This window comes from Halobacillus trueperi (genome assembly GCF_003386945.1).
GTDB classification, from domain to species: Bacteria; Bacillota; Bacilli; order Bacillales; family Halobacillaceae; genus Halobacillus; species Halobacillus aidingensis.
Window position 1 is genome coordinate 113,483 of the sequence record NZ_QUAE01000003.1, and the last position, 57,671, is coordinate 171,153.

The 57,671-nt window shown below is 44.4% G+C and carries 54 protein-coding genes and 1 pseudogene (1 of these 55 cut by a window edge); 3 read left to right on the top strand and 52 right to left on the bottom strand.

Features of this window, described 5'->3' with window-relative positions; all coding sequences use genetic code 11:
• The 17 genes from DYE48_RS05445 to DYE48_RS05530 form a co-directional block, all read right to left on the bottom strand.
• A protein-coding gene (locus DYE48_RS05445; RefSeq protein ID WP_115822739.1) for a hypothetical protein crosses the window boundary here: on the bottom strand, positions 1 to 603 show its 5' portion. It extends 216 nt beyond the left edge of the window; only the first 603 of its 819 coding nucleotides appear in the window; its start codon is at positions 601 to 603; its stop codon lies off the left edge, out of view.
• 111 nt (positions 604 to 714) lie between these two features.
• Positions 715 to 2,382 carry a glycerol-3-phosphate dehydrogenase/oxidase gene (locus DYE48_RS05450; RefSeq protein ID WP_115822740.1) on the bottom strand — a complete coding sequence of 556 codons (1,668 nt, stop codon included), beginning with the start codon at positions 2,380 to 2,382 and terminating at the stop codon, positions 715 to 717.
• A gap of 231 nt (positions 2,383 to 2,613) precedes the next feature.
• Positions 2,614 to 4,113: a glycerol kinase GlpK gene (gene glpK / locus DYE48_RS05455; protein ID WP_425269290.1), complete on the bottom strand. Its 1,500-nt coding sequence runs from the start codon at positions 4,111 to 4,113 to the stop codon at positions 2,614 to 2,616.
• Positions 4,110 to 4,928, bottom strand: coding sequence for an MIP/aquaporin family protein (locus DYE48_RS05460; RefSeq protein WP_115822742.1), 819 nt, complete (start codon positions 4,926 to 4,928; stop codon positions 4,110 to 4,112). The genes glpK and DYE48_RS05460 overlap by 4 nt, the downstream gene beginning before the upstream one ends.
• Before the next feature lie 108 nt (positions 4,929 to 5,036).
• Entirely contained in the window at positions 5,037 to 5,597 is a 561-nt protein-coding gene (locus tag DYE48_RS05465) for a glycerol-3-phosphate responsive antiterminator (RefSeq protein WP_115822743.1), read from the bottom strand.
• Positions 5,594 to 6,115, bottom strand: coding sequence for an acyltransferase (locus tag DYE48_RS05470; protein ID WP_115822744.1), 522 nt, complete (start codon positions 6,113 to 6,115; stop codon positions 5,594 to 5,596). Before DYE48_RS05470 ends, DYE48_RS05465 begins: the two co-directional genes overlap by 4 nt.
• A 4-nt stretch (positions 6,116 to 6,119) precedes the next feature.
• A complete protein-coding gene (ppaX, locus tag DYE48_RS05475; RefSeq protein WP_115822745.1) occupies positions 6,120 to 6,758 on the bottom strand; it encodes a pyrophosphatase PpaX in 639 nt (212 codons plus the stop codon).
• Positions 6,733 to 7,689 (bottom strand): nucleoside recognition domain-containing protein, encoded by a 957-nt coding sequence (locus DYE48_RS05480; RefSeq protein ID WP_115822746.1) that lies wholly within the window; start codon positions 7,687 to 7,689, stop codon positions 6,733 to 6,735. Before DYE48_RS05480 ends, ppaX begins: the two co-directional genes overlap by 26 nt.
• A gap of 13 nt (positions 7,690 to 7,702) precedes the next feature.
• Positions 7,703 to 8,536: a prolipoprotein diacylglyceryl transferase gene (gene lgt / locus DYE48_RS05485; RefSeq protein ID WP_115822747.1), complete on the bottom strand. Its 834-nt coding sequence runs from the start codon at positions 8,534 to 8,536 to the stop codon at positions 7,703 to 7,705.
• Positions 8,537 to 8,551: 15 nt separating this feature from the next.
• Positions 8,552 to 9,484, bottom strand: coding sequence for an HPr(Ser) kinase/phosphatase (gene hprK / locus DYE48_RS05490; protein ID WP_089651425.1), 933 nt, complete (start codon positions 9,482 to 9,484; stop codon positions 8,552 to 8,554).
• A 692-nt stretch (positions 9,485 to 10,176) separates the two neighbouring features.
• The gene (locus tag DYE48_RS05500) at positions 10,177 to 10,530 is read right to left on the bottom strand and encodes a phage holin family protein (RefSeq protein ID WP_181898657.1); all 354 of its coding nucleotides are present in this window, start codon (positions 10,528 to 10,530) and stop codon (positions 10,177 to 10,179) included.
• Positions 10,531 to 10,564: 34 nt separating this feature from the next.
• A complete protein-coding gene (locus DYE48_RS05505) occupies positions 10,565 to 11,596 on the bottom strand; it encodes a DUF4097 family beta strand repeat-containing protein (RefSeq protein WP_115822749.1) in 1,032 nt (343 codons plus the stop codon).
• 101 nt (positions 11,597 to 11,697) lie between these two features.
• Entirely contained in the window at positions 11,698 to 12,354 is a 657-nt protein-coding gene (bshB2, locus tag DYE48_RS05510; RefSeq protein ID WP_115822750.1) for a bacillithiol biosynthesis deacetylase BshB2, read from the bottom strand.
• Positions 12,347 to 12,718, bottom strand: a complete 372-nt coding sequence (locus DYE48_RS05515) for a YojF family protein (protein ID WP_115822751.1) — start codon at positions 12,716 to 12,718, stop codon at positions 12,347 to 12,349. The genes bshB2 and DYE48_RS05515 overlap by 8 nt, the downstream gene beginning before the upstream one ends.
• 66 nt (positions 12,719 to 12,784) lie before the next feature.
• Complete coding sequence (uvrA, locus tag DYE48_RS05520; protein WP_115822752.1) at positions 12,785 to 15,661, bottom strand: excinuclease ABC subunit UvrA; 2,877 nt, start codon at positions 15,659 to 15,661, stop codon at positions 12,785 to 12,787.
• 7 nt (positions 15,662 to 15,668) lie between these two features.
• Positions 15,669 to 17,648, bottom strand: a complete 1,980-nt coding sequence (gene uvrB / locus DYE48_RS05525) for an excinuclease ABC subunit UvrB (protein WP_115822753.1) — start codon at positions 17,646 to 17,648, stop codon at positions 15,669 to 15,671.
• 215 nt (positions 17,649 to 17,863) lie between these two features.
• Positions 17,864 to 19,453, bottom strand: a complete 1,590-nt coding sequence (locus DYE48_RS05530; RefSeq protein WP_115822754.1) for a peptide chain release factor 3 — start codon at positions 19,451 to 19,453, stop codon at positions 17,864 to 17,866.
• A gap of 317 nt (positions 19,454 to 19,770) precedes the next feature.
• Between DYE48_RS05530 and DYE48_RS05535 the strand changes: the two genes are divergently transcribed.
• On the top strand, positions 19,771 to 22,974 hold the full coding sequence (locus DYE48_RS05535) for a DEAD/DEAH box helicase (RefSeq protein ID WP_115822755.1): 3,204 nt from the start codon (positions 19,771 to 19,773) through the stop codon (positions 22,972 to 22,974).
• Between the two features lie 149 nt (positions 22,975 to 23,123).
• Here DYE48_RS05535 and DYE48_RS05540 read toward each other — a convergent pair whose 3' ends face one another.
• Together DYE48_RS05540 and DYE48_RS05545 are read right to left on the bottom strand one after the other, a co-directional pair.
• On the bottom strand, positions 23,124 to 24,011 hold the full coding sequence (locus DYE48_RS05540) for a COX15/CtaA family protein (RefSeq protein ID WP_115822756.1): 888 nt from the start codon (positions 24,009 to 24,011) through the stop codon (positions 23,124 to 23,126).
• A 103-nt stretch (positions 24,012 to 24,114) separates the two neighbouring features.
• Complete coding sequence (locus tag DYE48_RS05545; RefSeq protein ID WP_115822757.1) at positions 24,115 to 24,675, bottom strand: metal-dependent hydrolase; 561 nt, start codon at positions 24,673 to 24,675, stop codon at positions 24,115 to 24,117.
• Between the two features lie 75 nt (positions 24,676 to 24,750).
• Between DYE48_RS05545 and DYE48_RS05550 the strand changes: the two genes are divergently transcribed.
• Positions 24,751 to 25,401: a haloacid dehalogenase type II gene (locus DYE48_RS05550; protein ID WP_115822758.1), complete on the top strand. Its 651-nt coding sequence runs from the start codon at positions 24,751 to 24,753 to the stop codon at positions 25,399 to 25,401.
• Positions 25,402 to 25,432: 31 nt separating this feature from the next.
• Here the strand turns inward: DYE48_RS05550 and DYE48_RS05555 are convergent, their stop codons facing one another.
• The 18 genes and pseudogenes from DYE48_RS05555 to flaG form a co-directional block, all read right to left on the bottom strand.
• Positions 25,433 to 27,505: a sensor domain-containing diguanylate cyclase gene (locus tag DYE48_RS05555; protein ID WP_115822759.1), complete on the bottom strand. Its 2,073-nt coding sequence runs from the start codon at positions 27,503 to 27,505 to the stop codon at positions 25,433 to 25,435.
• Between the two features lie 153 nt (positions 27,506 to 27,658).
• Complete coding sequence (locus DYE48_RS05560) at positions 27,659 to 28,498, bottom strand: ABC transporter ATP-binding protein (RefSeq protein ID WP_115822760.1); 840 nt, start codon at positions 28,496 to 28,498, stop codon at positions 27,659 to 27,661.
• A gap of 257 nt (positions 28,499 to 28,755) precedes the next feature.
• Positions 28,756 to 29,412, bottom strand: a complete 657-nt coding sequence (locus DYE48_RS05565) for a hypothetical protein (RefSeq protein ID WP_115822761.1) — start codon at positions 29,410 to 29,412, stop codon at positions 28,756 to 28,758.
• 79 nt (positions 29,413 to 29,491) lie between these two features.
• Positions 29,492 to 30,679 (bottom strand): PDZ domain-containing protein, encoded by a 1,188-nt coding sequence (locus DYE48_RS05570; RefSeq protein WP_115822762.1) that lies wholly within the window; start codon positions 30,677 to 30,679, stop codon positions 29,492 to 29,494.
• Between the two features lie 110 nt (positions 30,680 to 30,789).
• The gene (locus DYE48_RS05575; protein ID WP_115822763.1) at positions 30,790 to 32,289 is read right to left on the bottom strand and encodes a S41 family peptidase; all 1,500 of its coding nucleotides are present in this window, start codon (positions 32,287 to 32,289) and stop codon (positions 30,790 to 30,792) included.
• Between the two features lie 456 nt (positions 32,290 to 32,745).
• Positions 32,746 to 33,432: a cell division ATP-binding protein FtsE gene (ftsE, locus tag DYE48_RS05580; protein ID WP_115822764.1), complete on the bottom strand. Its 687-nt coding sequence runs from the start codon at positions 33,430 to 33,432 to the stop codon at positions 32,746 to 32,748.
• Positions 33,433 to 33,680: 248 nt separating this feature from the next.
• Positions 33,681 to 34,091, bottom strand: coding sequence for a c-type cytochrome (locus tag DYE48_RS05585; protein WP_115822765.1), 411 nt, complete (start codon positions 34,089 to 34,091; stop codon positions 33,681 to 33,683).
• A 51-nt stretch (positions 34,092 to 34,142) separates the two neighbouring features.
• Positions 34,143 to 34,982: a YitT family protein gene (locus DYE48_RS05590; RefSeq protein ID WP_425269292.1), complete on the bottom strand. Its 840-nt coding sequence runs from the start codon at positions 34,980 to 34,982 to the stop codon at positions 34,143 to 34,145.
• A 226-nt stretch (positions 34,983 to 35,208) separates the two neighbouring features.
• Positions 35,209 to 36,090, bottom strand: a complete 882-nt coding sequence (gene galU / locus DYE48_RS05595; protein ID WP_089651317.1) for a UTP--glucose-1-phosphate uridylyltransferase GalU — start codon at positions 36,088 to 36,090, stop codon at positions 35,209 to 35,211.
• A gap of 100 nt (positions 36,091 to 36,190) precedes the next feature.
• A protein-coding gene (prfB, locus tag DYE48_RS05600) for a peptide chain release factor 2 (protein WP_115822767.1) occupies positions 36,191 to 37,295 on the bottom strand; the annotation gives its coding sequence in 2 pieces (ribosomal slippage) (positions 36,191 to 37,222 and positions 37,224 to 37,295; 1,104 coding nt in all).
• A gap of 68 nt (positions 37,296 to 37,363) precedes the next feature.
• Positions 37,364 to 39,877, bottom strand: coding sequence for a preprotein translocase subunit SecA (gene secA, locus DYE48_RS05605; protein WP_115822768.1), 2,514 nt, complete (start codon positions 39,875 to 39,877; stop codon positions 37,364 to 37,366).
• Positions 39,878 to 39,998: 121 nt separating this feature from the next.
• Entirely contained in the window at positions 39,999 to 40,181 is a 183-nt protein-coding gene (locus tag DYE48_RS05610; protein ID WP_115822769.1) for a hypothetical protein, read from the bottom strand.
• Positions 40,182 to 40,376: 195 nt separating this feature from the next.
• Complete coding sequence (gene hpf / locus DYE48_RS05620) at positions 40,377 to 40,937, bottom strand: ribosome hibernation-promoting factor, HPF/YfiA family (RefSeq protein WP_115822770.1); 561 nt, start codon at positions 40,935 to 40,937, stop codon at positions 40,377 to 40,379.
• Between the two features lie 207 nt (positions 40,938 to 41,144).
• Entirely contained in the window at positions 41,145 to 41,528 is a 384-nt protein-coding gene (locus DYE48_RS05625; protein ID WP_115822771.1) for a DUF8042 domain-containing protein, read from the bottom strand.
• 13 nt (positions 41,529 to 41,541) lie between these two features.
• Complete coding sequence (gene fliT, locus DYE48_RS05630; protein WP_115822772.1) at positions 41,542 to 41,892, bottom strand: flagellar protein FliT; 351 nt, start codon at positions 41,890 to 41,892, stop codon at positions 41,542 to 41,544.
• A complete protein-coding gene (gene fliS, locus DYE48_RS05635) occupies positions 41,892 to 42,281 on the bottom strand; it encodes a flagellar export chaperone FliS (RefSeq protein ID WP_115822773.1) in 390 nt (129 codons plus the stop codon). Before fliS ends, fliT begins: the two co-directional genes overlap by 1 nt.
• 22 nt (positions 42,282 to 42,303) lie before the next feature.
• On the bottom strand, positions 42,304 to 43,845 hold the full coding sequence (locus DYE48_RS05640) for a flagellar hook-associated protein 2 (RefSeq protein WP_115822774.1): 1,542 nt from the start codon (positions 43,843 to 43,845) through the stop codon (positions 42,304 to 42,306).
• Between the two features lie 12 nt (positions 43,846 to 43,857).
• A pseudogene (gene flaG, locus DYE48_RS05645) lies at positions 43,858 to 44,100 on the bottom strand (flagellar protein FlaG); the annotation flags it as partial.
• Between the two features lie 317 nt (positions 44,101 to 44,417).
• On the opposite strand from flaG, the gene DYE48_RS05650 reads away from it, so the two are divergent.
• Positions 44,418 to 45,338, top strand: a complete 921-nt coding sequence (locus DYE48_RS05650; protein ID WP_167449449.1) for an endonuclease — start codon at positions 44,418 to 44,420, stop codon at positions 45,336 to 45,338.
• A gap of 17 nt (positions 45,339 to 45,355) precedes the next feature.
• Here DYE48_RS05650 and DYE48_RS05655 read toward each other — a convergent pair whose 3' ends face one another.
• From DYE48_RS05655 to DYE48_RS05725, 15 genes are all read right to left on the bottom strand, one after another.
• The gene (locus DYE48_RS05655; protein ID WP_075035335.1) at positions 45,356 to 45,490 is read right to left on the bottom strand and encodes a flagellin; all 135 of its coding nucleotides are present in this window, start codon (positions 45,488 to 45,490) and stop codon (positions 45,356 to 45,358) included.
• A gap of 311 nt (positions 45,491 to 45,801) precedes the next feature.
• A complete protein-coding gene (locus tag DYE48_RS21470) occupies positions 45,802 to 47,088 on the bottom strand; it encodes a flagellin N-terminal helical domain-containing protein (RefSeq protein ID WP_115822777.1) in 1,287 nt (428 codons plus the stop codon).
• 122 nt (positions 47,089 to 47,210) lie between these two features.
• Positions 47,211 to 47,438 (bottom strand): carbon storage regulator CsrA, encoded by a 228-nt coding sequence (gene csrA / locus DYE48_RS05665; RefSeq protein ID WP_115822778.1) that lies wholly within the window; start codon positions 47,436 to 47,438, stop codon positions 47,211 to 47,213.
• Complete coding sequence (gene fliW, locus DYE48_RS05670; protein ID WP_115822779.1) at positions 47,425 to 47,871, bottom strand: flagellar assembly protein FliW; 447 nt, start codon at positions 47,869 to 47,871, stop codon at positions 47,425 to 47,427. The genes csrA and fliW overlap by 14 nt, the downstream gene beginning before the upstream one ends.
• Before the next feature lie 2 nt (positions 47,872 to 47,873).
• Positions 47,874 to 48,425 carry a DUF6470 family protein gene (locus DYE48_RS05675; protein WP_115822937.1) on the bottom strand — a complete coding sequence of 184 codons (552 nt, stop codon included), beginning with the start codon at positions 48,423 to 48,425 and terminating at the stop codon, positions 47,874 to 47,876.
• 67 nt (positions 48,426 to 48,492) lie between these two features.
• Positions 48,493 to 49,386 (bottom strand): flagellar hook-associated protein FlgL, encoded by an 894-nt coding sequence (flgL, locus tag DYE48_RS05680; RefSeq protein WP_115822780.1) that lies wholly within the window; start codon positions 49,384 to 49,386, stop codon positions 48,493 to 48,495.
• Positions 49,387 to 49,397: 11 nt separating this feature from the next.
• The gene (flgK, locus tag DYE48_RS05685; protein WP_115822781.1) at positions 49,398 to 50,954 is read right to left on the bottom strand and encodes a flagellar hook-associated protein FlgK; all 1,557 of its coding nucleotides are present in this window, start codon (positions 50,952 to 50,954) and stop codon (positions 49,398 to 49,400) included.
• 18 nt (positions 50,955 to 50,972) lie between these two features.
• A complete protein-coding gene (locus DYE48_RS05690) occupies positions 50,973 to 51,464 on the bottom strand; it encodes a flagellar protein FlgN (RefSeq protein ID WP_115822782.1) in 492 nt (163 codons plus the stop codon).
• A gap of 18 nt (positions 51,465 to 51,482) precedes the next feature.
• The gene (flgM, locus tag DYE48_RS05695) at positions 51,483 to 51,752 is read right to left on the bottom strand and encodes a flagellar biosynthesis anti-sigma factor FlgM (protein WP_244199372.1); all 270 of its coding nucleotides are present in this window, start codon (positions 51,750 to 51,752) and stop codon (positions 51,483 to 51,485) included.
• A gap of 77 nt (positions 51,753 to 51,829) precedes the next feature.
• Positions 51,830 to 52,240 (bottom strand): TIGR03826 family flagellar region protein, encoded by a 411-nt coding sequence (locus DYE48_RS05700; protein WP_115822783.1) that lies wholly within the window; start codon positions 52,238 to 52,240, stop codon positions 51,830 to 51,832.
• A gap of 76 nt (positions 52,241 to 52,316) precedes the next feature.
• Positions 52,317 to 52,877 carry a ComF family protein gene (locus tag DYE48_RS05705; protein WP_244199373.1) on the bottom strand — a complete coding sequence of 187 codons (561 nt, stop codon included), beginning with the start codon at positions 52,875 to 52,877 and terminating at the stop codon, positions 52,317 to 52,319.
• 101 nt (positions 52,878 to 52,978) lie between these two features.
• The gene (locus DYE48_RS05710; RefSeq protein WP_115822785.1) at positions 52,979 to 54,394 is read right to left on the bottom strand and encodes an ATP-dependent helicase ComFA; all 1,416 of its coding nucleotides are present in this window, start codon (positions 54,392 to 54,394) and stop codon (positions 52,979 to 52,981) included.
• 61 nt (positions 54,395 to 54,455) lie between these two features.
• The gene (locus DYE48_RS05715; protein ID WP_115822786.1) at positions 54,456 to 55,301 is read right to left on the bottom strand and encodes a DegV family protein; all 846 of its coding nucleotides are present in this window, start codon (positions 55,299 to 55,301) and stop codon (positions 54,456 to 54,458) included.
• Positions 55,302 to 55,589: 288 nt separating this feature from the next.
• Positions 55,590 to 56,267 carry a response regulator gene (locus DYE48_RS05720; protein ID WP_115822787.1) on the bottom strand — a complete coding sequence of 226 codons (678 nt, stop codon included), beginning with the start codon at positions 56,265 to 56,267 and terminating at the stop codon, positions 55,590 to 55,592.
• A gap of 167 nt (positions 56,268 to 56,434) precedes the next feature.
• Entirely contained in the window at positions 56,435 to 57,574 is a 1,140-nt protein-coding gene (locus DYE48_RS05725; protein ID WP_115822788.1) for a sensor histidine kinase, read from the bottom strand.
• Positions 57,575 to 57,671: the final 97 nt, after the last annotated feature.

Here is a 57,671-nt window from a genome sequence, read left to right on the forward strand (position 1 = left end):
GCATTGATCTCCTTCTATATAGCGAGTGATGCGCTGTCCGGTCGTTTTATTTTTGGTTTGCTTTGTATAAGCCACATAGGCTCCTTCTTTGTGCTGGATATACCCTCTCCACTTAAAACCGCCTTTTTTCTCAATCTGATAAAGCGGTTCGCCGATTTGGCTTTTTAAAGTGAATATCGCCGGTCTGAAGTGGTCATAGGAAAATACGGCTGTAAACATCGTTAAAGCTTTATGTTTCCACTGGATGTTTTCTTGAATTTCCCCATAGCTCTTCCCATCCATATCAAACAAGCTAGCCTGAAAGGATTTAAGCTTATTCTGCCCCATATACATTCTTGCAGGAACTCGTTCTAAGGAATCTTGCGTAGGATCCTGTTCAAAATCCGAAACGGTTTTGGATTTTTGAAGATCGGCATAGCCACCTTTTAGAAGTCCAGCTCCCGTGATGGCAAAAATCGCTGCGTACACGACAGAAATAATAAAACTGCTGGGATTGAATGTGACCATACCCAGGATAAAAACGATAGATATGAATGAGAGAAGTACTCCGCTCCATAATTGTCTTCTTGCATCTTGATAAATCATGTTCTGAACAAGCGACATCTTATATCCTCCTAAAAAAAGAAGCTTTTCTATAAGTACGAATGAAAGCGAAATAAGTTTCAACATTATGTAAGAAAAAGACTCCTCCGATGAAGGAGAAGTCTCTGTGTTTTACACGTATTCGATTGGTGTGACAGCTTCTTCTAAAAGTTGATCGAGCTGTTCCATATATTCCTGCTTTTGCTGCTCACTGTAATTCAGGGCTTTCGCCATATAATCGATAACGGACGTTTTATGATCACGTACCCACTGAATGTTGAAGAATAGAGCGGCCGTTCGTCGGACAAAGAAGTCGACAGGTTTGTACGTCATTTCTTCTTCCAGAGCATATACGAGCTGGGCAAAGACGACTGGGTCGACCCCTTCTTGGGATGCTTCTTCTTTACGATCCTTGAAGTTGTTGAAGACTTTGTCGACATTTGAACCGTATAGCTGGATCAATTTATCGGCATCTTCTTGACTCAGTCCTAGAGATTCACCAATCTGAACCCGCTCTTCTTTAAATTTCTTGAAGCCTTTGGAACCTCCAACATCGCCACCAGAGATCGGCATGTTTTTTGTTTCGGAATCGGAATAACGAATGCCGTACTCTTCCATCAACTGATCACGAACGAGATCGACAGCGGTTTGTGCCATTTTACGGTATCCGGTAAGTTTTCCACCGGCCATGGAAATGAGGCCAGAATCGGAAACGAAAATTTCATCTTTACGAGAAATCTCGGACGGATCTTTTCCTTCTTCATGGATCAGTGGACGCAGGCCTGCCCAGCTTGATTCTACGTCATCAGCCGTAACATCCACGGTTGGGAACATCATCTTCATCGCGTCCAAAATATAATCGCGGTCCTCTTCCGTCATTGTCGGATGAGCGATTTCCTGATCGTAGGTCGTATCCGTTGTTCCGATATAGGTCTTACCGTCACGCGGAATGGCAAAAATCATGCGGCCGTCTGGACTGTCGAAATAAATCGCCTGCCTCAACGGGAAGACCGACTGATCAAAGACTAGGTGAACTCCTTTTGTTAGCTGCAGTGTTTTGCCTTTTTTCGAACCATCAATTTCACGAAGCTCATCGACCCACGGTCCACCTGCATTGATGATTTTTTTCGCTTTGACATGATACTGTTCGCCTGATACCGTATCTTCGACTTTTGCACCAACGATACTTCCATTGTCGTCATAAATGAAATCTACAACTTTTGCATAGTTTGTAGAACATGCTCCATGCTCTACGGCTTTCTTCATGACTTCGAGCGTAAGGCGGGCATCATCTGTCTTGTACTCCACATAGTACCCTGCGCCTTTCAAACCATCCCTTTTCACAAGAGGTTCCCGTTCCACAGCTTCCTCTGCACTCATCATGGTGCGGCGCTCTGACTTTTTCACTCCTGCAAGATAGTCATACACGCGAAGACCGACATTTGTTGAGAACGGCCCGAAGTTTCCACCTTCATGGAATGGAAGCATCATCCATTCCGGTGTCGTCACATGGGGACCATTTTCATAAACGATTTCTCGCTCTTTCCCAACTTCAGCGACCATCTTCACTTCGAACTGTTTCAAATATCTCAAACCGCCGTGGACCAGTTTTGTAGAACGACTGGACGTACCTGCTGCATAATCCTGCATTTCTACGACAGCTGTTTTCATGCCGCGGCTTGCCGCATCGAGAGCGATTCCAGATCCTGTAATCCCTCCACCAATAACAAGCACATCCCACTCTTCCTGAGTTAAACGGTTAAACTGATTTTCTCTTTCGTAACTTGAAAATGATTGCATGCTATCTCTCCTTCTTCCGTTGTCTTCAAATCATCGTCTGATACGGGTATTCCCTATTCCAGCGAAGAATATGTGTTGGATTACGCAGCGAATGTGTGATAAGAATATAAAAAAAGAGACCACGAAAGCCTTTATGCGAATGGCATAAAGCTTCGTGGTCTCTCCGTATCTCCGACCGATTTCATTAACTTGTAGTTCTATTATATCAGAGAGGGAGATGTTTTCAAGGATTTATTCTTCTTGTTTGAACACCCTTGTTGCTTCCACAGCTTTTTGCCAGCCTTTGTATAGTTTCTTACTTTTCTCCTCATTCATACTCGGCTCGAATTCTCTTTCCACTTTCCATTGATTCGCGATTTCCTGTCGATTTTCCCAGAAACCTACTGCAAGACCGGCAAGGTAAGCCGCACCAAGAGCCGTTGTTTCGTTAACCTCCGGTCGCTCAACCGTCACATCAAGCAAATCACTTTGGAACTGCATCAAGAGGTTGTTTTTAACGGCACCTCCATCGACACGAAGTTTTTTCACTTCAATGCCTGAATCTTCGATCATCGCATCCACGACATCTTTCGTCTGATACGCAAGAGATTCAAGCGTAGCTCGTACAAAGTGAGCTTTGGTCGTTCCACGCGTCAGACCGAAGACAGCCCCACGAGCTTCGCTGTCCCAATAAGGCGTGCCAAGACCGACGAAGGCAGGTACGACGTAGACACCGTCCGTAGATTTCACCTGCCCGGCGATTTCTTCACTCTGTGGGGAAGATTCAACCATGTTCAAACCGTCACGAAGCCATTGGATGGCAGAACCTGACACAAAGATGCTTCCTTCCAAGGCATATTCGACTTTTCCATCAATGCCCCAGGCAAGCGTCGTCAACAGTCCATGCTCGGATTTGACCGCTTCTTCTCCAGTATTCAACAACATAAATCCACCGGTTCCGTACGTGTTTTTGCCCATCCCTTTTTCAAAACATGCTTGTCCGAAAAGAGCCGCCTGCTGATCACCGGCAATTCCGGCAATCGGGACTTCTTTTCCGTAGAAATGATAATCCACAGTATTCGCATACACCTCTGACGAAGGCTTCACTTCCGGCAACATGCTTTTCGGTACATCCAGGATATCGAGTAGTTCGTCATCCCACTTCAAGTCATGGATATTGTACATCAATGTACGGGATGCATTGGAATAGTCTGTCACATGTGTTTTTTGTCCAGAAAGCTTATAGACAAGCCAAGTATCAATCGTTCCGAACATGAGGTCTCCGTTTTTCGCTTTTTCTTTCGCTCCGTCAACATTATCTAAAATCCATTTCACCTTTGTTCCTGCAAAGTATGGATCGAGTAAGAGACCTGTTTTATCTCTGAATGTATCTTCCAAACCTTGTTTTTTCAATTCATTACAGATGCTCTGCGTTTGACGGGACTGCCAGACAATCGCTTTATAAATCGGTTTGCCCGTATTTTTGTCCCAAACGACTGTGGTTTCACGTTGGTTTGTAATTCCAATGCCTGCGACCTGACTCGCTTCAACATCTGATTTTCTTAATACATCCGCAATACACGCAAGAACAGAGGTCCAAATTTCGTTCGCATCATGTTCTACCCAACCTGGTTTTGGAAAATGCTGCTCGAATTCTTTTTGAGCGGTTTCTACAATCTGCCCTTCATGGTTGAACAAAATCGCTCTTGAACTTGTTGTACCCTGATCAATCGATAAAATGTATTGTTTCATGATTCCACTCCTTTTTCAGATTTCTGCACTTTTTTCAGCTCCACACGCATGGAGGAAAGTAAAATAAGTAAAATGATGATGGTGCCAATCCAAAACCAGCCATTTGCATTCGTTTCGAAAATGGCTTGATAAAATAACCCGCCATAGATGCCGCCGATCACCGGGCCGAAAACAGGGATCCAGGAGTATCCCCAATCCGAGTCCCCTTTTCCTGGAATTGGTAACAAAGCATGAGCTAATCGAGGACCTAAATCACGGGCTGGGTTGATTGCATAACCCGTTGTCGCACCAAGGGACATCCCGATCGCCACAATCAGCAAACCGACAATAAGAGGGTTCAATCCCTGGGTAAAATCATTAGCGCCGATAAACAAGATTCCCATGACTAATACAAATGTTCCGATGATCTCACTGACAAGATTTGAAATCGGACTGCGGATGGCAGGGTCTGTACAGAAAATCGACTTGATCGCCAACTGATCTTCTGTATCCTTCCAGTGAGGAAGATAGTGAAAGAAAACGATGACAGCTCCTAAGAATGCACCCGCCATCTGCGCGGTAATATACATCGGAACTTTGCTCCAAGGAAAATCACCGACCGTTGCAAGTCCGAGTGTAACGGCAGGGTTGATATGAGCACCTGTCACTCTCCCTACAGCGTAGACACCCATCGCTACGGCAAGTCCCCAGGCAATGGTAATCAGCACCCAGTTCCCTTCTGCTTTTGTTGCTTTTAAATTAGCACCTGCGATGACGCCTCCCCCGAAAATAATGAGGATCATGGTGCCAATCAGCTCACCCATGAATTCAGTCATGATGCGATCTCCTTTCTGTGTACCACGATTGACGTACAAAAAACCACACAACATTAGTTTGATCTAATCATTGTGTGGATAATCCGTCAGCCTCTTCACGAAAGGTGATTATGTATTCTCGCTGTTAAAATGCCATAATTCAGAACGTGAAGTAGAGACTGCAGAAGCACCCGAGGCAAGCGCTTGCTCAACTTCTTGCTTTGAACGAATCAAGCCTCCAGCAATGACAGGAATGCCGATATGCTCCTTGATCTCTTTTATCATTCCCGGTAATACGCCCGGTAAAACTTCAACAAAGTCCGGCTCAGTTTTTTTAATGATCTTCACATTATGTTCAATCGCCTGGCTGTCGATTAAAAACAATCGCTGGACAGAAACAAGATGATACTTTTTTGCTTGATGAATAACATGAGCTCTCGTTGAAATGACACCATCAGGCTTCACTTCCTGCCCTATGTATTCCATGCCATAATCATCCGCTTTCAAACCTTGAATTAAGTCTACATGGACAAATATTTTTTTACCAGCCTTTTGTCCGATCTTGACGAGTTTTCTTAAGAGACCTAATCGGCTCTCCAAAAGGATGATATAATCCGTTTCACTTTCTAACAAGGCTTCAAATTCTTTGATTTTTTTTACTGCAGGCAGAACCGACTGGGTCAAAGTCATTTTTCTCCCCCGTTCCTTCTCCGTTCTTCCATCTGTTCTTTCGTATAGATGAGCTGCATAGGGTTTCCTCCTACGAATGCACCATCAGGCACATCTTTATGCACCAAAGTACCAGCAGAGACAACGGCGTGGTCACCGATTGTTACACCAGGAAGAATCGTTGTGTTCGCTCCTATCAAAACCTCATCCCCGATCACAACATTTCCTAGACGGTACTCTTCGATTAAATATTCATGAGCGAGAATCGTTGTATTGTAACCAATGACCGAATTCCGCCCTACCTTGATTTTTTCGGGAAACATAATATCCACCATGACCATCAAGGCAAAAGCCGTTTGATCGCCCACCTTCATATGGAGAAAAGTCCGGTACAACCAATTCTTCATAGAAAGAAACGGGGTGTACCGGGCCATTTGAATAACGATGAAGTTTTTGACCACTTTGAAAAACGGGACCGTCTTATATATGTGCCAAAGTGAATTGGCTCCTTTGACCGGGTGGCGTTCCGTTTTCCTCATACAGTCATCCTCCTGTAATTTTTAATAGGTCACGCATATTATCAAGCATGTAATCAGGGTTCAAGTCGTCGAGTACTTTTCTTCCTTTAACCGTCCAGGCGACCCCGGCTGTTTTCGTTCCTGCATTCTGCCCTGCTTCGATATCGTGCGTGTTGTCTCCGACCATCATCGCCTCAGAAGCTTGCGAATCCAAGTGGTTCAAAGCCTTCACAATCGGTTCAGGGTGTGGCTTCGCATTTGTAACATCATCAAGCGTGACGACCGTTTCAAATAGTCCATCCAGATTTGTCAGTTGAAGACCCATATGAACGGTATTCCTCATTTTCGTCGTCACAATACCTAATTTATATCCTTGCTCTTTCAGTGTTTCAATCGTTTCCACCACGCCCTCATAGGCTTTCACGTAACGGTTGTGGTTTTCAATGTTATGTTTACGGTACGTCTCGACCATTTCCTCCACTTTGTCAGGGTTCACTTTGTGCAGGCTCTCCTTTAAAGGAGGACCGATAAAGTCGAGAATCTCTGCACGCTCATAAGAGCGATCAGAATATTGTTTAATCGTATGGGTAAAAGAAGCGATGATCAATTCATTCGTATCGATCAACGTCCCATCTAAATCAAAGAGAATGGTACGTATGCTCATTGGAAGGATCCTTTCTTTTCTGTTGTAGTCTGTTCCAAACGAAGCCGACGGCAGCCGTTAACACAATCGCCGTCAATAGACGAATCAAAAGCAATGGCCAAACCGGAATACCGAGCGGAATAAAGATCAGCGTATCCTCAACGACCGCGTGACAGGAGACGAGGAAGAGAATGGCTAAATACATATCTTTCCTTGAAACGCCGTCCTCTTCCACTGCCTGAATCATCAAGCCTGCACCGTATGCGAGCCCAATCGTCAGTCCTGCGACAAGGGTCATCGATGTGTTGCGTTCCATTCCGAGAAACCTAGTTGCAGGAGCTACCCAGCCTGAAAAACGGTCAAGCCATCCTTTTTCACGTAGATACTGCATGAAAATCATCAAAGGGATGACAATCAATGCAAGCTGCACGATCCCCATGAAGGCGGTTTGCACGCCCTGAAAAATGATCTCTGTCCATCCATTCGGATCGGCTGTCTTCTCAGGCGCAAAGCCATATTTCGCTGTTTCGCCTCCGCCTTTCCAAAAAACGTTGATGAGGGCAGCCGAGACCAATGCGAGACCCAACCGGACGCCGGCTACAAACCACCAGCTCACACCTACCCTTTTAGCAACCGTCGATTCGATCAGTAAGTTATGGGAAAAGGAAAGCATCACGGCAAGAATGAACACTTCTTTTACCGTGAATTCGAAAGAGATGATCGCCGCAATGCCCGCATAAAGGTTTAAAAAGTTACCTAAAACAAGAGGAACAGCAGCTTCACCGGATAGTCCGATCCATCCCATCAAAGGTTCCAGTTTCTCCATCACCCATGGGAGGACCGGCGTGTATTGAAGAATCGTGACAATTAACGTTACGGGAAAAATGACTTTTCCGAGCGTCCACGTCAATGCCAATCCCTTTTTACTTCCGCGTTTTAAAATCCCCTTCATGCTACCTGCTCCCTTATTTTACTTTCTTTCCGTTATAATATTTATTCGCCATACCATTCTTTCTCCGGTAAATGATCGCAATGACCGCTCCAACGACAAGCACGATGGAGATAAATTGTGCCGTACGAATCTCACCAAAGAGATAAAGGCTGTCTGTCCTCATACCTTCTACAAAGAAACGACCAACAGAATACCAAATCACATAGCTTAAGAACACTTCTCCGCGGCGAGGATTAAATTTATGACGCAAAACTAACAGCAATATAAATCCGATGATATTCCACACAGATTCATATAAAAAGGTCGGGTGATAGACCGTACCATCAATGCACATTTGCTGATTGATAAACCCGGGTAAATACTGCATAAAGTTATTATAAAAAGATTCGGATACCGGGCCGCCGTGTGCTTCCTGGTTCATAAAGTTTCCCCAGCGACCAATCGCCTGCCCGAGAATAATACTTGGTGCAGCAATGTCCGCCATCATCCAGAAGGACAATCCTTTAATTTTCGTATAAATATAAGCAGTCAACACTGAGCCAATCAGTGCACCGTGAATGGCGATCCCGCCTTCCCACACGGCAAAAACTTTCCACCATGGCCCACCAGCATAACGATCCCATTCAAAAATGACATAATAAAGTCTGGCACACACGATGGCTGCCGGAATCGCAAATACGACGATATCGACCATGTAGTCTTTTTTCAAACCGAGACGTTCGGTCTCTCGCGTTGCAATCCATAGTCCAAGAAAAGCTCCTGTGGCAATAATTAAGCCATACCAGTATATCGAAAGTGGACCGAACTGGAGGAAGACCGGATTCAACGGTTCAGGTGTACACATCATTAGTGGTTTCCTCCTTTACTCCTGCGTTTGATCTTGGTCGATAACTTTCGTCAAACGCTCTGAAAACTCTTCAGCAGCATTGACGCCCATACGCTTCAAACGGAAGTTCATAGCAGCAACTTCTATAATGACAGCAAGGTTCCGACCAGGACGAACAGGAATCGTTGCTTTCGGAACTTGAACATCCATGATCTTCATCGTTTCTTCTTCTAAACCAAGACGGTCGTATTGTTTGTTCTTTTCCCATAATTCAAGGTTGATGACGAGCGTGATCCGTTTGTAACTTCGAACAGCTCCCGCACCGAATAATGTCATCACATTAATAATGCCTAGTCCACGAATTTCCAAAAGGTGTTCAATAAGCGGAGGGCTGTTTCCGATTAACGTGTCATAATCCTCCTGTCGAATTTCAACACTATCATCAGCCACAAGACGATGCCCTCGCTTAACCAGCTCTAGGGCCGTCTCACTTTTACCGACACCACTTTGGCCCGTAATCAAAACACCGATACCATAAATGTCGACAAGCACACCATGGATAGCCGTAAACGGAGCAAACTTGGATTCCAGATAATTCGTCAGGCGGCTAATCACTCTTGTCGTTTTATATGGCGACAACATCAGCGGAACGCCCGCGTCATTGGCAGCTTCATAAAGCTCATCAGGAATATCCATTCCCCGGGTAATAACGATTCCAGGTGTTACATCTGTACAAAGTTTTTCCGCTCTCTCTCTCCTCTGATCTTTCGTCAGTTCATTAAAGTAAGAGAGTTCTGTCTTGCCGAGCAGCTGTAGACGATCTTTCGGATAAAATTTGAAATACCCTGTCATTTCTACTCCAGGACGAGAAATATCACTCATATGTATTTCACGGTGGACGCCGTCAGCACCGGCAACGAGTTCAAGCGCAAATTGTTCTAACAAATCTTGTGTACGGACCTTGCTCATTTGTCCATCAACCTCCTCTTTCATCAATCACTGTCCCCTATTGTAGCATGTTTTCAATAAATCTTGGATAGGGAGGTTTTTTACCAGTATTTCCAATTAACAAATCCCCCCCTATCGTAGGGAGTTATTAAACAATCTGGCAGGATTCTTGAAGACTCAGTTTCGAGACTTTTGTGGAGTGGATGGGGGCTGCGGGGGATGACTCGCTTTCCGTGGGAGCGCGGTGAGCCTCCTCGGACTGCGTCCTGCGGGGTCTCACCAAGCACTTTTTTCCCACAGGAGTCTCCTCATCCCCCTCCGCCCCTTTGCCTAATTTGTGCCTCGAAACCACTTCTCTAAAAACAGCCATTCAGCTTGATGGAATTACCAAGTTGGATTTGTCTTCCACTCTCCGACTGTTAGAAGCATAAAGCGCGTAAAGGGGTTCGTTACGCACCTATATCGAATGGGGTGGTTGGGAAGCTGCGAGACTCCCGTGGGAGAAGGAGACAGGCGAGATCCCGCAGGGCGTAGTCCGAGGAAGCTCGGCGCTCCCCCACAGGAAAGCGAGTTGCTTCCCAGCCACCCCTAACGCCCAACCAGGCAACGAGCCCCGGAAACACCCCGAAACGGAGCCTTCCACAATCGGGAGCTTTAGTGGAAGAAAGAGAACAAAAAAACACCGTATGAGCGGGCTCATACGGTACGGGGGGTTATTTTTTCATATCCTTGAATAAGCTGTTCAACACAAGGTTGATCAGGGATATGATAATGGCGGCGATGATGGTCATGCCGAAGCCATCAATTTCAAAAGTACTTCCTAGGAAAGCATCCGTCAGCCATAAGGTAATGGCGTTGATGATGAATAGGAATAGACCGAGCGATAGGATCGTAATCGGTAAAGTGAGGATCACTAAGACCGGCCTTACGATGGCATTGAGGATCGATAAAATCAGTGCCGCGAGCAATGCGCCTCCAACGCCGTCAATCATTACGGAATCAAAGAGTGCTCCGACCGCAATAATGGCGATGGCGTTGACGACGATATGGATTAACCAATTCTTCATAATTTCAGCCTGCCTTTCATAAATCGTTCTCTTCTCAGAGCTGGACAGGAGGTTGTACGGTGACAGAACCCGTCTTCGTCTCTGCTTCTATATGATATGCATTTTCAAATTGTTCGTACGCTTCGAATTCCAACATCTTGTTAGTAACATCTTTTCGGTCTTTTAAGATCTTGTAATTCTCCAATTCACATTGAATTTGACCGAATTTCGTTCTCAAGACCCCATCAACTTTCTTTTCTGTAGGAAGAGATACTTGTATTTTTCCAGTCGTCGTCTTATAAAAACCTGTGTGCGCTTTTGATCCGCTATAATCAACCGCTATACCGCTACTGACCGTAGAAGCATCCGCTTTTCCAATATCTCCTGAAAGTGTAATGGCTCCATTGATTGTGTCTGTTTCACACTCATCAAAAGTGCCCCCCTGTAGCTCGACCGCTCCGTTGCCGGTTTGTATTTTACATGTCATTCCAGAGAGCTGCTTCGCTTTAACAGCTCCATTTGATGTTTTCATCTGAAAATGATCACTCTTGATATTCTCAAGGTCAAGATTTCCATTCGTTAATTGTGATTTAATGAATTCGTATTTTTTATTCGGAATGTATAAATCCACATTCATTTTCATCTTTTTAGATGGGCTTGCGATGCGAAGGAGACCATTTTTAATCTCCATTTGTGATTCATCATGAAACCTTGTTCGCGCCTCTTCTTCTGTTTCCACTTGATAGACTTTAACCTGATAGGAAGCTTTCACATCCTCCTGGTCCCAAGTATGGAGTTTTAAAGAACCGTTGGAGATAGAAAGGTCGGCATCATGAAATTCCTCTTTCGGAAGAACCGTATCATCACTGAATTCGACGTATTCCCCAAAAGACAAATCGAAATCTGCATTTTTAATTTTTTCCATAGCGTCATCCAGGAAATTTCTCAGGCCGTATTTAGACTTCTCGCGTTGCTCTGAATCTTTGGGAGAAGGTTCTTCTACAGCTTCCAATAGTTTCGCGCCTTCTTCTGCAGAGATGGTGCCTTTTTCGATCATTTGTAGAATTTTCATACGTTCTTCATTCATAACATCAGCTCCTTTTCATCTCTTACGTTTTTCCCTATCTAAAGGATTCAAAAACTAAAAAACACCTGAGAAAACTTGGTGCGTTTCTCAGGTGTAAGGTTTCATTGAAAGTTGTACGTGTAAAAGCGTTCCGTTTTCAACCGCTCTAATTGTTCAGATGCCTGATCATGACCTTCAATCAAACTCATCATCCCGTCGGCCTGGGAGAGATGAGCTTTGATGGCCGCCAATTTTCTTTCCCAGTAAGGTCGTACATCCGTAATGATCTCAGGCTTCCCTAAATCTTGTTCCGACTGATTGGAAATGGCATGCATCCACACTTGAGGGCGGTTCTCCTCTGGCATGTTTTCCACAGCCTTGATCACGGCTGCACCAAGCGCGTCATGATCCGGATGAACAGCATATCCAGGATAGTGAGTAATGATAATGGTAGCTCCTAATGATTCAATACGTTTCTTCAGGTGCTCAGCCACTTGCTGTCGGGGTTCAAACTCTAATGTTTTATCCCTGTAGCCAAGCATTTCAACATCTATATCCAACTGTTTCGCTGCTTCAGCAAGCTCCTTTTTTCGAAAAGAGGAGAGCGTTTCGCGATTAGCGAATACAGGGTTGCCCATGTTTCGGCCCATCTCCCCGAGCGTACCGCATAGATAGGTGACCGGTACGCCTTCATCACGGAATTTAGAAATTGTTCCAGACGCTCCGAACGATTCATCATCCGGATGAGGGAAAATGACAACCACTCTTTCTTTACTCATCAGGATCCGCCTCATGTGAAAAAGGTGTTTCGCTGATTTCAAGAGCAACCATCAAACGGCCTTCACGGTCATGACCTGCCATGAGCAACCGATTCTTCTCATCAATTTCGTAATCCGTCAATCCTTCGGCATATACCCAGCCCAAGTCCAGTTTCAGACCTACACGGTATGATCCTCCGGTACTGACAATTTTCCCGTGTTGATAAGAGACTTGCGCATTTCGGATGAAAGCTCCGACGTTGTAGGCATTTTCATCAAAGTGGCTAGCATAAGCTCCGTTTGTTGTTTCTAAGTGTACATACACTTCTCTATTCGCTAGTTGATCAATCTTTTCTTGAACAACTTTTTGTTGAATGGCATCCACTAGTATTCCTCCCGTCAAACGATTCTTGTTTAACGATACTCAATTTAGAGACAAGCGTCAAAACATCTACTTGTTCCCTACTTTTTCACGCGCATTCATTTTCTTATCCATCCGTGCCCTGTCTCGTTCTAGAACAGGTTTCAAATAACGTCCCGTATAAGAAATTTCCTGATCCGATACATGCTCAGGAGTGCCGCTTGCAATAATTCTTCCCCCGTTTTCTCCACCTTCTGGTCCGAGGTCAATGATGTGGTCGGCTTCTTTGATGACATCAAGGTTATGCTCAATGATCAATACGGAATCACCGTTATCTACAAGTCTTTGCAACACTTTCAATAATCTTGAAATGTCATCGACATGCAGACCGGTTGTCGGCTCATCCAGGATATAAAAGGACTTTCCATTCGATCGACGGTGGAGTTCACTTGCGAGCTTCACCCGCTGAGCTTCTCCTCCCGACAGGGTAGTGGCGGGCTGACCGAGTTTAATATATTCCAGTCCTACGTCGGCAACCGTTTGAAGCTTTCGCTTAATCTTAGGAATGTTCGCAAAGAAATCAAGCGCTTCTTCAATCGTCATGCCTAATACATCAGCGATGCTCTTGCCTTTATACTTCACTTCCAATGTTTCACGGTTATACCTTTTCCCATCACAAACTTCACAAGGGACATAAACGTCTGGCAGGAAGTGCATTTCAATTTTAATGATTCCATCCCCACGGCAAGCCTCACAGCGACCACCTTTCACATTGAAACTGAACCGGCCTTTTTTATATCCTCTGATTTTCGCTTCATTCGTTTGTGCGAAAACATCACGAATATCATCAAACACACCCGTGTAAGTAGCCGGGTTGGAACGTGGCGTACGGCCGATTGGAGATTGATCGATGTCAATCACTTTATCCAGATGTTCCATCCCTTCGATCGTTTTGTGCTTTCCGGGTTTTTGTTTTCCATTGTGAAGCTTCATAGAAAGGGACTTATACAAAATCTCGTTAATAAGTGTACTCTTACCGGAGCCGGAAACTCCTGTCACGGCTGTGAAGACTCCGAGCGGAATCTCTGCATCTACTCTTTTAAGGTTGTTTTCTTCCGCCCCTTTAATTTTCAAGAAACGGTCATCCGCCTTCCGACGTTCGGCTGGAAGAGGAATGAACTTTTTGCCTGAAAGATATTGACCCGTCAAGGATTTACGGCTTTTCATCACTTGTTTTGGTGTTCCTTGAGTGACGATATCTCCTCCGTGAGCGCCTGCTCCTGGTCCGATGTCGATCAAGTAGTCCGCCGCCAGCATCGTATCTTCATCATGCTCGACGACAATCAACGTATTATCAAGATCACGCATTCGCTTCAAAGTATTAATCAAACGGTCATTGTCCCGCTGGTGAAGACCAATTGAAGGCTCATCGAGCACATATAAGACACCAGTAAGGGCTGAACCGATTTGGGTCGCCAGTCGAATACGCTGGGCCTCACCACCGGATAGTGTCCCTGCCGAACGCGAGAGGGTTAAATAATCCAGACCTACGTTCGCTAGGAAACTGAGACGTTCGCAAATTTCTTTAAGAATCATACGGGCGATCGTTTCTTCTTTTTCTGTCAACTCAAGGGCCTCGAAGAACTCCTTCGCTTCAGTCACGGAATAATCGGTTGTGATGCCGATATGCTTTCCATCGATCAAAACCGCCAGCGCTTCTTCATTCAATCGGTTTCCTTTACATTTCGGACACGGTTTTTGAGCCATGTACTTTTCCATCTGTTCACGAATGTAATCAGAGCTCGTTTCACGGTAACGGCGAGAAATGTTTGGAATGACGCCCTCGAAGAAAATATCGTTTTCCCGTACTTTTCCAAAATCATTTTCATAGCGGAAGTAGATTTTGTCCTCACCACTTCCATAAAGCACTTTCTCTTTATGTTCTTCCGGCAGGTCACGGAACGGTTTATTCATATCGATTCCGTAATGATCGGAAACACTTTTCAAAAGCTGCGGATAGTATTGAGAACTCTGCGGTTCCCAGGCAGCAATCGCATGTTCGTTCAAGGAGCGACTCCAATCCGGGATGACAAGGTCGATGTCAACTTCAAGCTGTGTGCCTAACCCGTCACATCGGTTACAAGCTCCATAAGGGCTGTTGAATGAGAACATTCTCGGCTCTAATTCACTAACGGAAAAACCACAGATTGGACATGCGTGGTGTTCACTGAACATCAACTCTTCTTCACCTATAACGTCCACAATCGTGTGCCCGCCACCAAGTTTAAGAGCTGTTTCAATAGAGTCAGAAAGTCTGCCTTCCACGCCTTCTTTTACGACGATTCGATCGATGACGACCTCAATCGAGTGCTTTTTATTTTTCTCGAGATTTATTTCCTCGGAAATTTCGCGCATTTCCCCATCGACTCGAAGGCGGATATACCCTTCCTTCTGGAGCTGTTCAAAGACTTTGGCGTGTTCACCTTTTCTACCAGACACAACAGGCGCAAGAATTTGAAGCTTCGTCCTTTCCGGATATTCCATCACACGGTCGACCATCTGCTGAACCGTTTGTGAACTGATTTCCACTCCGTGCTTCGGACAAGTCGGACGACCGATGCGGGCGAACAACAGACGAAGGTAATCATAAATTTCCGTTACCGTACCTACAGTTGATCGTGGGTTACGGCTAGTTGTTTTCTGATCAATGGAGATCGCAGGGGACAGGCCTTCTATGGAATCCACATCAGGTTTGTCCATCTGACCTAAAAATTGTCGTGCATAGGCACTTAGTGATTCAACGTAGCGTCTTTGTCCTTCCGCATAAATCGTATCGAAGGCCAAAGAAGACTTCCCTGAACCGGACAAACCGGTCATGACGACCAGTTTGTTTTTCGGGATGTCGATATCGATATTTTTTAAATTGTGAGCACGTGCTCCTCTAATACTGATATGTTTACTGGCCATACTCTTTTCATCCCTCCGCTTTTAATTCCAACAGCACATCACGCAGTTCGGCTGCCCGTTCGAAATCGAGATCGCGTGCGGCTTGTTTCATTTCGGTTTCCAAATTATCGATCATTTCTAGACGTTCTTTCTTCGTCATTTCTGAAGGCTTCTTACCTGTATCATATCCAGCTTCGTCTTCGGCAACGTTCGTCGCTTTAATCACGTCACGTACTTCCTTCTTGATCGTTTTCGGTGTGACGCCATGCTTTTCGTTATAAGCGATTTGTTTTTCACGACGTCTGTACGTTTCATCAATCGCAAACTGCATGGATTTTGTCATCTTATCCGCATACATAATCACTCGGCCGTTTTCATTACGTGCCGCTCGACCAATCGTTTGGATGAGGGAGCGGTCGGAGCGCAAGAAACCTTCCTTGTCCGCATCCAAAATAGTGACGAGGGAGACTTCGGGAATGTCCAGTCCTTCACGAAGCAAGTTGATTCCGACAATAACATCGTATTTACCGACCCTTAAATCACGGATGATCTCAATACGTTCCAGTGTCTTAATTTCCGAGTGTAAATAAGCAACCTTGACTCCCAGGTCTTTAAGGTAATCGGTCAGATCCTCAGACATCTTCTTCGTTAATGTCGTCACGAGGACACGTTCGTTCTTATCTTTCCGTTTATTGATTTCCCCTACAAGGTCATCAATTTGACCATGTATTGGGCGGACGTCAATTTCAGGATCCAGTAACCCTGTCGGTCGAATGATCTGTTCAATCATTTTCGGTGTATGTTCAATTTCATAAGGACCCGGGGTCGCAGAAACATAAGCAATCTGATTGATATGTTCTTCAAATTCAGGAAACATGAGCGGCCGGTTATCCATTGCTGAAGGCAGTCGGAAACCATGGTCCACCAGTACTTGTTTTCGCGCTCGGTCCCCGTTATACATTCCCCTCACTTGAGGAAGCGTAACGTGAGACTCATCCACCATCATAAGGAAATCGTCTGGAAAATAATCAAGCAAGGTGTAAGGTGTTGCGCCTTCTTCTCTGAAAGTCAGGTGTCTCGAATAGTTCTCGATTCCAGAACAAAAGCCCATCTCGTTCATCATTTCCAGATCGTAATTTGTCCGTTGTTCAAGCCGCTGGGCTTCCAGCAATTTATCTTGGTCACGCAATTCCTTTAGACGGACTTCTAACTCTTTTTCTATATTTTTAATCGCTTTTTTCAGCTTTTCTTCACGCGTGACGAAGTGTGAAGCAGGGAAAATCGCTACGTGGTCTCGATCTCCGACAACTTCACCCGTAAGTACGTCGACTTCACGAATGCGGTCGATTTCATCTCCAAAAAATTCCACCCGCATCGCATGTTCCTCTCTTGATGCGGGGATGATTTCAACGGAATCCCCACGTACTCGGAACGTCCCGCGCTGAAAGTCGATATCATTTCTCGCATACTGGATATCTACAAGGTTTCTCAATAACTCATCGCGGTCTTTTTCCATTCCCGTTCGAATAGAAAGCACCTGGCTGCGGTATTCGTCGGGAGAACCGAGACCATAGATACAAGAAACACTAGCAACGATGATGACATCGTTCCGCTCAAACAGGGCAGAGGTAGCTGAGTGACGCAATTTATCAATCTCATCATTGATGCTCGCATCTTTTTCGATAAAGGTATCTGATGAAGGCACATAAGCTTCTGGCTGATAATAGTCATAATAACTAACAAAATACTCGACAGCATTGTTCGGGAAAAACTCTTTGAACTCACTATATAACTGTCCAGCAAGCGTTTTGTTATGGGCGATGATCAGTGTCGGTTTATTCACTCGCTCAATGACATTGGACATCGTAAATGTCTTCCCTGTACCTGTGGCCCCGAGCAATGTCTGATGCTTATCTCCTCGTTCAATCCCTTGAACAAGTTCCTCAATCGCTCGCGGTTGATCCCCTTGAGGTGAATACTGTGAAACTAATTCAAACTTCTCCTCCACGACGAAAACCTCCGTTCATTGTCTATACTCGTACTTTTTAGTTTACCACAACAGTTTACCATTCTAACATCGAACGAACAAACATTCGCATCTGAGTGTTAACTGTCAATTACTGGATGACCTGGTGTGGAATAAAATTCCACACCAGGTCATCCAGTTTATCCCATTTTCAACGATAAAAAAAGCACTTTGCAGATTGCAAAGTGCTTCGTTTATTAGGAATTCAGCGTTTGGTTGTATTCGTTGACTTCGAACAGATCGGTCAGCTCGATGTCTGGATTTTTATCTTTGAACCAACGTAGAGAGAAGTCGTTTTTAAAGAGGACAAGCGGATTGCCTTCTCGATCTTCTGCGAGCATGTTTCGCTCATCAAACAGCGACTCATCCACCTGATCTTCTTTCAACCAGCGAGGGATGCGCTCGCCTAGAGGAGTCAATTCAATGTCCACGTTGTACTCGTTCTTCATGCGATATTCAAAGACTTCGTATTGAAGCTCACCAACCGCTCCGATGATATAATCTTCGAATCGATAGCGTTTGAACAACTGAATGGCGCCTTCCTGCACAAGCTGTTCCAACCCTTTTCGGAACTGCTTGGATTTCATGACGTTCTTCGCTGTTACTTTCTTAAATAATTCAGGAGGGAATTGTGGAAGTTCATCGTACTCGAAATTGGACTTTCCGGTCACGATGGTATCCCCAATTCGGTAGACGTTCGGATCATAGATTCCGATAATATCCCCGGCATACCCTTCCTCTACGGTTCCTCGGGAAGAAGCCACGAATTGCTGGGACTGTGCCAGCTTGAACGTTTTTCCTGTACGGGAAAGCGTAACGTTCATTCCACGTTCAAATTTTCCTGAGCAGATTCTTACAAAAGCGATCCGGTCGCGGTGCTGTGGATTCATGTTCGCCTGAATCTTAAAGATGAAACCAGAGAACTCTTCATGATCTGGAGAAACGATACCTTCTGTCGATTTTCTCGGCGCCGGCTCAGGTGCCATATCAATGAATGAATTGAAGAAAGTTTCCACTCCGAATGGGGCGAGAGCACTTCCGAAAAAGACAGGCGTCTGATCTCCGCGCATCACTTTTTCCATATCAAACGTATCCCCAGCTTCAGCAACCATTTCCATTTCTTCTTCCGATTCTTGGAACGTGGCATTTTCCGTCAATTCAGGGTGCTGATCAAGCTCGCTGTAAGGAATGTATTCTTCTTCCTCGTTTCCTGTGTAATGAACGAATTGCTCATTTTCACGATCGAAAACGCCTAAGAAGCGCTTGCCCATCCCTGCCGGCCATGTCATTGGATAGGTTTCAATATTCAACGTTTCTTCGATTTCTTCCATCAATTCCAACGGCTCACGGCCTTCACGGTCCATTTTGTTGATAAAAGTGAAAATCGGGATGCCGCGCATTTTACAAACTTTAAACAGCTTGAGCGTCTGCGCCTCAATCCCTTTTGTTCCATCGATGACCATGACAACACTGTCGACAGCCGTCAATGTACGGTACGTGTCTTCACTGAAGTCTTCGTGTCCGGGTGTATCCAAAATATTCACTTGATAATCTTTGTAAGGGAAGTTCATCACACTGGACGTAACAGAAATTCCACGCTGCTTCTCAATTTCCATCCAATCAGATGTTGCAAACTTACCAGACTTTTTCCCTTTGACCGTACCTGCAGATCGGATCAAGTTTCCGAATAATAGCATTTTCTCCGTCATTGTTGTTTTACCGGCGTCCGGGTGGGAGATAATAGCAAACGTACGGCGCTTTTTCATTTCGTTTTGTATTTGACTCATCGTGATATCCTCCGTTTATTAAGAATTTCAATGCATTAGGATGGGTAGGATATACGTTTTACATTGGCAGATTCACTCCATAAAAAAAGCGCTCACACACTCAAGCGCCTTCGTCGAATTTTTTGATTATACTTTGAAAGTTAGCATAACCCACATGTAAAATCAATCACAAAAACGAACACCTTCCAGATATTGGTGTACCAGGTCATCCAGAATATGGATGACCTGGTCATACACATCTTCCTAAACCCCTCTCATTCTCTTTAGGTGTTCAAACCTGTTATAATGGGATAAAAACGATAGTAAGGATGCCAGTTATGCAGAGTTACTTATTACAACCGAACGATATAAAGAAAATCACTGGTCAAGCTTTTTACACACGTGGAAAGCAATATTTCGACCGGGGGAAAGTGTACGGCCTTTCTCATAATAGCGCGATTCGTTCATGGCGGGCAGTCGTTGCAGGTACACACGACTATGAAGTCCGTGTTTTCTTTTTTGAGGACGAAGATGTGGAGGCAACGTGTGAGTGTCCAGCTTATGCCACCTACTACAAGTGTAAGCATATTGCGGCTGTCCTGATCGCCATCCGTGAAAAAACGTTAGAAGAGCTGGCGCCGAAACTAGCAGAAAAAGGACGCAAATCGCAGTCCGGTTTGACGAACCAGGACCGGATGTTTGCTGTCAGCTTGTTCGAAGCCTTCAGACAGCGTCAGGAAAATCGAGGGGCACAGGACTTGAAGAAACCTCTTCAAATCCAATATTACCTTCACCTACAATCGATTCTCGGCTCAAAAAGCCTCGGCTTGGAGCTGAAGCTCGGGGAAAACTATCCCTATGTCATTAAAAACATTCGTGACCTGCTTGATCATATCCGAAAAGATCAGGCATACCGCATTACAAAAAAGTTCACGTACGATCCGGCAGAACACTCCTTTTCTACTGAAGACAAGGAGATTTTAAGACTATTACAGCTCGCTTACGAACAAGAGCAATTTTATGAACAACAGTGGAATTCAACCGAACCGAAAGTATTAAAAGTTTCTCCAACGCTTGCTACTCAACTGCTTCCGCTTTTAGAAAAGCAGCAGGCAGAGGTGATAGAGCGAGGGGAAAACGTGGGACTCGTCCGGTTCGAAGAGGAGTTCCCGAACCTTTCTTTTTACGTTTCGGAAGAACGAGGTCACTTTCATATGCACATGAATCATTTGAAAGATTACGATTACCTGTCGGATTACCACCTTCTCTATAAACAAGGCAGCTTTTATCCTGTCGATGCTCAGCAGGAAGAGGTCCTTCAAACGCTTTACACCATCCTTCCATACAATTCGAATGGAAACCACACGGTAAGCCACAATGATATGGAAGGGATTGTATCGTATGTTCTTCCTGAGCTTGAGACCATTGCAGATGTACAGCTTGATCGCTCCGCTCAAGAAAAAATTGTGCAAGAATCACTCGTTGCAAAAACCTACTTGGATTTTCAACACTGGACACTCACGGTTGATGTGAAGTTTCAATATGGTGACTTGTCGATCGATCCGTTCAATGAGCAGCCATTGAGCAATCAAACAATTGTAAGACGGGATCGACAGACAGAGCAGGAAATCATGCAGATCATTGAGCTTGCCGAATTCAAGTTTGATGGAGAGATGGTCTACATCGAGGACGAGGACAAGCTGGATCAATTCCTTTATCACTACTTGCCTAAGTTGAAAGAGCACAGTGACGTCTATCTTTCCTCTTCCGTCCGTTCCCTAGTGGAAGATCGACCACTCGAACTGCAGACATCGGTCGAGCTGGAGAGCGACGGCAATTGGCTCGATATCAACTTTACGATCGATGGAATAAGTGATAACGATGTGACAGAAGCTCTTAAAGCCGTCATTGAACGGAAAAAGTATTACCGTTTATCCGACGGAGCACTCATGGCTTTGACGAGCGAATCCTTCGATCGTTTTCAAAAGCTCGTTGATGATCTTGACTTGAGCACAAAAGATTTAGAAGACAACCATTTCCAAGTCTCGACAGCCCGAAGCTTGCAAGTGGAAGATGCCCTGAATCCGAATGATGCAGAGAGAAATCAACTTTTCCAAGAGCTTGTCGATCGCCTGAAATCACCTCAATCCTTTGAAATTGACCCTCCAGAAGGTCTGCAGGCGGACTTACGACCATACCAACTGACCGGCTTTCGCTGGATGAAGATGCTCAGCCACTATGGCTTAGGCGGGGTGCTTGCTGATGATATGGGGTTAGGGAAAACCATCCAAACGATCACTTTCTTGTTAGATGAGAAGTTGAAAGGGAACATGACAGACCCAGCCATCATCATCGCTCCAGCTTCTCTTGTATACAACTGGAAAAAAGAACTTGAAAAATTCGCACCACAATTGTCAGTACAGATTTTGACGGGGGATCCAATGGCAAGACAGGAAGCGCTGAGCGAAGCAGCAGAAAAAGATATTTGGATTACATCTTATCCATTGCTCAGACAGGACATCACTTCCTATGAAGAGCAAAAATTTCACGCGATGGTCCTCGATGAATCGCAAGCGATAAAAAATGAAACGACGAAAACAGCTGTTGCTGTTCGATCAATCAAATCGAGACACCGTTTCGCCTTAAGTGGTACACCGATTGAAAATTCCCTGCAGGAACTATGGTCGCTATTCCGTACCATCATGCCGGGATTTTTCACGAGCAAGAAAAAGTTTATGCAATTAAAACCGGAGAAGATCTCTCTGATGACGCGTCCGTTCATTTTGCGCAGGATGAAAACAGAAGTGCTCGATGAGTTGCCAGATAAAATTGATACCGTCCAGTATTCAGAGCTGACACGGGAACAGAAAGAAGTGTACCTCGCCTACTTGGAAAGAATTCAAAACGATATTCAGGAAACAATTGCAACCAAAGGCATACAGCGAGGCAAACTCGAAATTCTCGCCGGACTTACGAGACTGCGGCAAATTTGCTGCCACCCCGGGTTGTTCCTTGAAAACTACGAGGGGCAGTCTGGAAAGCTTGAACAGTTGAAAGAACTGACTCGGGAGCTGAAAGAAGGCGGACACAGACTGCTGATCTTTTCTCAGTTTTCAAGCATGCTGACCAAAATGCACGATGAACTTGCCAAAGAAGGGTTACAGGCTTTTTATCTAGATGGCAGTACAAAGTCAGAAAAACGCATGGAAATGGTCGAAGCTTTCAACGAAGGGGAAAAAGACGCGTTCTTCATCTCCTTGAAAGCAGGAGGAACGGGTCTGAACCTCACAGGTGCGGACACCGTCATCCTTTACGACCTCTGGTGGAACCCGGCCATCGAAGAACAGGCGGCTGGCCGTGCTCACCGCATCGGGCAAGAAAAAGTCGTACAAGTCATCCGGATGATATCAGAAGGCACGATTGAAGAGCGCATTTACCAGCTCCAACAGAAGAAACGCGATCTCGTCGACCAAATCATTCAACCGGGAGAATCGATGCTTACTTCCCTAAGCGAAGAAGAAATCAAGCAACTCTTCCAATAAAGAGCCGTTACCAAACGGCTCTTTTTCTTTTGCTCTTAATTAATTGGTATTTTCTGTATGACCTGGTCTGGAACAAAGTTCCAGACCAGGTCATACAGAAATTTCCATAAAACCTAAAAAAGAAAGCTGCCGAGTTGGCAGCTTTCTTCTTATACTTTCATTGTTTTCTTTTGCAGTTTGAACCAGTATCCACCAAGGATGCAAGCGCCGATGACCATCGTCACCGTAGAAATGAGCATATGCATCGATGAAGCGAGCACGACGTTTCCTGTAACGACAATAATAAATCCTACCACTGCATTCAGCAGAAGAGAGATCAAATAAGCCCAGGACAGCGCGATATGGTATTTGAACCTTGAAGCATAGATGACGAACCAAATCGCTGCGACAATGACAACAAAGGTCGCTACCCAGTGCAAAGAATACACGGCATTCGCAACAGATTCGCTTGTAATCAAGTACTCCATCGCTGGAATGTCCATCATGACATTGCTCGCGCGGCTGTGTTTAAAGAATGCACCGAGAATTACCTGTCCAATATAGGCGATATAACCCAACAGAAAAGCACGATAACTCATAGATACCGATGCCCAGCTCGTCCGGTTCAGCTCGATTTTCTTCTCATGCAAACTGTAACTCAATAACACGAGAACGATTAACAATAGTTGGCTGAACGTAACGTCGAATGTCGTAAATCCTGGTGGTGTCCCTAGTAGAACGTTTAACCCGCCAACGATGGACTGAAAGATAAGCAGCGCCAAGCTTAGAATGGCTAAAATAAATACAGATTTGTTTTTACGGTATTTATAGATCGCACCTACAGCATTGATGGCAGTGAGCATGATAAGCAATGGGACCATCAAACGGTGGGAATACTCTATAATGACGTGATAGTCCGTAATATCAGGAAAAATCTTTCCGTTACAGACCGGCCACGTCGTCCCACACGCGTCCCCTGAATCTGTCGCAACGACAAGGTTTCCGAGGATCAATGCGAGAAACGTAACGAATGTAGTTAGAATTGAAAATTTCTTCATCGTCTTACCCTTTCTCTATCTATGATCATGATGTCATGAATATTGTTTGTTTCCTAAGTAAATCATATCACGAATTTTGGATGATAGAGAAAGGAAAGCGCCGTCATGAGTCATGAACTTTTTGTGAACGACGCTTATCCCTGATTTTTTTAATAAGCAAATAGAGGAGAGAGACCGCAATGAGCAAGGTATTGACCATCGAGAAAACGTTCGCATAATGATCATCATCCCAGTAGGAAACGGGGCTTTTAAACGTATAGCTGCTGATTGGATAAAACATAGGAACCGCGTCATCATGATGGGTAAGAATATCAAGGATCACATGCCCAAGCCACCCATAGGAAAAAGCGGTCCACATCGAGAGCCTTCTTCCTTTCCAAATCAAAACAATGACAAAAAAGATCCCCCATACAAGCAGGGAATGACCCGCATGCCGCAAAACAAAAACGACAGGATGATCAAACAGATCATGGACTAAACCAAACAACGATCGCATTGGATCGGCATCGTCCACCACCTGCCACGCCTGTCTTATTACACTTAAATAGATGAACATGACATAATACACGATATCTGGTGAAAGGCTCCCGAAAATAAACCAGCCGGTGTACCTTTGTTTTCTAGTTGCAAAAAATGTCCAGTAGCCATGGTGCAGTGTATTCATTTTTCACCCTCCCCTAACTTCTTGTTTACCCCTAATCCCCAAGGGGAACCTAATCAATGGAAAGGAGTCTGAACTATGACCTATAAAGCTTACGTTTTCGATGCGTATGGAACGTTATTTGACGTCCATAGCGTCATGAAGAAGATTCATCAATTTTTCCCTGACCAAGGTCCTAAGGTAAGTGAAGAGTGGCGCAGCCGGCAGGTTCACTATTTCCTCGTCCGGCAGTTGATCCAAGGATACAAGCCATTCACCGACATTACCAGATGGGCGCTTTTAGACGCCCTCGCTTACAGTAATGTGGATGTGAAACCGGATGTTGTGGAAGACCTGATGCACGAATATGAACAACTTCAGCCTTACGATGAGGTCCCTTCGTTAAAACAAAACCATCAAGACAAAACGTTTACCATTTTTTCAAACGGGACCCGTTCGATGTTAGAGCCTCTCTTAGAAAATAATCAGCTGAAAGAAGACTTTAATCTACTCAGCGCTGACGATGTCGAGATTTACAAGCCTCACCCGAATGCCTACAGCTACGCTCATGAACAATTAGGGTTTGAAAAAGAAGAGATCCTTTTCTTTTCGAGTAATCCCTGGGACATTACGGGAGCAGCTTCCTACGGGTTCCATACAGCCTGGGTGAACCGAAAACAGCAAAAGTGGCCGGAACTTGGAATCAACCCGACACACATCATCAGCAATCTCAATGAAATCCCTGACTAAAAAAGACGGAGTCCCACCGGGGCTCCGTCTTTTAACGATGATGCTCGTATAGACGCACCTGATTTTTCCCATCTCGCTTACCTCTGTAAAGAGCCTGGTCGGCTGACCGGAACAGGTCATCCAATGATCGTCCATCTTCCGGATAACAGGCGACACCGATAGAAAAAGAGGAACGGATTTCCTCTCCTTTGACGATATAAGGCTCTCTCAATTTCTCGAGCGCGCGCATGGATACTTCATAGATTTGATCACGATCCGCAATATCTTCCAATAGAATCGCAAATTCGTCCCCACCGATCCGTCCGACAGAATCCCCCGAACGGATGCATTCTTTCATCCGCTTCCCGACACTGCACAAAAATTCATCTCCGATTTCATGACCATATTCATCGTTGATGCACTTGAACCCATCTCCATCTAAGTAAAGGAGGGCGAATGATTCACCGGACCGTTCAGCCTTCGCGATGGCCTGTTCCACCCGGTCTTCAAACAGCCTCCGGTTTGGCAAATCCGTCAAATAATCGTAAAAAGCAAAACGCTCAAGCTTTTCTTCATAATTTTTCTGCTCCGAAATATCTCGGGCCACGATGACGAAATGGCTGACCTGATTCTGCTCACTGACAACCGGAGTTCCTCTGCATTCAAACCACACAGGCTCTCCATTCTGGCTTTTCAATGTTAAGGAAACCGTAAACGCTTCTTTGCTCTCTTCGCTCCATTTAAATGCCTTGGAAAGGTTATTTAAATCATCTGGCTCGAGCTGCTGCAGCAGTTCTTCTGAAGACATCTCATGCGGGGCGCGGCCTAAGAATTTCTTTTGTGATGGAGACGCGTAAACCAACTCTCCCATTGGTGAGAAGACAGAGATCAAATCATTGGAATGATCGGCAATCAGGCGGAACTTTTCCTCACTCTGCCTTAAAGCTTCATGGGCCCTCACTTGTTCCGTCCGGTCCTCAAGGATCGCATAAATCCCTTCTTTCTGCCCCTCATTAATAATCGGAACGAGAGAAACTCGTAGAATACGTTCTTCTCCATCCATCCAAAAACTCGTTTCAAACCGGGTACCTTTTTGGAAAAAGGATTCTAACAGCTGCTTCCTCAACCACCTTCTCTGCTCTTTTGGCACCCAATCGACGATAGACGTTTGCACCAGGGCATCTTTCTCAGTTTTCAAGAGACGCAACGTTGCAGGGTTCGCTTTTTTGATCAGCCCCTGGAAAGTAAGCGTCAAGATTGGCTGCGGGTTATGTTTAAATAACGACCTATAGCGGGATCTGCTCGCTTCCAACTTCCTTTGAGCGGCCTTATCCCTCGAAATATCTCTTACTATCGAACTGATGCCGATTGTTTCCCCATCTTCGTTCTGAATCGGAGATACGCTGATCGAAACATCCACAAGCGTTCCGTCTTTTCTTTGGCGGACCGTTTCATAACCGGCAATCGCTCTTTCCTTCCCTTTACGAACAAGCTCGCGCGCTTCTTCTCTTCTGTTCGAAGGGACAAACGGGAACGAAGAGGCATGCATTTCTTCTTTCGTATAGCCGTACAGCTCTTCTAATGCACGATTCGCTTCTAAAATATTGCCCGCTGTATCGACAATCAAAATTGCATCGGTTGTATCCTTCATCAAGGAACGATACATGGCATTGATCCGGCTGAGGTCGCGTTCTTTTTCGATCACTTCGGTAATGTTCCTCGTAATCGCTATAATGTGGGTGACTTCTCCCGATTCGTCCATCGTAGGAGTCAGCACGGAATGTCCTCTGAAAAGTGTTCCATTTATGATGATTTCATCTTCATAAGTGAGGGCTTCTTTTTTCTTAACAACTGTTTGATAGGCTTCAATTAAAGCTTCTGCTTGTTCCTCACTTAAAAGATCTTCTATGTATTTGCCTTCCCATCCCGCTCCTTTGATCGGGGAATGGTTTTTGGCAGATTCATTCATATATACATATTTAAACCGTCTCTCTCCGACGACTTCCATAAAAAAGATATAGTCGGATATTCCATCCATAAGCATATGTAACAAGTGTTCATGAGGAATGCGGTCAGCAATCCCTGTTATGATCCCCTGATCCATCCATTCTTTCACTCGTTCCATGGATTATCCCCTCAATCATATAATCGTATTTACACATGTATACCATGTTATCATGTTTGGTTCCTGCTTCTCTATGTATCTTTCTACCAAAAAGTCAGAAATCCTTTCCAGATATGTAAAAAAGCAATGTGCAGCGCACATTGCTTTTGAGAGTTATACCGTTTGTTTATGTTGAGCCTGAGCTTCCGCCTGCGCTTGTTTGATTAAACAGCGGCCTTTTCCATGCGGAATGCACATCGGTGTACCGAAAAGAGGATCCTCTCTGACATCACACAGCATTTCGAATACATGCTGCATCATGTCACAAGTCACGACATCCTCCGGCTTCCCTTGTGCGAAGACCGTTTTATCTTTCACTGCGATAATATGATCCGCATAACGACAGGCCAGGTTAATATCATGAAGCACCATGACAACCGTACGTCCATTGTCCTGATTCAAATCAAAAAGCAAATCAAGAATGTCAATCTGGTGTGTCATATCTAAATAAGTGGTCGGTTCATCCAATAGGAGGATGTCTGTATCCTGAGCAAGAGTCATCGCAATCCACGCACGTTGACGCTGCCCACCGGACAGAGAATCAACTGTTCTGTCTTTCAACTCCATCAAGTTGGTATCTTCAAGCGCACGCGTCACAGCTTTCTCATCTTCGTCCGACCAGCGTTTGGCGAACCCTTGATAAGGATAACGACCTTGCTTTACAAGCTGATAGACGCTGAGACCTTCAGGAGTTGTCGGGCTTTGCGGAAGAATCGCCATCTTCTTCGCCACATCTTTCGTACGCATTTTGGAAATATCCGCACTATCCAGCACAACTTCCCCTGATTTTGGACGCAGTAGACGAGCCATCGAACGAAGCAAAGTGGACTTGCCGCAACCGTTTCCACCGATGAGTACAGTGACTTTGCCTTTCGGGATCGTAATATCCAATGAATCTATGATGATGGAATCTCCATAGCCTAGAGTTAAATTATTCGCCAACAGGGTATCCATAATCTGACCTCTCCTTTATGTCTCACGAAATCTATCGCTGTTGGAGCTACACGAAAAATCACGAATTCTATATATTTTCTCTACCTTCTAGTTTATGGGCTTGAACACGCTCTGTCAATGAATTTGAGAATCATTTTCATCACTGGACTGTGAAAAGTGTATGCATGGCAGGAATAAATGAGAACCTACAGCCTCATTAACGGAGCGGTTATGGACAACACAGCTAAATACACATCGATTGGAGTTACTTTTTCTAATTATTGATTAGAAGCTCGTACACTCCTGATCAATTGTAAATATTGAACATCCCCTAACCCATACGCTCGGAACGTACCAATCATCAACACTACCAGCTTCTCTTCCGGTAAATCAGGGTGATCCTTGATGAATCCCACAAGTTCATTATCTGCATTCTTGTAATGCAAATACAACTCCATGCCCTTTTTGAGCGGAGGGAGAGAAACTTCGGATGGAACTGTCCGGTTTATAAGAACCTGTTTATACATGGAATGGTATCCAGCTACATGAAGCGTATACGAGGTGAGAGGTTCAAACTGTTGAGTAGTTAAACAGAGCTCAACTTCCCCTTCGTGACCGATTTGATCGAGCCATCCCAGTAATGTGAGGAGATTGATCTGACAGAACATATCTTCATCAAACCATAACTTGAGATGATTTCGTCCTTCATGGAAGACAGCTTCCAGTTTTTCTACGGTAATCCGTCTGTAGTCACCTTCAGAAACTCCATGAGTCAAAGCCCTTGTTTTTATAAATTCTTTCGAGAAGATCGTTTCACAGGCCTCACCGGCACACATCGCTTCATTGAAAGGAATCACCGGCTCCCCCTCCAGACGTCCATTAAGCTGAAAAGCCTTTTTCATTTCTTCACCATTCAAAATATGTAGCATCTGCATGGATTCTCCCCTTTTTAAAAATAGAACGGTTATCTTCCAGGACTTTAAAGGAGAAGATAACCGTTCCGTTTCCAATCATTTAGAAAAAGCCGACCGATTCTTCATGGGTCGCAGGTTCAACGAAAACGAGTCCAAGTTCATAGTGTTCGCCTTCATACATTGCCCGCTGCACATAGCGATTTTCTCCCCATTCATCACGTACTTCCATTTTCGTAAACGCCCCTGAATTTTGCAATGCTTCATAAAATTGATTTTCCGTTCGTACAGGAATCGCATTCACACGTTCAATGACCTCACCTGGCGTGAGTCCCATTTGATCGGCAGGCCCCCGGGGAATGACACCCAGAATACGAATGCCTTTTTTCGCAGAAGAAAAGAACGGGGTTTTCTCTTCACGCATCCGGTGCAGAACGAATATGAATTCACGACCGATCAAGCCAATCATCACCGCTACTAGTGACAGCACACCTATGAAAAAGCTACCGACAGCAAGCCCCAGGACGATAATCGACAACAGAAAAACGTGCCGCCCCATCGTCTTTGCTGCGACGACAGGAGACTGCCCGCGAGCTTTCCATTCCCATCCCATAACAAAAGGAATAAGAATGAACCCGTATGGATCTCCACCAAACGAAATCATCGGCCACCACGGAGCAAACGGTTCAATCATCCCTCCTGGAAACAATGCTAGAAACGGAACGATCGTCATTCTTTTTGACCGATGCTGACCGATCCACATCCCCCGTGTTCCTTTCAACCGTTCGGGATACGTATGAGATGCGGTTGTGCGCAGCATCAGGATCGATTCCGTTAATAAAAGAACGGCCATCACAACCGCAAGTGTGTGGAGAGGCGTCTCCTGCAGTAATCCTACCCATTCGTAACCACGCACAGATTCAGGCAGATATGGGATGACGAGCAACACCAGGTAACTCAAACCAATCGTATAAGCAGATGAGTACCAGCTTAAACGCCCCGTTAAACTGACGATCAGTAAAACACCGGATAAGAGAAGAAGCAATGGATAACTGAACACCATTCCTCCACCAACCGCCATCGTGGATAAAATGAGGCCACTTATGAGGGCTGTTCCCCACGTTCCTTTCCATTCGGTGAAGCGGTCAAAGATTCGTGTTCCAAACGCCGCTCGTTCCTCTTTCACACGTTTTCCAGATACGATGAAGATCATCGCTAAAGCTATGTATAAAAATGGGAGGGTGAACATCATCCCGATCCCTTTCGCAAATTCCATCAGCCAAACGTCCAACATAATTCTCCTTTCAAGTCGTGTCGCTCTCTGTTGTCCATACCCAATAACGAAAAAATCCGCAGTCACAGACTACGGATATATTTCGTCATCCAGCGGCAAATTCCTGCCTATTGAAACAAGACCTCGACCGCTTTTTGCATTTGTTTGTCGTTTTTCTCATCTCTCACTTCTTTTATGATCGCTTCTTCAAGCTTTCCTCCGGTCTTCTCATCAACAACGCCGGTCGCTTCAAGACCCGCTTCTTCCTGGAACGCCTGGACGGCAGCTTCTGTATCTTTGCTGTAATACCCGTCCGTGCGGCCAGGATCATGACCGAGACCTTTCAGCATGATTTGGATGTTTTTCACTTTTTCATCATTGTCATTGTATTGAAGCGGTTCTTCCACTTCCACTGGATTCGTGTAAAAGTATTCCGGTTGTTTCACTTTCACCGTCGGTTCGATCCCTTTTTCATGAATCCAGTTGCCGTCCGGCGTCAACCACTTGAACAATGTCAGCTTGATTGTACTGCCATCGCCCATCGGTAACGCCTGTTGAACGGTTCCTTTACCGAAACTTTTCGTTCCAACAAGATCATAGCCGCCAGCTTCCTGCATCGTCGCAGCTAAAATTTCAGAAGCGGATGCACTTCCTTCGTCCATCAAAACAGTGATCGGATACGGCTTTTTCTCCTCATTTTCAGAGAAATAACGCGTTTTCTCACCTTTACGGTCTTCCACCTGGACGATCGGTTTATCTTTCGGAATGAACTCTTTCAAAATCTCCTGAACGTCTGTGAACAAGCCACCAGGATTTCCACGCACATCAATGACGAGCCCGTCCATTCCATCCTTTTCAAGCTTCTCTAAGGCTTCATGGAATTCATCGGATGTCTTCTCAGAAAAAGAAGTGATTTCGATAACACCAGCTTTTTTGCCATTGATCTCCTTCGTATCTGTGTACACCGTCTCTAAAGGAATATCATCACGGGTGATATCGATGTTGAGTGGTTCACTGACCCCCGGGCGGTCGATTTGCAGCGTCACTTCCGTCCCTTTTTCTCCACGGATCTTCAGAACGGCTTCATAAAGGTCAAGACCTTCCACACTGTCGCCGTCCACCTTTAAAATTTGATCGTTCGGTTTTAAACCAGCCTCTTCAGCTGGTGAACCTTTGATTGGTGCAACAATCGTCACCTTATCATTGACCATACTCACTTCCGCGCCGATTCCCTGAAAAGAGGATTCGATCGTCTGGTTGAACTGCTCCATCGTTTCAGGGTCCATATACACACTGTATGGATCCTCAAGCGTATCGAGCATCCCTTGAATCGCCCCTTCAACAAGGGTGTTTTTATCTACTTCTTCAACATAATTTTCTTTGATCGTAGTGAATGCCTGTTCCACCTTTTTCAAATCGGTGTTCCCGGACATACTTTGTATGAATGCCTTCTGCTCCTCTTCTGACAGACTCCCAAAGTTCTCCGCATCTTTATCTGCATACTGTTCAGATTGTGCCTGTTCGTTTGTGCCGTCAGCGAAGTATTCTATTCCTATGTACGAGCCTGCCGCTCCAAATAGGACCGCTAGCGCCATCAACAGCGCAACGTAGCGCGGTTTTATATTCATCGCATTCACCCTTCTATTTTGGATTTCATGTTGCCTCTATACTAGCAAAAAAGCGCCTTCAACGTAAATCAACGATTATTCCCTGAGTTAACATATGCCAAAACTGACGATAGCATGTCCATTTCATTATAGGACATCCCCACCTATCTATCTACCTGTAATTGGATCAGATGTGAGGATCGCAGAAATTCATGTTTGGTTCCAGGTACAGTAAAACGATGGATGAGTACCGGGTACAAAAATAAAACGTGGCGTACCTGGTACCGGTGAATCATCATTCGGTGCCAGGTATGGAATGAGCTTTGTATGGTGCCTGGCACCGCTCCACTTCCTTTTGGTGTCAGGCACCACACTTAGCCTTTCTAGTGCCTGGCACCAAAAGGAAAAAAGCAGGTACCAGACTTGTATGAAAGAAAAGAAAAAGACCATCTCATAACCGAGACAGTCCTCATGCGTCTACATTTCGTATCCATATTCTCCATTGCTTTGGTCACGGACGACCATGCCGTCTTCAATCGCGATGACACGCTTACGGATCGTGTTCACTATTTCTTGGCTGTGTGTTGCCATCAATACAGTGGTCCCTGCAGTATTGATTTCTTCAAGGATGTGCATGATCTCCCAGGATGTCTCTGGATCCAGGTTACCCGTCGGCTCATCAGCGATCAGCACTTTCGGGTGGTTCACAATCGCACGGGCGATGGATACACGCTGCTGCTCTCCTCCAGAAAGCTCATCCGGAAGGAAACGTGCTTTGTTTTTCAAACGAACTTGATCAAGTACGTCCATGACGCGGCGTCGGATATTTTGTGGATTTTCTTCAATAACTTCAAGGGCAAAAGCTACGTTCTCATAAACGGTAAGCGTCGGCAGCAGACGGAAATCCTGATAAACGACACCAATTTGACGGCGCAGCATCGGAATGCGACGCTGTTTCATTGTAGATGTATCCATGTCATTCACAAGGACCGTGCCAGTGGTCGGCTTTTCTTCTCTATAGATCAGCTTCGTGAATGTTGATTTTCCAGCACCACTTGGTCCTACGACATAAACGAATTCTCCCTGGTCAATACGGATATCCAGGCCGTTCAAAGCTGTGACTCCATTCGGATATGTTTTATATACTCCTTGCATGTTAATCATGTAAAATCACCTGTATCTCTCATAATGTTAAGTCAGTTGTCTTCTCTCTTGTCTACAAACACATTTATTATAACATTAATTTTCGATTTATTTAGACATGAAATTATTACATTTGTTTTTCATATGGCGGTTATTCCACTATGTAGCTGTTTTCAGAAGACACCAGAAGAGGTTCTTAACCGTAAAAGAGTTAGTTGAAAAGAGTACAAAAAAAGCCTGGTGCGTCACCAGACTTTTTCAATAGAAACTTATTTCATTGTCGCAAGCCAGCTTGCTACAAGCTGCGCATCGTCATCAGATACTTGGTCCTGAGCTGGCATGCCGCCTTTACCGTTTTTAATGATGCCAACGATATCTTCTGCTGAATACTTGGAACCTACTTCAGTTAGAGCTGGTCCCATCCCACCGCCAAGTTCACCACCGTGGCAGCTGGCACAGTTGTTTTGGTACACTTTTTCTGCTGCCGCTGTGTCGACAGTCTCGCCGTCACCGCTGTCAGAAGTCCCTTCATCTGTACCTTCACCAGAATCTTCACCGGTTTGTTCTTCTGTCGTTTCATCGTTCGCGCTGTCATCAGTCGCCCCTTCGTCTCCGCCGCCCCCACAGGCACTCAAGACGAGGATCAGCCCTAAAAATAGAGCAGATAATAGTTTTTTCATTCCTGTATCCCCTCTCGTATTTTGATGAGATATAGAGATATTATAACCGAGTCACGTCGTTTTGAAACCCTCTCCAAGAACTTCGGTGGCATTCATCGCGACGACAAACGCCCCCGGGTCAACCGTCTTTACGGTTTGTGTCAATTTGATGAATTCGTTCTGCTGAACAACACACATGACGACCCGGCGTTCCCGGTCCGTGTAACCACCAGCTCCACTTAATACGGTTACGCCTCGATCAATTTGTTCAAAAATAGCGGAACGCACTTCATCGACATCCTCCGTAATGATCATCACGTTCTTCGAAGTGTTCAGTCCCACTTGTACAAAGTCGATCGTCCGACTGGTAGCAAATAACCCTATGAGCGCATAAAGACCTTCTTCGAGTGAGAAAACAATCGCCGATGTAAGCACAATCATTCCATCCAGTAAGGCGACGCTGATTCCTAGCGGTAAATGTGTGAATTTGTGTAAGACTTGTGCGGCCAAATCGATACCGCCTGTCGATGCTCGTCCTCTAAAAACAATGCCAAGGCCGAGACCGACCCCCATTCCACCGAAAATCGCGCCAAGTAACGGATTCGGTGTCGCCGGTGCCATTTCACTCGTCATCAAAACGAACAACGGCAGGGTAACAGTCCCGACGAACGACTTGAGACCAAAGTTTTTCCCTAAGATGACAACACCCATAATGAACAGTGGGATATTCAAAACCCACTGGACGACACCCGGTTCCCAGCCGAACACGCCCTTTGTGATCGTACTGACACCCGCAACCCCTCCAGAGGCGATGTTATTCGGTAATAAAAATAAATTGAATGCTAAGGCTACAAAAAATGATCCAAGAATGACCAATCCATAATCTAACGCTTGTCTAAGTGCCGGTGGCATCGGCTCCCGACGATATTTTTTTGCCATCATCATCATGCTGTTCGACTCTCCCTATGTATCGTTCTCCATAAACCGTAAGGAGTATAACACTAGGGAATTCTCCTGTAAATGAGAGTAGAATAACGTGTTAACACGGTAAAGGAGCAAGATGTCGTATTCCTGTTAGTTTTTGTTTCCTCAGTACTTCTATACAAAAAGCGGCGAGTCTTAAGACCCGCCGCTTCTTTTAGGAATTCATCGATTCTTGTTTTTCCATAATCTCAGCTAATAGGGCAAGGACATCGTCCCGCATGTTTTCCCGTTCCATAGCAATGGCGAGTGTCGTTTTAATAAAGCCGAGCTGGTCACCGACATCATACCGCTCACCTTTAAACTCATACCCGTACACAGGCTGGTCAAGGTTCAAACGCTCAATGGCGTCCGTCAACTGGATTTCTCCGCCTCTACCTTCTTCCTGAGTGGCAAGCAGATCCATGATTTCCGGTGCGAACACATAACGGCCGATAATCGCTAAGTTGGAAGGTGCTTCTCCGACGGCCGGCTTTTCAACAAAATGCTTCACTTGATAACGTCTGCCCTCTTGTTTTTCAGGCGCAATGATGCCGTAACGATCGGTTTCATCTTCCGGCACTTGTTTGACACCGATGACCGATGATTGTGTTTCTTCATATTGGTCAATCAACTGCTTCAAGCAAGGTTCATCCGAACGAACGATGTCATCTCCAAGTAAGACTGCAAAAGGTTCGTCCCCGATAAACTTGCGTGCACACCAGACGGCATGTCCAAGTCCTTTCGGTTCTTTTTGGCGAATATAATGAATGTCAACTTCAGCAGATTGTTGAACTTCCTCAAGGAGATCAAGCTTTCCTTTTTTATAAAGATTATCCTCAAGTTCAAACGCATGATCAAAGTGGTCCTCAATCGCGCGTTTCCCTTTTCCTGTTACGATGATAATATCCTCGATTCCGGATTGGATCGCTTCTTCTACGATATATTGGATCGTCGGCTTATCAACGACCGGAAGCATTTCTTTCGGCATCGCTTTTGTTGCGGGTAAAAAACGTGTGCCAAGTCCAGCTGCAGGAATGATCGCTTTTTTCACCTTCATTCTCTATTCGCCCCTTTGTATGTAATGTAACTTCATAGTAGCAAAAATACTGGGAACTTAACAGAAAAAAAGACCCCCACCTTCGTGAGAGTCTTCCCAATTATGCATCCATTTTCGAACGGAGATAAGAGTTGATAAATTTATCGAGGTCACCATCCATCACGCCTTGTGTGTTACCAACCTCTTCATTCGTACGATGGTCTTTGACCATGGAATAAGGGTGGAACACGTAAGAACGGATTTGGCTTCCCCATCCAATTTCTTTTTGTTCACCGCGGATATCATCAAGCTGCTGTTGTTGGCGTTCGATCTCCAGCTGATAAAGCTTCGCCTTCAACATTTTCATCGCTTGTTCACGGTTCTTGATCTGAGAACGTTCAGACTGACATGTTACGACCGTATTCGTCGGCAAGTGCGTGATACGAACGGCAGAGTCTGTCGTGTTGACGTGCTGTCCACCGGCACCACTGGAACGGTACGTGTCGATCTTCAAGTCTTCTGTACGCACATCGATTTCAATTTCATCGTTGAACTCTGGCATGACTTCACACGATACGAAAGAAGTGTGACGGCGGCCGGAAGAATCGAAAGGAGAAATTCTGACAAGACGGTGAACGCCTTTTTCTGCTTTCAAATAACCGTACGCATTGTGACCTTTAATCAAAAGAGTCACGCTCTTCACGCCTGCTTCATCCCCAGGAAGATAGTCCATCGTCGAAACAGAAAAACCTTTCTTCTCTGCCCAGCGTGTGTACATACGAAGAAGCATGCTTGCCCAGTCCTGGGATTCGGTACCACCCGCACCCGGATGAAGCTCAAGAATCGCATTGTTCTTATCATATGGCTCACTCAGAAGAATGTTCAGTTCGAATTGGTCAAGGTCCTTTTTCAGCTGTTGGACATCCTGTTCAAGATCTTCACGCAATTCTTCATCATCTTCTTCTTTGACAAGCTCATAAGAAACTTCCAGGTTCTCATGCGTTTCTTCATGCTCTTCAAGCGTATGGACCAATCCTTTCAGTCCATTCACTTCGTCAATGACTTTTTGTGCCGTGTTCTGGTCGTCCCAGAAGCCCGGCTCTGTCATTTGTTCTTCTAGTTCTGCAATACGGGTTTTTCTTTGATCGACGTCAAAGAGACCCCCTGAAGTCCGCTAATCGCTTAGCTGTATTATCCAATGCATGGCGGATTTCTGCCATATCCATATCAATCACTCCTATATGATTCTTAAAACAAGGGAAGACACCCTCTAGAAAGAGAGTGCCTCAACCTCTTATTTTCCGTGACAATTTTTATATTTCTTCCCGCTTCCACAAGGACATGGATCGTTACGACGCACATGATCCTTTTTCACGACCGGGGATTTTTTCTTCGGCTCTTTACTTTCACTGCCGCCGGAGACGGCCTGTGCTCCCTGTGCCACTTCCTGACGCTGCAGGTTGTTGCGGATCTGTGCCTTCATGACGTAGCGGGAAACCTCTTCATCAATATTGGCAACCATTTGTTCAAACATTCGGAAGCCTTCGAAATTATATTCACGAAGCGGATCGTTTTGACCATAGGCACGCAGGTGGATTCCCTGACGCAGTTGGTCCATCTGATCAATGTGATCCATCCACTTCTGGTCGACCGTACGAAGCAGGATGACTTTTTCAAACTCACGCATCTGTTCAGGCGTCAATTCTTCTTCTTTCTCGTCATAACGTTGTTTCACTTTTTCAAGGATAAGCTCCTCCATCTCTTGAGGATCTTTTCCTTTCAAGTCATCCACCGTTACATCGCCTTCATGCAGCAAGTTCGCACGCAGGTATTCGACGAGGCTTTCAAGCTCCCAGTTTTCCTCTTCTTCTTCACTTGTGTGAGTGCCGACCGTTTTAGAAACGGTACGCTCGATCATTTGTTCAATGATTTCACGTAAGTTTTCGGAAGTGAGCACATCATAACGCTGCTTGTAAATGACCTCACGCTGCTGACGCAGAACATCGTCATAAGAAAGAATCGTCTTACGCGCATCGAAGTTGTTTCCTTCCACACGTTTTTGTGCAGATTCAACCGCACGAGAGATCATCTTACTTTCGATCGGCTGAGAGTCATCCATTCCAAGGCGGTCCATCATGCTGCGAATGTTGTCTGAAGCGAAACGACGCATCAATTCGTCATCTGTCGCCAGGTAGAACTGGGACATTCCCGGATCTCCTTGACGACCGGAACGACCACGAAGCTGGTTATCAATACGGCGCGATTCGTGACGTTCCGTACCAATGACCGCGAGGCCTCCAGCTTCTCTGACACCTTCACCAAGTTTGATGTCGGTACCACGACCGGCCATGTTCGTTGCGATCGTTACGGCACCTTTCTGACCGGCGTTCTCGATGATTTCCGCTTCACGGAAGTGGTTTTTCGCGTTAAGGACGTTATGCGGAACACCGGCTTTATTCAAGTAACGGGAAATGATTTCGGATGTTTCGACCGCTACGGTACCGACAAGCACCGGCTGTCCATTTTCATGACGTTCCTTAATATCCTCGACAACCGCCTTGAATTTGCCGTCCATCGTCTTATAAACAAGATCCGCTTTGTCATCACGGATGATATCACGGTTCGTTGGAATGACGATAACACGCATGTTGTAGATGTTCAGGAATTCCTCTTCTTCCGTCTTCGCTGTACCAGTCATACCGGAAAGCTTTTCATACATACGGAAAAGGTTCTGGAACGTGATCGAAGCAAGCGTCTGGCTCTCGTTTTGTATTTCGAGCCCTTCTTTTGCTTCAATCGCCTGGTGCAATCCATCACTATAGCGGCGGCCTTTCATCAGACGACCGGTGAACTGGTCGACGATGACCACTTCGCCGTCCTCGACAACATAGTCGGTATCCTTTTGCATTGACGTATGCGCCTTGAGCCCCTGGTTGATGTGGTGAATCAAGGATACGTTAGAAAGATCAAACAAGTTCTCAATTTTGAAAAAGCGCTCGGCTTTGTTGATTCCTTCTTCTGTAAGCTGAACGTTTTTCGTCTTTTCATCGTACGTGTAATCTTCTTCATTTGCGAGTAAACGAACAAAAGAGTTCGCTCCCTGATAGAGGTCAGCAGATTTTGAAGCCGAACCACTGATGATCAACGGTGTACGCGCTTCGTCAATCAAGATCGAGTCGACCTCATCAATGATCGCGAAGTGAAGCGGACGCTGAACCATCTGCTCTTTGTAAAGCACCATGTTGTCACGCAAGTAGTCGAACCCGAACTCGTTGTTGGTACCATACGTAATATCCGCTAGGTACGCTTCACGCTTTTCATCCTTCGACATACCGTTAGAGTTCAACCCGACGGTCAGTCCAAGGAATTGGAAAAGTTCGCCCATCTCTGTCGCGTCACGGCTCGCCAAATAATCGTTGACCGTGATGATGTGCACGCCTTTTCCAGTAATTGCGTTCAAGTACGCCGGCATCGTAGACGCCAGTGTTTTACCTTCACCGGTTTTCATCTCTGCGATGTTTCCCTCATGAAGTGCGATTGCACCCAAGAGCTGCACGCGGAACGGGCGCATTTCAAGCACACGTTTAGAAGCTTCACGTACAACCGCAAAAGCTTCGACCAACATATCATCTAAATCCTCGCTATTTTGATAGCGTTCTTTGAATTCTTCTGTCTTATTTTTTAACTCATCATCAGACATTTTTTCGATTTGCGATTCCATCGCTTCGATGTCATCCGCGATTTTTTCCAATCGCTTCAATTGACGTGTATTTCCATCGCCAAAGATCTTCTTTAAAGTACCAAGCATTGCAACCGCTCCTCTGTTGATTTCCGAACTTCGGTTGAATAGTTTAATCCTCTATTATCATAACACTAAGAGAAGCGGCCTGACAATCAATCACATAGGACCAGGGACACCGGTTGAGGATTTATGTAGAGGGAGTAAAAGAAAGGGGCCGTTCGCGGATGATTTGGTGTTCAACACCGAGCTGTCGGCGGTCCAAATCCGTAATGCGACGATTCGTCGCCCCGATGATTTCCACAAGCTGAGCGATCGTTTCTTCCTGCTGGTTCAAGCGCTTATAAATGTACTCAAATTCCTTGTCATTCATGCCATCACCTCCTGATGTATCCTTTATACTACTTATCCCAAAAATGAGCGAACACACAAAACTCCATTTTACGTCCCTAATCATGATAAAAAATTGATTTTCCTCTAGCAAAAATTCGTTTTTCCTAATCCATTTCTTTAGCAAAAAACAAAAAAACGCCTCTGCCGAAGCAGAGGCGCTTACTCTATGAAGCTATCAAGTTTCGATCAAACCATAACGGCCGTCACGACGTTTATAAACAATGTTCGTTTCATCTGTATCCGCGTTTGTAAAGACGAAGAAGTTGTGACCAAGCATATCCATCTGCAGTGCCGCTTCTTCACTATCCATCGGTTTCAAATCAAAACGCTTCGTTTTCACAATATCAACATCAAATTCATCATCAATCGTTTGCGTTTGGTATTGCTGCGCCTCGCGTTCCAACTCGGCAAAGACGTGTTTCGGAGCACCCTCTTGTCGGAACTTACGATTCACCTTCGTTTTATGCTTACGAATTTGTCGTTCCAATTTATCTACCACAAGGTCGATGGCAGCGTATAAATCTGTGTTGTGTTCCTCAGCACGAAGAAGTAGATTCTTCATCGGAATTGTGACCTCGATTGTCTGCTCATCATTATAGACACTTAAATTAACGTGTACCTCGGAAGACGGCGGAGTATCAAAGTAGCGTTCAAGCTTGCTCACCTTTTTCTCCACATATTCTTTAATAGAATCCGTCACTTCCAAGTTTTCACCACGAATGTTGTATTGTAGCATTAGAAGTGTCCTCCTTTCATCCTTATGTGATATATATTCTATCATACCCACGCCCATTCCTGCATAAACTTTCGAAATATTTTGTCTAATTTGTGTCGGTAATTGTTGGGAAAAGTAGAAAATAAGAATCCTACTGGGAAATAAAGGACAGAAATTGATAGATTTCGGCATAACAAAAGCGCCTACAAAGGGGTAGACGCTCTCCATTCAATGAGAAATATAAGGTTTTACAAATGACTGCATCCGCGTGCGCCACTCTTCATAAGCTGGCACTACTTTTTCTACAAGTAAACCCCGCTTTTCCTCGTTCGTTTCAAGCGAGAACCATCCTTGAAGCATCTGGACGACCTCGTGGAAATCGATGATGAGCGGTTGAATCTCTTCACGCTCCTCAAACAGAACTGCCATCTGGTCATGACTGCGGCTCACCTGTTCTAAGCCAAGCAGGACATCCTGAAATACTTGCTGGGTTTGCGGTGGAGCCTCTGCGGTAATGTTGTTTTCCAAATACTCCAAACCTTCACTTATTGTATCTAACAGCTGATCATACTGTTCTAGCATATGGTGTTGTTCTGCTGTAAGTTTTGACAAAAAATCACCTATTCTACTTTTTATGGTCCAAATACATGCCGTCATAGCCGGAAACACTTTGGTATGGATTGACGTAGCGCTGTTTGCTGGACTTTTGTTTTTTTGCATTCCGCATATCCCGCTTCAACCCCTCAAAAAGAAACTCGAGCTTTTGATTGATTTTCAAATCGCGCTTCTGCACTTCTTTTACCAACGGCTTCTCTTCCTGAGATGGTTCTGATAATTGTTCGAGCATAGCTGCCCGTTTATCCAAAAGAGTCTCTACTTCCTCTATAAAAGCTGTGCGATTCTTTTCATTAACTGGTTGATGGACGACGTCATCCAGCTCCTCTGTAATGGAGGCAAACTCTGTCCATACACCCATCAGGCATTTCCACCTTGACCAAACTGCATTTTTCTCGACTCTAAAATGACCTGCTTCCAAGTATCACGAAACTCTACCACAAGTCCCTCGACTTCGTCCAAAATCTCGACATCATTTTTCGTGTTCGCTTCCACCAAACGACGGTTCATATAATCATACAATGGCATAATTTCTTGTGTCACTTCATATTGCTGGTCCATCGTAACCATAAGCTCTTGAATGATCTTTTGTGCTTTTTGGATGTTTGTATTTTTCTTCTCAATTTCATTGTTCTCCATTGCTTTTCGAGCGATTCTAATGAACTTAATACATCCATTATAAAGCATTAAAGTGAGTTCCCCAGGGGAAGCTGTTTCTACTGAGTTATTTTGATAGGCTTGAATAGACATCTAGCCAGCACTCCTTTTATTGTTACATTCCACCGCCGAAGTTTTGCATTATGTAGGCGGACTGCGAATTCATTTTTTGAATAGCTTTCTCCATGGCTCCAAATTCACGCCAGTAACGATTTTCAATGGATGTCAATCGATCTTGAAATGAATCCATTTCATCATTAATTCCTTCGATTTGTTTTCCTAATAAGAAGTTATTATCAAGACTGGTCGGTTTTCCTGCTTTCTGTTCGATAGAATTTGCTGCGTTTTCTATAGATGTTTCCAGGCGACGAGCGATACCGGGGTTAGCATCTGTCCCTGAAAAAAGCTTGGCAACAGAATCAGGGTTGTCTCTTAAAGCTTGACGCAATTGATCCTCATCGACTTCCAACTTCCCGCCCTCACGATAATTAGACGTTGTCGTAATACCGATTTGGGACGCCATGCTATATTCCCCACCTGTCTCTACTGGGGCATACCAATTTTGACGCATGCTGCTCAGGACACCACTGACTACTGAATCCCCTTTGAGCATTCCGCTTTTAGACTTTTCTTCCCAGAGCTCAATTTCTTCCTCTTCCATATCCTTTTTCTGTTCCGCAGTCAAAGGCTGAAAATCACGGTACCGTTTCTCCTCTGTTTTCCCGTTCAAATCTTCGATGACTTCATTGTATTTTTCAACAAATTTCATCACTTTTTCAAAGGAATCATTAACATTGTTAGAAACGCTGACAGTAGAGGTACCAACTTCATTGAACGTGAAATTCATACCGTTCAAGGAATAATCGTTTGTATGGGAAGTCATTTCGAATGAATTGTTGTAAGTAAAACGGGCATCCGTCCCACCTTTTTCATTCAGTACCCAGCCTGTTCCATCATTCTTACCATTTTTGATATCGAGCGTATCCGCTAAGAAAGAGGCGGACGTTCCATTGAAGCCAATCTCCGCTCCGAGAAATTTACTTTCATCTGTATTGAAGTTTCCCGTTTCCGTACGTTCGAGCATCACTTTATCTGCACCCTTATCATAGAAAGCCCGCACACCTAACTCGGAGTCGTTAATCTCACCAAGAATATCATTAAGAGACTTATCCCCAGTTACATTAAAAGAGACGGTCGTTTCTTCTCCACCTTCACCATAGGTAGTAATGGAGAAAGTATCATCAAGAGTTATTCCATTGATTAAGTTATCCTTCTGATTACTCAATGTGTCATCAGGATCGAACTCACCGTTACTAATACCATTTTCACTGTAATTATAAGCAGCCTCCGCAAGTTCTAATACTTCCATCTTATAGCTGCCTTCATCAGCACTGGAAAGCGCCGTCGCAGATACAGCTGAACCTGAAGAGCTGACATCTTTTGAGTTATAAGAACGCTCCAGTTTCATATCGAATGCCATCGTGTCCAACTCTGAAAGCTGTTTATTCACGTCACGGTAAGCGTCTCTTTTGTATGTAAGCCATTCACGATCCTGCTCCATTTTATTTAGCGGCTGCCTCTCAGCGTTCATCAGATCTTTAATAATCTGATCCGTATTCATACCTGACGCGAGGCCACCAATGCGCATATCACTCATTTTATCACCCGCTTATATTTTTTCATCAACAATAAATCCAAGTCGTTCCGCAATCGATGCATACATATCCAGCATCTTCTTTGGAGGAATTTCCTTCACAATTTCCTCAGTATCACTATCTACGATGGTTACATAGTATTCTTCTAATTTATCATGAAACTGGAAGCGCAACGAGGTATGGACAGCTTTGAAAAACTCATTCATATCTTCTGTTGCCTGTATGAGTTTTTCTTTTTCATTACCTGCCGCGTATTCTTTATAGTCTTCATTCTCTCAGTCTTTACTGATTCATTCTTCTGAACAGTTGGACGGACACCAAGTTGTAAGTTATTTCTCTGCAGAAGTTGTGAATGGGTCATACGATTTCTTACATCCACCTTCAACAACTCCCTAACGCTATGTAGTTTCTTTTTATATCGGTTGGGAGTGACAATTATTAAATGGGTTGAGGCATTGGTGTACTATTTGTCATTACACAGCTTAAAAATGATATAATTATATGCGAACGTATGTTCTTTACCATTATATAAGAGGAGGCGATTCTCACGAAGAATTTATGGAGCCAGATAGACTTGAAATATAAATCAAGAATTACAGGAAAACTTCTAGGGGATGGAAGTATTACAAAACAAACAGGTAGAAAGCCACGTTTTCAATTCATCCATACAATTTCTGATAGAGGATGGTGTGAATATTGTTACGATAATCTTAAAGAAGTCATTCCCCTTCAACCTCCTCGCCCTAGAAGAAATATAGATAAACGCTTGAGCAAGGGGTACAGTGAGTCCGTTCAAAGTCAGTCAAAGACATCCACGATCATTTGTTACTTAGAATCTCAATGGTATAAAGATAGAAAGAAGATACTTCCAACTGAATTGATTGAAGAGTCCCTGACCGTTGAGAGCCTGGCCTGGTGGTACCAGGATGATGGACATTTAAAGATCCAAAACCACCAACCTGTCAAAATCATCTTGTCAACAGAGAGTTTTACTAGAGAGGAAAATGAGCAATTGATTTCTCTCCTGTATAAGAAGTTTCACTTGGTCTTTTCTATCGATGGCAAAAACAGAATCGCATTATACAATAGACGTTCGATCCAGTATTTCCTTCACTTAATTACTCCATTTATTCATTCAAGTATGAATAGAAAAACGTTTGAGCCACTTCCAGTTTTTGAAACCTATCCTGAAAAAAGGACAACTTTATACTTTTCTAATTCCCTTCAATTTAAAGAACCGACGAAGCACATTAACGATTCGCTACATCACTTAGAAAGAATATGGGAAATCTGTAAATCTGGAGAGTTCTATACCTCCTTGTACCCTTCTTTACTACCAGAATTAAATAGGAAAGGTCCTAAAAGATACAGCTATCAAGTAAAATTGACTTCAACTAATACGAGTTACCTACAATCATTGAAAGCATACACAGGTTTAACCTATAGTGAATTAACTAGCCTATGCTTAGACATAGAAGAAGGCCCTCAAAATTGAGGGCCTTCTTAACTTTATTAACGTAGAAGTTGAAGAACTCCTTGTGGTTGTTGATTCGCTTTTGCAAGCATAGCTTGTGAAGCTTGAGAAAGAATACTTTGTTTCGTTTGGTTCATCATTTCCTTCGCCATCGTGCGAACATTTACTTTCATAAATGACCAGACTATATCTTCACCCTTTTACAGAAAGGGGTCGGGCACTTCGGATTCACAATGCTGATGTGACATTGTTGCACCTACGGATTTCATCACCTGAAACGGTGGTCTATCCTAGTCGTTGAACCTTCTCCAGAGTTTCCTCACAGGAGCTTGGCTGCTGATTGCCCAATCTTTTCTTTTTTTCAACCATCACGTTTGTCGTTTCCAACTTCGTTGTGGTAAGAAAAGTTCTAAGGGGTTTCCAGCAATTCACCCGATTGTAATCACTAGCCGTTACCAGCCAGGACGACTGTGCTTTTCACTGTTTAAGCAGCAATAGCATAATCTACGTCACGAATACGAGATTCCGCAGCAGTTAGGTTTTCAGAAGATGTACCTAAGTTATTGATTGTGTGATCTAACCTATTTTGGTTTGCTCCTAGTTTAGCACGTTCGTCAGATACATCCTTAATCGCTGAATCAATTGTAGAAATTGTAGCCTGTGCATTAACCTGGTCATTCACATCCAAGCTATCAACACCAAGAGCAGCTGCTCTCATGTCACCAATAGAAAGGGATGTTGTTTGATTTTCATTGGCTCCGATTTGAAATTCTAAAGCCTCTCCATTTACTGTAACAGAGTTTGTCGTGTTGCCAGTAAGAGTTTTATCTACCTCAGCACGGAAATCGCCAAGGCGTAACTCTCCGTCTGTTGTTTGTAAATTTGTTGCTGAATGAAGTGTAGCAGAACCTTTTGTGACTGTATAGTCTGCTTCCATAGCAAAATCAAACTGAACTGTACCATTTCCACTTCCAGTTGCAGAGTTAAATGAGTTAGCAGCAACGTCCAATTCGAGGCCATTACCAGAATCAAAAGTTGCTACACCAGTAACATCATGGTCAGTTAATGTTTCAATTGCAACACCATCAACTTTTAAAGTTAAATCCTTATAACCAGCTCCTGATGAACCATCAGATACCTCGATTTCCACTGAAGAACCAACATCATAATTACTCCCATCAAATGTAATATCACCGGCAGCAAGACCTGTATTACCCGCACTATTAAGATTAGCTGCGGACTTACTAACGTTTTGAACACTTACATTATAGTCTGTGCCTTGTTGTACTGCATTAAATGCCGTAAATGATTTCAAATTAGAATTGTCTGTAGTAATACTAACATCTTGAGATTGTTCTCCGTTAATCAATTTCTTCTTATTAAATTCCGTGGTATCACCAATTCTATCGATTTCATTAATTAATTGGTTGATCTCATCTTGGATAGCATTTCGATCATCGTCTGTAGAAGTACCATTTGATGATTGGACAGCTAATTCACGCATACGTTGTAGAATGGAATGAGTTTCATTCAGTGCTCCTTCTGCAGTCTGTATCATAGATGTAGCATCTTGAGCATTTGTTTGAGCTTGTTCAAGCCCACGAATTTGTCCACGCATTTTTTCGGAAATTGCTAGACCTGCAGCATCATCCGATGCCTGGTTAATACGAAGACCAGAAGATAACTTCTCCATTGAATTTTGGTTAGCGTTATTTGCTTGACTCAATTGACGGTGCGTATTCAACGCCGCAATATTGTGATTAATTCTCATCTTAAAAATTCCTCCTTGAAATAAGTGACCCCACATCCTTGTGTGATCCTCTAAGTACAAAACAAAGTCGGCCGACATTGTAATGTTTTACATTACTTATATCGACCGACTTCATGAAGGTTTTAATCTTTTTTCGTATTTTTTAAGAGATTCAACAGATTCTCTGACACATTTGCCGCTTCCGCATTCTCTTTCCCGATGGCCACATAAACTTCCTGACGATGGATACCAACACTTTTCGGTGCTTCAATCCCTAGTTTAACCTGGCCACCTTCCACACCCACGACGGTAATCGTAATATCATCTCCCACTCGAACCGATTCTCCCTCTTTGCGATTAAGGACGAGCATGAGACTCACCGCCTTTCACAGTAGAAATTAACGGGTGCTTCGTGTGATAATCAACTTGATTCAATATCAACTGTTTCGCTTCACGTTTCTTAGTATTCATTACAATAGGAGCCTGCAAATTCAACGTGGATTTTTCAAAAGGATCCTGAAGTGTAACAACATTATAAACCGCAATGTCTTCTTCACTTAAAATACCTAAATCCTCAGGGGTGATGTCAAATTCATAATCCTTATAAAAAAGGTAGGGGTTAGTAACTACTAAGGATACACCAGCTTCTTCCACGGACTGCAAAGCAAAGTATGTACGTAAATCGTCAATAGGCAAGAGCACAAAAGAATGGTAGCTTTCAAAGCCCGGGAGACCATTTGGAAAATCGATACATTCTTTTTCTTCTACTTCCACTTCACCAAAGTATTTCGTTTCAATTTTCATTTTTACACCTTCCAATCAATTTGCAAATCCGGCATTTGTTCCATAGCGACATCTACGATTCCCGGCTTGTAATGGTGTTCGGGGTCTCGTTTCTTCGTTTCAATAATCGGATCACGACGTTGAACATCAATTTGAGTTTCTTCCGGTTGGTAATGGATATCGACAAGATCGTAAGCAGGCATTCCACCTGGTTGGAATGTAAAATCAAACCCTGCATTCCGTTCAGCTTGAGCAGCAATTGGATTTCCTCCGTTCTCAATCCGCATCATCTCATCACCTTCCTGAGAAACGCGAGCCAATCCCTCCATCCATTGATTTTTTGCTATGCTTACGAGCTCTTCAGTCCGCACCAATACATTTTTCAAATCAAGGTTATGCCAGGCGTTTGTCTGGTCAATGGACAGTTTTCCTGGTTTCTGTCTAACCTCCATCTCTGCTCTTGGTTGTTGAATCGACTGTTCAGCTTTATGCTGCCGGATGGTTTGTGCTGAATTCTGGATGGTTAGCCCAGTCCGACCGGGCGTCGACTGAATGTGTAGCTTGGGTATGTTCATCATGGATCCTCGCTTTCTAAGGAGGTAGATTCAAAGAAAAAGAAGACTGTATCTGAAGGAGACAGCCTTACCTTAAGAAATCCATCAATGTCGGCTGAATGATTCTGGCTCCGACGCCCATGGCCGCTCTGTGGACACTTTCCTGTGTTTTTAGATCTGTAATCACTTTTTCAATGTCGGCATCTTCGTTGTCCGACATCATTTTAGTTGCACTGATTTTCTGCGTCTCCAAACGATCTTCTACCAATTCAACCCGGTTCATACGCGCTCCTAGGTCAGCTCGCTCATTGACGATATTACCTATATGATTATCAAACTTGCCAAGAAAATCACCCAACTCTCCATTAGAGCCATCACCTTCTAAAGCTTGGGCGAAATCATCCAGGTCTTTGAACAAATTCTGATTAAAGACACGACCAGGTAAAACGTTCGCCTGAAGTTTCACTCCGGAAGAGACTTCGATTCTCACTTCGTCCTCACCTGTCGCCGGAGGGATCACAGTATCTTCTAACGCATCCATATCTGCAAACGGGGGATTCGTTGTATTGCCACCGTTGAAAATGTACTTATCGTTCACCTTCGTGTTGGCAATTGTCCCTATATGTTCTTTCAGCTGGCGGATCTCTTTGGCAATGTTCTCTCGTTGACCTTCTTCATATGTATCGTTGCTGGCTTGGACCGTCAGTTCACGGACACGCTGCATAGCTTGGGTAGCTTTATCCAAGGCAGAGTCGCTGTTGTCCATCCAATTGTGTACCTCTCCTATGTTACGTTGAAACTGTTCAACTTCCGTTACTTGCTGACGATAGTTGATTCCTTTCATGGCAACGACTGGATCTTGGGATGGGCGGGAGATCTTTTTCCCTGTAGACAATTGATCCTGATACTTCCCCATATTAGCGTAGCTGTTACTCAAGTTACGGAGCATATTGTTCGATAGCATCGATTGCGTTACGCGCATCAGTCATTCACCTACCTTCCCACTCGTCCCATTTGATTGATGATTTTATCCAGCATTTCATCGACAACTGTAATGTTACGTGCTGCTGCGTTGTAGGCATGCTGAAACTTAATCATGTTCGACATTTCCTCATCAAGAGAAACAGAACTGACAGACTGTCGCTGTTCATTAACGGAAGCTTTCAACGTACCGGCATTCCTGGACATCCGCTCCGCTTCTTGAGTTTCAACTGCCATTGTACCGATCATCGATTCGTAGAAACTGTTCATGGAAGTTTCTTCGCCAAAATAGTCTCCATTGGCATTGTTTTGTACTTCTGATAGAGCTAAGGCATTTTCACCGTTACCCGCTTGCTTAAGGCTAGCGGCAGCGATGTTGTCTCCATCCGCTCTGATTTCATCAGAAATCTTTAAAGTACCAGCAAGACCTTCGACAACTTCTCCCGCTGCAGGATTCGCTACACCGATATCGAAGAAGTTCGGGACTTCCGTGCTGTCCCCACTGATCGTATTCAATGACTCCCCTTGCTTATGGACTTCATTAAACGAACGTGCAAATCCTGTAGCCATCAGGTCCAAATCGGAGAGCATTTGTTGATAGGTGCCTTTCGCTTCTCCATCTTGCACATAACCTCCAGATTCAATGAGACCTTTCAACTTCCCTTGAGAAGAAAAGTCTTCCACAGAATAAGGATCTGCATCACCGAGTTGTATGCCACTAGCCAGTGAACCATCACCTTGATATTGAACACTCATTTCATTAACCGTGTTAGCTGCGCCATCTACAAGAATGGCTTCCGGTACTAAAGGTTTGCCGTCAGCATCAACAATCGATACAGATGCTTTACCCATCGCCAATGGATCAGCAGAAGATGGCGCATCTTCATATTTCACATCAATGTTGACGTGCTGGGATAGCTGATCGAGCAAACGGTCCCGTTCATCATACAAATCGTTCGGTACCATGCCATGTGGCTCTACTTCTGCAATTTGTTGATTTATGCGATTGACCTGATTAGCTAGAGAATTGATTTCTTTGACCGTTACACCCGTCTCTCTTTTGATATCCTTTTGCTGCGCTTGTAGGGTATTGGATAGGTAATTAAAAGTTTCTGCAACCGCTTCTCCCCGCTGGCGCACAACAGAACGAGCACCAGAGTCCTCCGGGTTCACGGACAAGTCTTGAAGAGATTCCCAAAAACGGTCCATCGTTCGCGCAAGACCGTCATCAGAAGGTTCATTCATGACAGCTTCCAGACGTCCCAAGGCGGCTGAACGTGTATCATAATAGCCGGACTTGCTACTTTCCCCACGGTACTGATAGTCAAGATACTCGACACGGACTCTCTCAATCGAACTCGCCTGGACACCACTACCGACCTGCCCCGGTATTTCCGGACGGTTTCGGGAAGCCGGTGGATAGGGTCCCGTCTGTTCAAAATTGACGCGCTGCCTTGTATATCCTTCTGTATTCGCATTAGCAATATTGTGCCCTGTCGTATATAAAGCGGATTGTTGAGTGAAAAGCCCACGCTTCGCTACTTCCAACCCGTGAAACGTTGATCCCATGATGGTTACTCCTCTGCTTTATGCTTTTGAATCGAAAATGGAACGTTTAGCCGTTCCACTGTTGTTTCCCTCTTTCCCTCCATAATTCACAGATTGAATGGACGGTTGGAGAAGGTCCAGCGACATGTTAATGAACTGCAGCGATTGCTGAGTCAGTTCTGTGTTTAACTTTTCCTGCTGTTTCAAGTCAGCTAACACTAGGATGAGAGCTTCATACGCGTTCTGAAGCTTCTCTTTTTCTTCTCCATTAAGAATTTCAATAAGTTCGGATACGGTCCGCTCACGTGGAGGGACCCCCTTTTCCGATGCCCACTGAGTCACAGACCGTTCTCTATGTTTTTCGATTTTTCCAATCGCCTGAACATGCTTCTTTTCCTGAATCAACAGCTGTTGAATACCGGTTACATCGTTCGTTTTCAATGCCTCTGTTTTCTTTTGAGACAAAGACAAAAGACTCTCATGCAACTGTTGAAGCTGTTTCATATAAGTGATGACCGGATCGATCGTCATGATGATTCTCCTCTATAATTACTTCGACCAAAAATCAAGCATCTTTTTAGCGGTCGACTTGGCATCCACCTGGTAATTTCCTTGCTGTACATCTGATTTCACTTGTTCGACAAGCTTTTTCCGTACAGAATCGCTCTTCCCAGATTCCTGCATCTGTTTGGCGGTCTCAGAAATCTCGATTTTATCGGTCACTTGCTTCTTCGGTCCGGTTTCTGCCTGTTTGTTCATCTGTTTTCTATATGGATTTAAATTTGTATGATTCGGGCCGTTGATTTTCAATTCTGTCACCTCATTTCCTTCCGACTATCTATTACCCATTATATCGACAAGGCTCATGAAGATATAAATCATGCTTAAGATTCATTTCACCATGAATAATAAGTCCTGTTTGCCTTTTCCCGTTCCTCTTCTTTTCTTTTCTCCAATGACTCATTACGCTCTTGTACATCGAGACCCTTTTGAATCGAATCTTTACATAAATCGCATAAACGGTCTTCTCTGATGGACGCTCCACACTTCTCACATGCATAGCTCACATTCGGAAAGTGAGCAGGGTGAAGCCGCTTCTCTTTGACAAACTTACGGATCTGCCATTCAGAAACTCCTGTCCCTGCCTCAATTTCATCTACAGTCGCTGTCCGGTTTTGTTTTCTTCTTAAAAAGGCGTAGACGGTTTGAAAGTCTTTTTCTTCCTGCTTCCTACACTCTGGACAAACGGTACTTGATCCTTTCAAGAAAAGTCCATTACAACGTGAGCAATTTGCTAATTCCCCCATCTTCATCGTCCTCCATGTTCTCTATTTATCTATTATATCGGCACAGAAGAAGAGATTCAAAAGTCCTATAGCCCATTCAGCGAAAAATAGTAAAAGAAGAAATGGAAGGGCAACCTTGCTTTTTCAGCAACGAAGCCATATGGCGGACCGTTCTTCCTGTCGTGTAAATATCATCAACAATGACTACAGGGGCTGTAACTGGATGCAGAAGTCGGAATGGGTTCTCAGATTGCATGCGGTCTCTCCGTCCTCTTTTCGATTGTTTCTCACTATGCGACCGTTCAAATAAAGAGATGGGGTCTTCCTCCAACGCCTTGATAATAGCTTCTGATTGATTGAATCCACGCTCATATAGACGCTTGCTACTAAGAGGAACACTCAGAACCAGCTTCCCTTTAAGACCTGAAGCTAACCACACGTTTTGCAGGTGTTCCTTATAAGCATCCAACACCGCATAGTCTCCTCTATATTTCCAGCGTGCTACAAGATCCTTATTGAACTCATTGTATGGAAAAACAGCAACATTTCGTTCTAATAGGTCAGGGTTTGTTTTCTCCCATTTTTCACAGTCTAGACACACCCCCTCATGCCCTGGACGATGACACGCCGGGCAAAAAGGAGCTGTTATTTTACCCATTTGTTCCTCACACTCCTGACATATCTTCTTCTGAACAGGAGGCTTCCAAAACGTCCTCCACGTGACATCAGGAATGGTTTCAACATGGCAGACCAGACACCTCATAGCTTCCGTCCCAGTTTATTCATGTAACGGATCGACTCCACAGCATCCAGCATTTCATCCGTTTTCCCAATATGATAGAAGATGACCTCTCCCGTAGGATCGTCAGGACTTCTTCCCGCTCTTCCAGCAATCTGAACGAGTGCGGCTTCATCAAATACAACGTGTCCTGCGTCGATGACATAAACATCGACGGACGGAAACGTCACTCCTCGTTCCAAAATCGTCGTTGTGATGAGTACACGGTATTCTTTTTTTCTGAATGCCTGAATCTTCTCTGCACGTTCACTGTCTTCGGCATGCACGGATTGCACCTCATAGTTCCTCTCTTTTAAGTACTCAGCCGTTTGTTCAGCCATTTTTATCGAAGGAAGAAAAAGAAGCAGTTGCCTCGGGGTTTGTTGTTGATGGACGATTTGTTGAAAAACTTTTGATGGAAGCTCACCTTTTTGTAAATAACGATGAAGGGTAGGAGTAAGTTTGAGTTGAGGTACGGGAAGAGGATGGCCGTGGAAACGTTGAGGGATGAATACGACGGGAAGGTCTTTAGAACGGATCCTCCGCTTCTGCTTCTTTCTTGGCGTGGCTGTCAAATAGATAATAGAAGCTTGCGGTTTGGCCGCTCGTTCACTAGCATAGTGAAGTGATAAATCGTTATGAAAAGGGAAAGCATCCACTTCATCAATGATCATGACATCAAAAGCTTGCGCATAACGTAGGAGCTGGTGCGTTGTAGCTATAATAAACGGAGCATCACCAGTTTTATCTGGGCTATCGCCGTATAAAGCCTGAATGTTCACCTTTGGAAATGACGTTTGTAATCGAGGAAGCAACTCTCTCACAACATCCATTCTAGGCGTGGCCAAACAAATACGCTTCCCCTTTTCCAGTGCTTCCGTTAGGGCAGGAAAAAGAATTTCTGTCTTTCCAGCTCCACAAACCGCCCAAACTAGTTTTTCACCACTTCCCGTTTGGACTAGCGACACGAGTTCATCGGCAGCTTTTTGTTGATGTACTGTCAATTCCCCGTCCCATTGGCAGGGATGTTCATGAGCAGACCACTCAAAACCCGAACTTCCATAGTATAACGGTTCACATTCAATCACTCTGCCCATTTGAATGCAGGAGCGGCAATACAAACAGTCCTGACCACATGTCGCATGTGGCATTTTCGCGAAAAGATAGGATTTAGTGTTTCCGCAACGCCTGCAGCGGTGCCCCCAGGGATAGGATTCAATGCTTGTTACTTTTATCAAAATTGATTGTGCTAAAAGCTGATCTACTTTTTCATTTTCATAAGGGATTTCGTGACGCAGAAGGAGTTTTCCGGTAAGAGAAGAATAGCTGTGAGAGGGATTTTTATGAGGAATCCAGGAGAAGTCTTTTCGAAGGAATTTCTTGACCGTTTTGAACATTCAACCACCATCCTATAGAAAAGTAGAGCCTGTTTGAGTCTCACAAACAGGCTCCTTTTCATTAAGATTGACGGTACCAGCCGAGACCCATAGCCCCTTCACCAAGGTGGGTGCCGATGACGGGTCCGAAATAACTGAGGACCACCTCGACGTTCTCGTGTTTATCTTCTAATTCTTTTTTCAATTCTGCCGCTTCTTCTGGTCGGTTCGCATGAATGAGGCAGGCTTTGTATGTGCCGCCTTCTTCGACCTTCTCTTCAAAAAGAGAAACAATCTTCTTAATCGCTTTTTTCCGTGTACGGATTTTTTCAAAAGGTACGATTTTAGTATCCACAAAATGAAGGACAGGTTTCACCTGCAGGAGGCTTCCGACAAAGGCTTGAGCTCCATTCAAGCGGCCGCCTCTTTGAAGGTGGCTGAGGTCATCGACCATGAAGTAAGCACTCATCGATTTTTTCATCTCATTCAACCGACTGATGATTTGGTCAGGCGTCGCGCCATTATTTGCTAATTCGGCAGCTTCAAGTGCATAGAAGCCCTGCATATGGCAGCTGATTTCCGAATCAAACACATGGACATCGATCTCCTCAACCATTTCGCCTGCGGTAACCATCGCCTGATATGTACCACTGATGCCGCTGGATAAGTGAATAGAAACGACCGAATCATAGTCTTGAGAGAGCTCCTCGAGCTTCTGTGTCATGATGCCGATCGAAGGCTGAGAAGTTTTCGGAAGTTCTCCACCTTCTTTCACCATATCGTAAAAGTCATCTGCGTTAATATCTACTTCTTCCTGATAGGATTCATGACCAAAAATCACGTTCAACGGAACCATATGTATGTGGTTGGCTTTGCGTACATCTCTCGGAAGGTAAGCTGTGCTGTCTGTGATTACCGCTGTTTTCATCCGATCCAACTCCTTGTTTTCTTTATCGTTTTTCTATGAATATATGTAAAATAATTTCCGATATTCTCTCTATCTATTCTACATGAACCCCACCCACAATGCACCAACTAATACGAAAACAGTTGTCCGCATGTCTATATTTGGTGTACCAGGTCATCCAGAATCTGGATGACCTGGTACACCAAATAATTACAATTAAACTCCAAATCCACACACTAAAAAGGGCTGTTTTTTCAGGTATACATTTCTGCACCTTAAAAAACAGCCCTAACTTCAATTTATTTTATTTTAGATGACTTCAACCCAGCCGTTTTTGATTGCTGTGACTACAGCCTGGGTACGGTCGTTAACGTTCATTTTCTGTAGGATGTTACTAACGTGGTTTTTTACGGTCTTTTCACTGATATAGAGTGATTCCGCTACGCCACGGTTGCTGTTTCCGTCCGCCAACAGTTGCAGCACTTCGCATTCACGGCGTGTAAGCAGGTGCAATGGCTTTCGATATTCGATCGTACGATAAGCACTGCTACCTTTGCTATCCGCCAGACGACGATATTCAGCCACTAAGTTGTGTGTGACTTTCGGATGCAGGTAAGAACCACCAGCACCCACAACTTTAATCGCGTCAATCAAGGCATCAGAATCCATTTCTTTAAGAAGATACCCTTGTGCTCCTGTCTTCAGTGCGTGTGTCACATAATTCTCGTCATCGTGGATTGACAGAATGATCACTTTCATTTCTGGATAGCGTTTTGTAATTTCAGCTGTCGCTTCAACCCCGTTCATGCTCGGCATGTTGATATCCATGAGGACAACATCAGGCATGTGCTCTTCAATAAGATGAACCGCTGTATCCCCGTCATCACCTTCAGCTACAACTTCGAAGCTTGATTCAAAGTCTAAAATTCTTTTTACGCCTTCACGAAATAATTTATGATCATCAATTAGGACTATTCTGGTCGTCATGGTCATTTCCTCCTGTTTCTCATACATAGAATGGGTTTTTGTTCCCCTAACCTATTCTCTATCTCTCTATCTTTGTTTTTATCTATTTTTAGAAATGTGAATCTACCCTAATCCTATTCCCTATTATAAACGATTCACGTCCATTTACATAGTTTTTCGTTGTAATATCAATTTATTGGTAAATGAATCGTGACAATCGTCCCTTCTCCTACACTGGAGTCGATATTGAGTTCGCCTTCTAACATATCCACGCGCTCCCTCATTCCGACTAGACCGAAGGATTTTTCTTTTTTTTGAGTCGTGTCGAAGCCTTTGCCATCATCTTTGACGACGATTATGACTGCGTTCGACTTCAGCTCTACTTTCACTTTAATTTCCTTCGGCTCCGCATGTTTGACCGCATTTTGTACGGCTTCCTGTACCAGGCGGAAAAGAGCGACTTCATATTTTGTGTCTAACCGCCGCTCTTTTCCAAACGAAGCAAAAGAAATGTGAATGCTATTATTGTAATCTTCGATGGTCGCTAAGTACTTCTTCAGCGTAGGAATAAGTCCAAGATCGTCGAGAGCCATCGGACGCAGATCGTAAATGATTCTTCTGACTTCATATAATGCAGAACGAACAAGCGCTCTTACGCTTTTCACTTCCTGCATGGCCTCTTCCACACCTCGCTCACGGTAGGTGCGGTCAACGAGATCAGAACGCAGCATGACGTTTGCAAGCATCTGTGCAGGACCATCATGGATCTCCCTTGATAGCCGCCGCCGCTCTTCTTCTTGAGCTTCGATGATTTGTAAGCCGAACTCCTGCTTTTCTTTCGCATCTTCCAAAGCATCGCTGACATGTTTGAAATCCTCTGTAAGGTAGTTCAATACGATAGAAATCTTACCGCCAAGCGCTTCTGCACGCCCGATGGTTTCTTCTAAATTCCGTAGTCGTCTTTCCAAGTCATCTCTTCGCTCACGCAGCTGTTTTTCCTTTTCACGCTTCATGGATAACTCCATCTGAAGTCCATGCGTTTGTTCATACACTTTACGAATTTCTTCTTCTGAATACGTCTGGAACTGTTTGCTGACTTCTGATAAGCGCACCCTTGAAAACCGGACTTTCTGTTCAAGCTTGTCCCCTTCATCAATAAGGGAGATGACCTGCTTTTTAGTGTCAGCTAGTTCACTGTTCAACTTTTCAAACTCATTGCGGGATTCTTCACCAATCTGAAAAATTTCATCCTTACTATTGGTGACCGTATCGACCATTTCATCGATGATATGATCAAGGGCGATATCCCCAGTTTTTTGTACACTCATCATAAGTCCCTCCATCAATATTCACATACTCATTCGTAAGTCCCATGTCCATTTATGGGGGTGTTTTTCAGTAAAAATGTAAAATAATGAACAACAA

What these genes read in the sequence shown, in the direction of transcription:
- DYE48_RS05610 (WP_115822769.1), bottom strand. Translation starts at nt 40,181, where the DNA reads ATGAATGACAAGGAATTTGAGTACATTTATAAGCGCTTGAACCAGCAG.
- lgt (WP_115822747.1), bottom strand. Translation starts at nt 8,536, where the DNA reads ATGATGTGTACACCTGAACCGTTGAATCCGGTCTTCCTCCAGTTCGGT.
- DYE48_RS05450 (WP_115822740.1), bottom strand. Translation starts at nt 2,382, where the DNA reads ATGCAATCATTTTCAAGTTACGAAAGAGAAAATCAGTTTAACCGTTTA.
- DYE48_RS05710 (WP_115822785.1), bottom strand. Translation starts at nt 54,394, where the DNA reads ATGTTCAAAACGGTCAAGAAATTCCTTCGAAAAGACTTCTCCTGGATT.
- DYE48_RS05715 (WP_115822786.1), bottom strand. Translation starts at nt 55,301, where the DNA reads ATGAAAACAGCGGTAATCACAGACAGCACAGCTTACCTTCCGAGAGAT.
- csrA (WP_115822778.1), bottom strand. Translation starts at nt 47,438, where the DNA reads ATGCTCGTCCTTAATCGCAAAGAGGGAGAATCGGTTCGAGTGGGAGAT.
- DYE48_RS05725 (WP_115822788.1), bottom strand. Translation starts at nt 57,574, where the DNA reads ATGAGTGTACAAAAAACTGGGGATATCGCCCTTGATCATATCATCGAT.
- flgK (WP_115822781.1), bottom strand. Translation starts at nt 50,954, where the DNA reads ATGGGATCAACGTTTCACGGGTTGGAAGTAGCGAAGCGTGGGCTTTTC.
- DYE48_RS05480 (WP_115822746.1), bottom strand. Translation starts at nt 7,689, where the DNA reads ATGAAGGGGATTTTAAAACGCGGAAGTAAAAAGGGATTGGCATTGACG.
- uvrA (WP_115822752.1), bottom strand. Translation starts at nt 15,661, where the DNA reads ATGGCCAGTAAACATATCAGTATTAGAGGAGCACGTGCTCACAATTTA.
- DYE48_RS05470 (WP_115822744.1), bottom strand. Translation starts at nt 6,115, where the DNA reads ATGAGGAAAACGGAACGCCACCCGGTCAAAGGAGCCAATTCACTTTGG.
- DYE48_RS05560 (WP_115822760.1), bottom strand. Translation starts at nt 28,498, where the DNA reads ATGGATACCCTGTTGGCGAATAATTTAACTCTAGGCTATGGAGATTCC.
- DYE48_RS05675 (WP_115822937.1), bottom strand. Translation starts at nt 48,425, where the DNA reads ATGAACATACCCAAGCTACACATTCAGTCGACGCCCGGTCGGACTGGG.
- DYE48_RS05540 (WP_115822756.1), bottom strand. Translation starts at nt 24,011, where the DNA reads ATGAAGAAATTTTCAATTCTAACTACATTCGTTACGTTTCTCGCATTG.
- DYE48_RS05705 (WP_244199373.1), bottom strand. Translation starts at nt 52,877, where the DNA reads ATGGGTAAAATAACAGCTCCTTTTTGCCCGGCGTGTCATCGTCCAGGG.
- DYE48_RS05720 (WP_115822787.1), bottom strand. Translation starts at nt 56,267, where the DNA reads ATGACGACCAGAATAGTCCTAATTGATGATCATAAATTATTTCGTGAA.
- DYE48_RS05550 (WP_115822758.1), top strand. Translation starts at nt 24,751, where the DNA reads ATGACCTATAAAGCTTACGTTTTCGATGCGTATGGAACGTTATTTGAC.
- DYE48_RS05590 (WP_425269292.1), bottom strand. Translation starts at nt 34,982, where the DNA reads ATGCCACCGGCACTTAGACAAGCGTTAGATTATGGATTGGTCATTCTT.
- DYE48_RS21470 (WP_115822777.1), bottom strand. Translation starts at nt 47,088, where the DNA reads ATGAGAATTAATCACAATATTGCGGCGTTGAATACGCACCGTCAATTG.
- DYE48_RS05500 (WP_181898657.1), bottom strand. Translation starts at nt 10,530, where the DNA reads ATGAAGAATTGGTTAATCCATATCGTCGTCAACGCCATCGCCATTATT.
- ftsE (WP_115822764.1), bottom strand. Translation starts at nt 33,432, where the DNA reads ATGATTAACATGCAAGGAGTATATAAAACATATCCGAATGGAGTCACA.
- glpK (WP_425269290.1), bottom strand. Translation starts at nt 4,113, where the DNA reads ATGAAACAATACATTTTATCGATTGATCAGGGTACAACAAGTTCAAGA.
- DYE48_RS05545 (WP_115822757.1), bottom strand. Translation starts at nt 24,675, where the DNA reads ATGAATACACTGCACCATGGCTACTGGACATTTTTTGCAACTAGAAAA.
- DYE48_RS05655 (WP_075035335.1), bottom strand. Translation starts at nt 45,490, where the DNA reads ATGAAAGTAAATGTTCGCACGATGGCGAAGGAAATGATGAACCAAACG.
- flgL (WP_115822780.1), bottom strand. Translation starts at nt 49,386, where the DNA reads ATGCGCGTAACGCAATCGATGCTATCGAACAATATGCTCCGTAACTTG.
- DYE48_RS05465 (WP_115822743.1), bottom strand. Translation starts at nt 5,597, where the DNA reads ATGACTTTGACCCAGTCGGTTCTGCCTGCAGTAAAAAAAATCAAAGAA.
- DYE48_RS05585 (WP_115822765.1), bottom strand. Translation starts at nt 34,091, where the DNA reads ATGAAAAAACTATTATCTGCTCTATTTTTAGGGCTGATCCTCGTCTTG.
- fliW (WP_115822779.1), bottom strand. Translation starts at nt 47,871, where the DNA reads ATGAAAATTGAAACGAAATACTTTGGTGAAGTGGAAGTAGAAGAAAAA.
- DYE48_RS05700 (WP_115822783.1), bottom strand. Translation starts at nt 52,240, where the DNA reads ATGGGGGAATTAGCAAATTGCTCACGTTGTAATGGACTTTTCTTGAAA.
- bshB2 (WP_115822750.1), bottom strand. Translation starts at nt 12,354, where the DNA reads ATGAGTAAAGAAAGAGTGGTTGTCATTTTCCCTCATCCGGATGATGAA.
- DYE48_RS05575 (WP_115822763.1), bottom strand. Translation starts at nt 32,289, where the DNA reads ATGAATATAAAACCGCGCTACGTTGCGCTGTTGATGGCGCTAGCGGTC.
- DYE48_RS05535 (WP_115822755.1), top strand. Translation starts at nt 19,771, where the DNA reads ATGCAGAGTTACTTATTACAACCGAACGATATAAAGAAAATCACTGGT.
- secA (WP_115822768.1), bottom strand. Translation starts at nt 39,877, where the DNA reads ATGCTTGGTACTTTAAAGAAGATCTTTGGCGATGGAAATACACGTCAA.
- DYE48_RS05565 (WP_115822761.1), bottom strand. Translation starts at nt 29,412, where the DNA reads ATGCAGATGCTACATATTTTGAATGGTGAAGAAATGAAAAAGGCTTTT.
- ppaX (WP_115822745.1), bottom strand. Translation starts at nt 6,758, where the DNA reads ATGAGCATACGTACCATTCTCTTTGATTTAGATGGGACGTTGATCGAT.
- DYE48_RS05555 (WP_115822759.1), bottom strand. Translation starts at nt 27,505, where the DNA reads ATGGAACGAGTGAAAGAATGGATGGATCAGGGGATCATAACAGGGATT.
- fliS (WP_115822773.1), bottom strand. Translation starts at nt 42,281, where the DNA reads ATGTCTATTCAAGCCTATCAAAATAACTCAGTAGAAACAGCTTCCCCT.
- DYE48_RS05640 (WP_115822774.1), bottom strand. Translation starts at nt 43,845, where the DNA reads ATGAGTGATATGCGCATTGGTGGCCTCGCGTCAGGTATGAATACGGAT.
- galU (WP_089651317.1), bottom strand. Translation starts at nt 36,090, where the DNA reads ATGAAGGTGAAAAAAGCGATCATTCCTGCAGCTGGACTTGGCACACGT.
- DYE48_RS05460 (WP_115822742.1), bottom strand. Translation starts at nt 4,928, where the DNA reads ATGACTGAATTCATGGGTGAGCTGATTGGCACCATGATCCTCATTATT.
- hpf (WP_115822770.1), bottom strand. Translation starts at nt 40,937, where the DNA reads ATGCTACAATACAACATTCGTGGTGAAAACTTGGAAGTGACGGATTCT.
- DYE48_RS05505 (WP_115822749.1), bottom strand. Translation starts at nt 11,596, where the DNA reads ATGAATGAAGAACGTATGAAAATTCTACAAATGATCGAAAAAGGCACC.
- fliT (WP_115822772.1), bottom strand. Translation starts at nt 41,892, where the DNA reads ATGGGTGTATGGACAGAGTTTGCCTCCATTACAGAGGAGCTGGATGAC.
- DYE48_RS05530 (WP_115822754.1), bottom strand. Translation starts at nt 19,453, where the DNA reads ATGAGTCAAATACAAAACGAAATGAAAAAGCGCCGTACGTTTGCTATT.
- DYE48_RS05690 (WP_115822782.1), bottom strand. Translation starts at nt 51,464, where the DNA reads ATGACGATCGATCCGGTCATCACTTATATGAAACAGCTTCAACAGTTG.
- hprK (WP_089651425.1), bottom strand. Translation starts at nt 9,484, where the DNA reads ATGAGCAAGGTCCGTACACAAGATTTGTTAGAACAATTTGCGCTTGAA.